This is a genomic window from Achromobacter sp. RTa (assembly GCF_000757485.1).
Classification (GTDB): domain Bacteria; phylum Pseudomonadota; class Gammaproteobacteria; order Burkholderiales; family Burkholderiaceae_B; genus Achromobacter.
The window spans coordinates 1-57,671 of sequence record NZ_JPYO01000023.1; the positions used below are offsets into that span (position 1 = coordinate 1).

Here is a 57,671-nt window from a genome sequence, read left to right on the forward strand (position 1 = left end):
CCCGTACACCTGTTACCTATGTCCCCGGTCTGTACAGCCAGCCCCCTCGGGGGGGCAGCAAGCACGCAAAGCGTGCGCAGCGTGGGGGCCTATTCCCTCTCGTTGCGCCTTGAAACGCTTGGTCAGCACCTTGTTGCAGGGTTCGGTCCTATCCTGGATGGGCGTCATCTTGAGGTGCCGCGCCAGAGAGGCTTGCCCGAACTGGCAAGTCCCGCGCGGCGGCTCGCTTGCAAACAACACCAAAAAGGAGCCTTGCATGCGTACGTCTATCGCTACCCGCCGGTGGTCCGCCGCTGTACTCGCAGGCGCGTTGAGCGCCTGCTTCGTCACCGCCGTCCAGGCTCAGTCCCCGCGTCCATCCCTGCGCCTCGTATCCGAAACGCCGTATCCCGCCTCGTCGGCGCCCGCGCCGCAGATGAGCGAGCAGGAATTGCGCGACACGGCCATCGACGCCTATGTCTACGCATATCCGATGGTCCTGATGGAGCTGGCCCGCCGCAAGGCCACGGCGGTGCAGAGCCCGCTGGACGGCAAGGCGCCGATGAACCAGTTCGGCCACAAGGCCTCGTTCCCTGATCCCCGCGCCGCCGACACGCCGTGGCCCAGTGCGGACGCGCTGTATTCCAGCTTGTGGTTCGACGTATCCCGGGCCCCCCTGATCGTGAACCTGCCCGCCACGGGCGACCGCTACTCGGTGCTGTCCGCGCTGGACATGTGGAGCGACGTATTCGCCTCGCGCGGCGCGCGCACCAATGGCAAGGGCGCGCAATCCTTCGTCATCGTCGGCCCCGGCTGGCAGGGCAGCACGCCCGCCGGCATGGATGTGATCCACAGCCCGACGGCCACCGGCTGGCTCATCGGCTGGACCCAGACGGGCGGCCCCCAGGACTATGCCGCGGTCAATCAGATCCAGGCCGGCATGACCGCCAGCCCGCTGGTCGTGCCCGCCGCGCCAGCCTCGCGGCCGGCGCGCAACCGCAATGCCGGCAGCGCCTATCCGCAGACCGGCCCCGGCGTGGGGACTGCCCCCATCGGCAGCGACCTGCGGGCACCGGCGCCCGCGCCTGCACTGCCCGACGGCACGCCCGCGGAGCAGGCCGCGGCGATGGATGCCGCTTCCTTTTTTACGCTGTTTTTCGACGTGCTGCGCAATAATCCCCCGCACGCCAACGACACGCCCATCCTCGACCGCATGCGCCGCATCGGCCTGGACAGCCAGCGCCCCTTCTCGTACGGCAGCCTGAGCCCGGCCGTGCAGCAGGCATTGACCGACGCCCAGCCGCTGGCCGGCCGCCGTATCGCCGACGGCGTGTCGCGCCTGGGCACGCCGCTCAACGGCTGGAATACCGTGCTGTCCGGCATCGGGACCTACGGCACCGACTACGGCCGCCGCGCCGCGATCGCCTATGCGGGGCTGGGCGCCCCGACGCCGGAAGACGTCCTGTATCCGGTCACGATGTCCGACTCCAAGGGCCGCGTGCTGAATTCCGACGAGGATTACGTGCTGCATTTCGACAAGGGCCAGTTGCCGCCGGCCAACGCGTTCTGGTCGCTGCACGTCTATAACGCCCAGTACGGTTTCGCCGACAATCCGGCCAACCGCTATGTGCTCCGCAGTACGGATGCCCTGAAGTACAACGCGGACGGTTCGCTGGACATCTATGTCCAGCAGCGCGATCCGGGCGAACGCAAGCGCTCGAACTGGCTTGCGACTCCGGCCGCCGATGCGCCTTTCCTGCTCAGCATGCGGCTGTACTGGCCGCAGGACACTGCGCTGGATGGCCAATGGGCGCCGCCGCCGGTCAAGGAAGACTGAGCCGCCTGCGACAGGCCCGCGCCAGGCCGCTCGTCCCGGGCGGCCTGGCGTTTTGGCGCGCGGGGCGGGGAGAGGGCGGCGCGGGGCTGGTCCGGCACCGTTCGCGTCCCTAATTTCTTCGACAGGACGGGCGTTGTTTCCACCTTACAAACGCCCGAAAGTTCATTTGCTCGGGTAAAAAGAATCAAGCTATACTCTGCGGGTTTGACGCTTGCGGGATAAGAACACGTGGTGCACAGGATGCGCCAGTTCTGACAGGGGCAAGAAGCAAAGCGAGGAAGTTTGATGCAACAGAACTCCATGCAGCAAAATTTGCAGGATTTGCGGCAGAGTCCGGTTGAGGGCCAAGGTATGGAAGGGTTCGACCAAGGCGCGGCGGATAAAGTTCTGGTACTTAGCGACGCGGACCGCGCGGCGCTGGATGCTCAAGCAAGCCGCGGGCTCCTGTTGGCATTGGCTGCGCAAGGCGCCATGGGGCTCGCAGCAGCGGTAATTGCGGGGGTTGTCGGAGGGTCGGCGGCAGGTTGGTCGGCGTTGGCGGGGGCGGGGGCGTATTTCATACCCAATGCGTTGTTCGCATTGCGCCTTGCTGTCAGCGTGCGGGCCGGTAGAGCCAGTCCTTTTACCTTTCTCTCTGGTGAGTTGATCAAGTTGTTCGCAACGGCATTGCTGTTGTGGCTGCTTTCGCGTGTGGCGCAGGACAGCCTCGTATGGCCTGCCGCGCTGCTCGGACTGATACTCACATTGAAGGGTTATCTCTTGCTCCTGATGTTCCGCAAGTTGTCTTAGCGCCGAGCAGGTTCGCGGCAAACGAAATCGTGGAATCGTCCGATTCGCAAGGGTCGGGCATACAGCAAATAGGGTAGGATTCAAATGGCTGCTGCCAGCGACGTGTCGCCTCAGTCCGCGTATATTCAGCATCACCTGGTGCATCTGAACAATACGGGCGAGAAACAGAGCGCTATCGCTCAGTTCGACATCATCAATTACGACTCGTTGTTCTGGTCCGGCCTGATGGGTCTGATCGTCATCTTCTTCCTGTGGCGCGCCGCGCGCCGCGCCACCAGCGGCGTTCCCAGCCGCTTCCAGGCTTTCGTGGAAATGATCGTCGACATGGTCGACGACCAGGCCAAGGGCATCGTCCACAACGCCAAGAGCCGTCTCTTCATCGCCCCGCTGGCGCTCACCGTGTTCCTCTGGATCATCCTGATGAACGCGCTGGACCTGCTGCCCGTCGACCTGCTGCCCTCGATCTGGCGCATGACCGGCCTGGGCGCCCACCACGGCGACCCGCTCTACTACCACCGCATTCTGCCGACCGCCGACCTGAACGTGCCGATGGGCATGTCGCTGGGCGTGCTGCTGCTGATGTTCTACTACGGCATCAAGATCAAGCACCCGGGCGGCTTCGTCAAGGAACTGTTCACCGCGCCGTTCCACGCGCACGGCATCGGCGCCCTGGTCCTGGCTCCCTTCAACCTGCTGCTGAACCTGATCGAGTACGCCGCCAAGTCCGTCTCGCTGGGCATGCGGTTGTTCGGCAACATGTTCGCCGGCGAACTGATTTTCATGCTGATCGCGCTGCTGGGCGGCGCCTGGACCGGTTTCAACGGCGCCAGCATCGGCTTGGGCCTGGGCCACATCCTGGCCGGCTCCATCTGGGCGATCTTCCACATCCTGATCGTCCTGCTGCAGGCCTTCATCTTCATGATGCTGACGCTGGTGTACCTCGGCCAGGCGCACGAAGGCCACTGATCCCCCGAATTTCCTGCGTTGGCCATCCGGCCAGCGCGGGATAGCAAGATTATCTTGCATTGAGCTGTACCCCTTATTTTTCAATTTTTGACTTCAGATTTCTAACCAAGGAGTTGTCATGACCAACGTCGCTTTCGTTGCCCTCGCTTGCGGTCTTATCATCGGTCTGGGCGCTATCGGCGCTTGCATCGGCATCGCACTGATGGGCGGCAAGTATCTGGAAGCCTCGGCTCGTCAGCCTGAGCTGATGAACGCTCTGCAAACGAAGATGTTCCTGCTGGCTGGCCTGATCGACGCGGCATTCCTGATCGGCGTGGGTATCGCCATGCTGTTCGCCTTCGCCAACCCGTTCGTCGGCTAAGGCACCGCCCGCCGGCGAAAAGGCGGGTCATGACGCTGGCGGCGGTGCAGGACTACCGCGCATCGCCGCCCAGCAAAGTATCGAGTGCTCCGTAGCTCCCCTCCTGGGTGCGGCCGGAGCCGAAAGGTGTTAAAGGAACGACCGTGAATCTGAACGCGACGATCATTTTCCAGATGCTCGTGTTCTTCGTTCTGGGCTGGTTCACGATGAAATTCGTGTGGCCTCCTCTGACGAAGGCGATGGACGAGCGCCGCCAAAAAATCGCCGACGGCCTGGCCGCCGCCGAGAAGGGCAAGGCCGATCTGGCCCAGGCCCAGGCGCGCGTCAGTCTGATCGAGGCTTCTGCCAAGTCCGAAAACCATGCACGCATCATCGAGGCCGAGAAGCAAGCTGCCTCCCTGATCGAGCAGGCCCGCCGCGAAGCGGAAGCCGAACGCGCCCGTATCGTGGCGCAGGCTGCCCAGGACGCTGCGCAGGAAGTCCAGCGTGCCCGCGACCTGCTGCGCGACGACGTCGCCGCGCTGGCCGTGAAGGGTGCCGAACAGATCCTCAAGCGCGAGGTTGACGCCCGCGCACACGCGGAGCTGCTCAACCAGCTCCGCGCGCAGCTTTAATCCGGGACCGCCATGGCTGAACTTTCCACTGTTGCCCGGCCCTACGCCGAGGCGCTCTTCAGCGCGGCGCGCGACGACAAGGCCGGCTTGCCGGCCTGGTCCGACCTGGTCGGCGAAATGTCGCAGGTCGCCTCCAACCCCGACGTGCGCGAGGCCATGGCCGATCCGCGTCTGGGCGACAAGCAGCGCGTCGAGCTGTTTTCCGGCCTGATCAAGGCCGAACTGCCTCAAGCCGCCCGCAATTTCATCGCGTTGCTGGTCGAGAACGACCGGCTGTTGCTGCTGCCGGACATCGCCACGCAATTCGCGGCGCTGCGGAATCAACACGACGGCACGGCGCAGGCGGAAATCACCAGCGCGTTCGAGATGAGCGATGCCCAGGTCCAAGAACTGGTTGCCGCGCTCGAACAAAAATTCGGTCTCAAGCTCAAGCCCAGCGTCACCGTCGATCCGTCGCTGATTGGCGGCGTGCGCGTGGCCGTCGGTGACCAAGTGCTCGATACTTCCGTACAAGCCCAGTTGGCCCGCATGCGCGATCAGCTCGCCGCTTAAGGCAACTAACAGGATTCCAGGAGTCAATATGCAACTCAATCCCTCCGAGATCAGCGAACTGCTCAAGAGCCGCATCGAGGGCCTGGGCGCTTCGACTGATGTTCGTACCCAAGGTACCGTCGTCTCCGTGACCGACGGTATTACCCGCATCCACGGCTTGTCCGACGTGATGCAGGGCGAAATGCTCGAGTTCCCCAATAATGTTTTCGGTCTGGCACTGAACCTCGAGCGCGACTCCGTCGGCGCCGTGATTCTGGGCGACTACACCGGCGTGTCGGAAGGCGACCAGGTCAAGACGACCGGCCGCATTCTGGAAGTGCCGGTCGGCCCCGAACTGCGTGGCCGCGTGGTGAACACGCTGGGTCTGCCGATCGACGGCAAGGGCCCGATCAACGCCAAGGAAACCGACATCATCGAGAAAGTGGCCCCCGGCGTTATCGCCCGCCGCTCGGTGTCGCAACCTCTGCAAACCGGTGTCAAGGCTATCGACTCGATGGTTCCGATCGGCCGCGGCCAGCGCGAACTGATCATCGGCGACCGCCAGACCGGCAAGACCGCCGTCGCCGTCGACACCATCATCAGCCAGAAGGGCAAGGACGTCACCTGCGTGTACGTCGCCATCGGCCAGAAGGCATCGACCATCAACAACGTGGTGCGCAAGCTCGAAGAGCACGGCGCCATGGAATACACCATCGTCGTGGCCGCTTCGGCCTCCGACTCGGCCGCCATGCAGTACCTGGCCGCCTACGCCGGCTGCACGATGGGCGAATACTTCCGCGATCGCGGCGAAGACGCCCTGATCGTCTATGACGACCTGACCAAGCAAGCCTGGGCCTACCGCCAGGTCTCGCTGCTGCTGCGCCGTCCGCCGGGCCGCGAAGCCTATCCGGGCGACGTGTTCTATCTGCACTCGCGCCTGCTGGAGCGTGCCGCTCGCGTCAACGAAGAGTACGTCGAGAAGTTCACCAACGGCGCCGTCAAGGGCAAGACCGGCTCGCTGACCGCGCTGCCGATCATCGAAACGCAAGCCGGTGACGTGTCGGCCTTCGTTCCGACCAACGTGATCTCGATCACCGACGGCCAGATCTTCCTGGAAACCGACCTGTTCAACGCCGGTATCCGCCCCGCCATCAACGCCGGTATTTCGGTGTCGCGCGTCGGTGGCGCCGCCCAGACCAAGGTCATCAAGAAGCTGTCCGGCGGTATCCGTACCGACCTGGCGCAGTACCGTGAACTGGCCGCCTTCGCGCAGTTCGCCTCCGACCTGGACGACGCCACCCGTCGCCAGCTGGAGCGCGGCAAGCGCGTGGTCGAACTGCTCAAGCAGCCGCAATACCAGCCGCTGCAGGTGTGGGAACTGGCCGTGTCGCTGTACACCGTGAACAACGGCTACCTCGATGACGTGGACGTGGCTCAGGTGCTGTCCTTCGAGAAGTCCTTCAAGGACCACCTCAAGGCCAAGCATGCCGCCCTGATCCAGCGCATCGAAGACACCAAGGAACTGTCCAAGGACGACGACGCCGAACTGGCCGCCGCGCTCCAGGATTTCAAGAAGCACGGTGCTTTTTAAGGCAAGGTCTGGCGTAGTCGATGGGCGCAAGCCCATCCTACGGTAGGGCGGGAGCGGCGCAAGCCGACCCCGCCAGCCGTCTCAACAGGAAAGCGCAATGCCCGGAATCAAGGAAATCCGAACCAAGATCAAGAGCGTGCAAAACACGCGCAAGATCACCAAGGCGATGGAAATGGTCGCCGCATCCAAGATGCGCAAGGCGCAGGAGCGGATGCGCGCGGGCCGTCCGTACGCCACCAAGGTGCGCGAGATCGCCGCGCATCTGATGCAGGCCAACCCTGAGTACAACCACCCCTACCTTCAGGAACGTGAAGTGAAGGCGGTGGGCGTGGTGCTGGTCACCACCGACAAGGGCCTGTGCGGTGGCCTGAACACCAACATCAGCCGCCTCACGCTGTCTCGCCTCAAGGAATTCGAGGCCAAGAACATCAAGGCGCAGGCAACCGCATTCGGCAACAAGGGCCTAGGCCTGTTGACCCGCATCGGCGCCAAGCTGGTGTCGCAGGAAGTCCAACTGGGCGACAAGCCCGACCTCGATCGCCTGCTGGGCGCCATCAAGGTGCAGCTGGACGACTACCTCGAAGGCCGCATCGATGCGCTCTATGTGGCGACCACCCGCTTCATCAACACGATGAGGCAGGAGCCGGTGTTCTTGCGCCTGCTGCCGCTGTCCTCCGGTTTGGATGATCCCTTCCAGTCGGGCGCGGAGTCCCTGGCCGAGACGTCCGAGGTCAAGTCTGACTATAGCTGGGACTATATCTACGAACCGGACGCCAAGAGCGTGATCGACGACCTGCTGCAGCGCTACGTCGAAGGCCTTCTGTATCAGGCCGTGGCCGAGAACATGGCCTCGGAACAGTCCGCTCGTATGGTCGCCATGAAGGCGGCGTCGGACAACGCGAAGAAGGTCATCGGCGACCTCCAGCTGGTCTACAACAAGACCCGCCAGGCGGCGATCACCAAGGAAATTTCGGAAATCGTAGGGGGCGCTGCCGCGGTGTAAACCGGGCAGTATCCCGTCAAAATATCAAGGAATCGACATGAGCAACGGAACCATCGTTCAGTGCATCGGCGCCGTGGTGGACATTCAGTTCCCCCGCGATGAAATGCCCAAGATCTACGAAGCGCTCACCCTGGCTGACGAGGGTTCCTCGTTCGCCGAAAAGGGTCTGACGCTGGAAGTGCAACAACAGCTCGGCGACGGCGTGGTGCGTACCATCGCCCTGGGTTCGAGCGACGGCCTGCGCCGCGGCATGGCCGTGGCCCGTACCGGCGCCCCGATCTCGGTGCCCGTCGGTCACGGCACCCTGGGCCGCATCATGGACGTGCTGGGTCGCCCGATCGACGAAGCCGGCCCCATCAACGCCGACGAAAAGCGCGCCATTCACCAGGCCGCCCCGAAGTTCGACGAACTGTCGCCTTCGGTCGAGCTGCTGGAAACCGGCATCAAGGTTATTGACCTGGTCTGCCCGTTCGCCAAGGGCGGCAAGGTCGGCCTGTTCGGCGGTGCCGGCGTGGGCAAGACCGTGAACATGATGGAACTGATCAACAACATCGCCAAGCAGCACAGCGGCTTGTCGGTGTTCGCCGGCGTGGGTGAGCGTACCCGCGAAGGCAACGACTTCTACCACGAAATGGAAGAGTCGAACGTTCTGGACAAGGTGGCCATGGTGTTCGGTCAGATGAACGAACCCCCGGGCAACCGTCTCCGCGTGGCGCTGACCGGCCTGACGATGGCCGAGAAGTTCCGCGACGAAGGCCGCGACATCCTGTTCTTCGTCGACAACATCTACCGTTACACCCTGGCCGGCACCGAAGTGTCCGCTCTGCTGGGCCGTATGCCGTCGGCGGTGGGCTACCAGCCCACGCTGGCCGAGGAAATGGGCGTTCTGCAAGAGCGCATCACCTCGACCAAGACCGGCTCGATCACCTCGATCCAGGCCGTGTACGTGCCTGCCGACGACTTGACCGACCCGTCGCCCGCCACGACCTTCCAGCACTTGGACTCGACCGTCGTGCTGTCGCGTGACATCGCCGCCCTGGGTATCTACCCGGCCGTGGACCCGCTGGATTCGTCCAGCCGCCAGCTCGACCCGCAAGTCGTGGGCGAAGAGCACTACGCCGTGGCCCGTGGCGTGCAGCAGACGCTGCAGCGCTACAAGGAACTGCGCGACATCATCGCGATTCTGGGCATGGACGAACTGTCGCCGGAAGACAAGCAGGCCGTGGCCCGCGCTCGTAAGATCCAGCGTTTCCTGTCGCAGCCGTTCCACGTGGCCGAAGTGTTCACCGGCTCGCCCGGCAAGTACGTGCCGCTGGCCGAAACGATCCGTGGCTTCAAGATGATCGTCGACGGCGAATGCGATTCGCTGCCCGAGCAGGCCTTCTACATGGTCGGCACGATTGACGAGGCCTTCGAGAAGGCCAAGAAACTGCAATAAGGATCCACTATGGCTACCCTGCATGTCGATGTGGTCAGCGCAGAGGAAGCGATCTTCTCCGGTGAGGCGAAGTTCGTGGTTCTGCCTGGCGAGTCCGGCGAGCTGGGCATTCTGCCCGGCCACACCCCGCTGATCTCGCGCATCCGCCCCGGAACGGTCAAGATCGTTCGCGCCGACCAGGGCGAGGAAAACGTCTTCGTCGCCGGTGGCATTCTGGAAGTGCAACCGGGCAGCGTCACGGTCCTGGCCGACACGGCCATCCGTGCTGCCGACCTGGACGAAGCCCGCGCCCTGGAAGCGCGTCAGAAGGCCGAAGAGGCCCTGGCGAACGCCAAGGACAAGGCGGACATCGCCGTCGTCGAAGCCGAACTCGCCATGCTGGCTGCGCAAGCCATCGCGGCGCGTAAGCTGCGTCAAGGCGGCCGTTCGCACTAAGCGGCGCACGGCTCGTCCGGGTTCGCCCCGGACTCCAGAAAGCGGCCCCCGGGGGCCGCTTTTTTCATTGCGCGGACCATATGCGCGATGCCTGTGCCGACCGCAATGCGTTCAATACGAATAGCCGCGCGGCACGCCCGGCCAGTAGCCTTCGGCTTGGTTCCATCAAGCATAGGAGGGTCGTGTGCGAGACGTTCTGGATTGCGGCGTTCTGCTGGCGCCTGGCCAGGAAGCGGCCATGCGCGACTGGGTCGGCCGGCATCCCGTCGGCAAGACGCGGCTGCGGCTGCATCTGGTGCCGCTGAATCCCCTGCGCTACGCGCTTGCCGCGCCGGCCCTCCAGGGGCCCGAGGCGCCGGAAGGCCCGGACGTGCGGGCGCTTGGGCGGCTGGCGGTGGCGCTGAAGCGCTACGATGCCTGCATCCTGCCCGTGGCGCCCGCAACGCTCGCCTGGACGCGGATGGCCTTGCAGCAGGCAGGCAGTGCATTGAGCACGCCGGTCCTGCTGCTCGTCCAGGATGTGAAGGCGCCGGCGATCGAAGACCTGCTGAGCCTGGGCGCCCGGGATTTCATGATGCAGCCCGTGTGCCAGGAAACCATGCGGGTGCGGCTGGGCCGCCTGGCCAGGCCCGCTTCGTGGCGCGATGCCCGGCTGGCAAGCCTGCGGGAGCCCGCGGCGGACTATCCCGCAATGGCGTGGCCCGCGGCCGCCGGCGGCATCCGCCAGCCCGCCCCGTCGCGGCCCAGGGTGCCGGCGGACGTGGTCGAACAGGCCTTGTCCCACCTGCGCCATCAGCACCATCGCAGCGTGCAGGAATCCTTCCGCGCGGCGAAGGCCCGGGTGGTGGACGGCTTCGAGCGCGACTACATCCGCCTGGCATTGTCGCGGCACGGCGGCAACGTGGCGCAGGCGGCCCGCGCCTGCAGCAAGCACCGGCGGGCGTTCTGGGCGCTGATGCGCAAGCATGGCATCGAGGCGGCTCCCTACCGGCAGGCCGCGCAGGAACGCGAAGACTGAACCCGGCGCGGCCAGGCGCGGGCGGGGGGCTTGCATCTCAAAGAGCGCGCGCCTTGCGCCCGGGCAAGCCCACCGGTGAAGGTTCCCGTGCCTTGTCAGCCAGGGGAAGTAAAATCACGGCTTCCGATCATCGAGGATAGTCGTGTCTGCTTCCGTCTTGAAGAACGATGTGTTCTTGCGCTCGCTTCTGCGCGAGCCCGTGCCCTACACCCCCATCTGGCTGATGCGCCAGGCGGGACGCTACCTGCCCGAGTATCGCCAGACGCGGGCCCGCGCGGGTTCTTTCATGGGCCTCGCTCAGAACCCGGACTACGCCGCGGAAGTGACGCTGCAGCCGCTGGAGCGTTTCGACCTGGACGCGGCCATCCTGTTCTCCGATATCCTGACCGTGCCGCACGCCATGGGCCTGGGCCTGGACTTCGCTGAAGGCGAGGGCCCGCGCTTCGCCAGCCCGGTGCGCACGGAGGAAGACGTGGCGCGCCTGGCGGTGCCGGACATGGACAAGCTGCGCTATGTGTTCGACGCCGTGGGCGTGATCCGGCGCGAGCTGGACGGCAAGGTGCCGCTGATCGGTTTCGCCGGCAGCCCCTGGACCATCGCCTGCTACATGGTCGAAGGCCAGGGCAGCGACGACTACCGCCTGATCAAGACCATGCTGTATGCGCGGCCCGACCTGCTGCACCGCATTCTTGAGATCAACGCCGAGGCCACGCTGCAATACCTGAACGCGCAGATCGCCGCCGGCGCGCAAGCCGTGATGCTGTTCGACAGCTGGGGCGGCGTGCTGGCGGATGGCCTGTTCCAGCAATTCTCGCTGGCCTACACCAGGAAGGTCGTGGCAGGGCTGAAGCGCGAAAACGAAGGCCGCCGCGTGCCGGTCATCGTATTCACCAAGGGCGGCGGCCAATGGCTGGAAGAGATCGCAGCCTGCGGCTGCGACGCCGTGGGCCTGGACTGGACGGTGGATCTGGCTGCCGCGCGCCGCCGTACGGGGGATGCGGTGGCCTTCCAGGGCAACCTGGATCCGATGGCCTTGTTCGGCGGCGCCGCCGCCGTCCGCGCGGAGGCGCGGCGGGTGCTGGACGCCTTCGGCCCCGTGGGCAAGGGCGGCCATGTCTTCAATCTGGGGCACGGCATTTCCCGGTTCACTCCTCCGGAAGCCGTAGCCGAATTGGTCGACGAAGTCCACCAACACAGCCGTTCGCTGCGGGGGTAAGTAAGTGGACGCTTCGGCCCTCAGGGCCGAAGCAGCGCGCACTTGTGCACAGCAAGATTGCTCTCGGGGAAAACCCTTTAGAAGCTAGTTTACAATCTTGAAAGGCTTCATAAGTCATTGTTTTTCAAGGTAAATAGTGAATTTCCAACAAGATTTCACATGTTCGCGAAATCTTGCCTTATTCCAATTTTCGACGTTGCTCCAGCCTTTTCCCCAAAGTTATCCACAGGCGGGCACAGGGGCAGTGGAACGTCAGCCAGGGTCATCCTCCCATATGCACCGTCCAAGCCCCCATGTCTGAAGCGCAGGCGACCATGACTCTCCCGGCGGCCTGCTGGGTGCGGGTGGCGCTGGACGTGCCTTTGCCGGGTCCTTTCGACTACCGGAGCGACGCCCCGATCGCGGTGGGCTTGCGGGTCATCGTGCCTTTCGGCCGCCGCAAGCTCATCGGCGTGGTGTTGGATAACCCGGCCGAACCGTCCTACGACCCCAAGCAGATACGGCCGATCGAAGAGGTGCTGGACGATCTGCCTCCGTTCGACGAAGCCTGGCTGCGCCTGGCCCGCTTCGCCGCGGACTATTACCAGCGGCCGCTGGGGGAGGTGATGCTGCCCACGCTGCCGCCGCCGTTGCGCAAGCCTACCGCCTACCAGGGCAAGCGTTCGGCGGGCGGGCCGGTGGCCCGGCTGGACGGGCGCAAGCGCAAGGCCGCGCGCGCGCCGGCCGCCGCCGACGACCCGCCGGCGCTCAATGACGCGCAACGCACGGCCGTGGACACCATCGCCGCCCTGGACGGATTCAAGCCGGTATTGCTGCATGGCGTGACGGGCAGCGGCAAGACCGAGGTGTACCTGCGGGCGGCCGAAAAGGTGCTGGCCGCCGGGCGCCAGGTGCTGCTGATGGTGCCCGAGATCAACCTGACCCCGCAGTTGGAAGGCGCGCTGCGCGCGCGCCTGGAGGCGCTGGTCGGGCCCGACGGGCTGGCAGTCATGCATAGCGGCCTGTCCGACGGCGAACGCCTGCAGGCCTGGACCCGCGCCCAGCGCGGCCAGGCGCGCATGCTGCTGGGCACCCGCATGTCGATCTTCGCTCCCATGGGCGAGCTGGGCCTGATCGTGGTGGACGAGGAGCACGACGCTTCCTACAAGCAGCAGGACGGCCTGCGCTATTCGGCGCGCGATCTCGCCGTGTGGCGCGCGCATGACCTGGGCATCCCCGTGGTGCTCGGATCCGCCACGCCGTCGCTGGAAACCTGGCAGCACGCCGAGCGCGGCCGCTACCTGCGGCTGAGCCTGCCGGGGCGCGCCCGCGCCAGCAGCCTGCCCTCCGTGCGCCTGGTGGATACGCGGCGGTTGCAGCTGAAGCAGGGTATGTCGCCGCAGTTGCTGGACGCCCTCGGCCAGCGCCTGGAGCGCAAGGAACAGTCCCTGATCTTCCTGAACCGGCGCGGCTATTCGCCGGTGCTGCATTGCCAGTCCTGCGCCTGGGTGAGCAATTGTCCGCGCTGCACCGCGTTCACCGTGCTGCACCGCACCGACGGCCGCGGCCATCGCCTGCAATGCCATCATTGCGGCTACCAGGCGCCGGTGCCGCGCGCCTGCCCCGAATGCGGCGACCAGGACCTGGCCCCCATGGGGCGCGGCACGCAGCGCGTGGAAGAGCACCTGGCCGAGCTCTTCCCCGAGGCCCGCATCCTGCGCATCGATGCGGACAGCACGCGCAAGAAGGGCAGCGCCGAGGCGCTGTTCGCGTCGGTGCATGCTGGCGAGGTGGACATCCTGGTGGGCACGCAGATGGTGGCCAAGGGCCACGATTTCGCGAAGCTGGGGCTGGTGGGCGTGCTGAACGCGGATTCGATGCTGTTCGCCCATGACTTCCGCGCCCCGGAGCGCCTGTTCGCGCAGTTGATGCAAGTGGCCGGCCGCGCGGGCCGGCACCAGGGCAACGGCGAGGTCCTGATCCAGACCAACTACCCCGAGCAGCCGGTCTACCAGGCCCTGTTGCGGCACGATTACGCGGGCTTTGCCCGCCATGCCCTGCACGAGCGCGAAAGCACCGGCCTGCCGCCTTTCGTCTACCAGGCGTTGCTCACCGCCGAGGCGCGCGAACTGAAGGTGGCCCAGGAGTTCCTGGAGCGGGCGCGGGCGCTGCCCGAGGGGGAGTGGAAGGCGGACTTCCCCGGCCTGGACGCGATCATGCTGTACGACCCCGTCCCCTTGCGCGTGGTGCGCGTGGCCAACATCGAGCGCGCGCAGCTGCTGGCGGAAAGCAGCAGCCGTCCGGCGCTGCAGGCATTCCTGGCGTCGTGGTCGCACCATCTGCCGTACCTGGCCAACGAGGCCCGCGTGCGCTGGCAGCTGGAAGTCGACCCGCTGGAGATCTGAAGGGCGCCATGCGCCTTCGGCTCGATTGTTCTATGATCTTTCTCCTCTATCGCGCTGGTGCGGCAGGCCCGCTGCGGCGGCTGCGCCCGTCCCCTTTTTCTCGCGCATTACCGGCCCGCTGACGGGCGGCCGCAAGCCCCGCGCTTGCCGGCCGTACCCTCATTGCGGCCGTCGCGATGCATGACTATCCGACTCAAATGTCCGCAAGCGAACCGATTGGCCAAGGCATGAACCCCGCTCAGAAGGAAGCGGTGCTTTACCTGGACGGCCCCTGCCTGGTGCTGGCCGGCGCGGGCAGCGGCAAGACGCGGGTGATCACGCAGAAGATCGCGTACCTGCTGCGTGAATGCGGCTACATGGGCCGCAACGTGGTGGCGCTGACCTTCACCAACAAGGCCGCGCGCGAAATGGACGAGCGCGTGAAGACCTTGGTGGACCGCAAGCTGTCGAAGGGCCTGATCATCAGCACCTTCCATTCGCTGGGCGTGAAGATGCTGCGCGAGGAAGCGCGCAACGCCGGACTGAAGCCCACGTTTTCCATCCTGGATGCCGACGACGCCATGGCGATCATCCAGGAGCTGCTGGGCACGACGGACAAGGCGCGGCTGCGCCACGTGCAGGGCATCATCTCCCTGTGGAAGAACGCGCTGATGGAGCCGGACGACGCGGCGCGCGAGGCCATCACGCCGGGCGACGTGGAGGCGGCCAACGTGTACCGCAGCTATGCGGCTACGCTGGCGGCCTACCAGGCCGTGGATTTCGACGACCTGATCCGCATCCCCGCCCTGCTGCTGGCCAACAACGAAGAGGTGCGCACCCGCTGGCAGAACCGCGTGCGCTACCTGCTGGTGGACGAATACCAGGACACCAACGTGTGCCAATACCGCCTGGTGCAGCTGCTGACGGGGGCGCGCGCCATGTTCACGGCGGTGGGCGACGACGATCAGGCCATCTACGCCTGGCGCGGCGCGACCATCGAGAATCTGGCCAAGCTGACGACCGACTATCCCAACATCAAGCTCATCAAGCTGGAACAGAACTACCGCTCGGTCCAGCGCATCCTCGCCGCCGCGAACCAGGTGATCGAGAAGAACCCCAAGCTGTTCGACAAGAAGCTGTGGTCCGACCTGGGCGTGGGCGAACCCATCCTGGTGTCGGCGATGGACGGCGAGGAGCACGAGGCGGAATCCATCGCGATGAAGGTCTCGGCCGCCCGCTTCGAACGCCAGGCGCAATGGAAGGATTTCGCCATCCTTTACCGCAGCAACCACCAGTCCCGCATCCTGGAGCAGGCGCTGCGCAACCTGAAGATTCCGTACACGATCTCGGGCGGCCAGAGCTTTTTCGACAAGGCGGAAGTGCGCGACGTGCTGGCCTATCTGCGCCTGCTTGCCAACGACGATGACGACCCGGCGTTCATCCGCGCGGCGACCACGCCCAAGCGGGGCATCGGCCAGGCCACGCTGCAGGTGCTGGGGCAGTACGCGGCCGGCCGCGAGCTGTCGTTGCTGGCGGCAGTTGCCGAGACCGGCCTGGAAAGCCAGCTGGCGCCGCGCCAGCTGGAGCCGCTGCGCACGTTCGCCGAGTTCATCCGCCGCATGCAGTGGCGCGCGGGGCGCGGCGCGGCCTCGGGCAAGGACGCAGCTCCCGCCGAGCCCGCGGGCGTCATCCTGGACGACCTGCTGGAGGCCATCCAGTACGAACGCCACCTGTTCGAACTGTTCGAGGAACGGCCTGCGCAGACGCGCTGGCAGAACGTGCTGGAGCTGACGGGCTGGCTCAAGCGCAAGGCCGAAGAGGACGACATGACGCTCTTCGACCTGGTCCAGCATGTGGCGCTGGTCACCATGCTGGAGCGCGGCGAGGAAGAAGAGCCCGATGCGGTGAAGATGTCCACGCTGCATGCGTCCAAGGGACTGGAGTATCCGCACGTGTACCTGGCGGGCGTCGAAGAGGGCCTGCTGCCCCACCTGGGCAAGGACGACGAGGTCGGCGACCCGGCGCGCGCGGCGGAGAACCTGGCGACTCGCATCCAGGAGGAACGCCGATTGATGTACGTGGGCATCACGCGCGCGCAGCGCAGCCTGAACCTGAGCTGGTGCAAGCGCCGGCGCCGCGCGCGCGAGGACCTGGTGCGCGAGCCTTCCCGCTTCATCGAGGAAATGGGCCTGGGCGACGTCCGCATCCAGGAGGACGAGGCCACGGCAGCCATGAACCCGAAGGAGCGCATGGCCATGCTGAAGGCGCTGCTGAAGAAATAGGGCGCTTGTGGAACGGCGGGCCCTGCTCCTACACTGGACAGCGCCTATCGTGCCGTTCTGGCGCGGAATCCACGCCGAGATAAGGAGCGCGTCATGTGTCGTTGGCTGGCCTATACCGGTGGTCCCATACAGATGGAGAGCGTGCTGTTCAAGGCCAAGCACTCCCTGATCGACCAGAGCCTGCACGCGCGCATGGGCGCGACCACCACCAATGGGGACGGATTCGGCCTGGGCTGGTACGCCCGGCCCCGGGAAGGCCAGCCCGCCGAGCCGCCGTTCCGCTACCGCAGCGTGCATCCGGCCTGGAACGACCGCAATCTGCGCGAGGCCGCCCGCGCCATCCACGCGCCGCTATTCGTGGCGCACATCCGCGCCGCCACCGACACGCCCGCGCAGGAAACCAACTGCCACCCGTTTCGCCACGGGCAATGGCTGTTTGTGCACAACGGCGTCATCCGCGACTATCCCTTGCTCAGGCGCGACCTGATGCTGATGATCGCGCCTTCGTATTTCGGTTCGCTGGAAGGGTCGACGGATTCGGAAGTGATGTTCCTGCTGGCGCTCAGCTTCGGCCTGGAGGAGGACCCGGTGCTGGGGCTGGCCCGCATGGTCGGCGCGGTCGAGGAGACTGGCCGGCGGCATGGCGTGGCGCATCCCATCAACATGACGGTCTGCGCGCTGGACGGAGAACGCCTGGTCGCGGTCCGTTATTCCAGCGAGGGCGATTCGCGCACGCTGTTCCACAACACTTGCGTGCACCATCTGCGCCAGCTGTACCCCGACAATCCGCAGATCGCGGCGCTGGACGACGATGCTTTCCTGCTCCTGTCGGAACCCTTGACCGAGATGCCCGGCGCCTGGGAAGAGGTGCCCGAAGCCACTGCGATCGTCGCGGGGCGGGGAACGGTGACCCACCATCCGTTCGCGCCGGTAATGCCGGGGAAATAAGGGGGGGAGTGTCAGACACGGAGACAGAAGCTCGTGTGTGACACCCGTACGGCAAGGCGCGACAGGCTTGTGTCTGACACCGGTACGGCAGGACGCTGCAAGCTTGTGTCTGACACCCGTACGGCAGGACGCTGCAAGCTTGAGGCAATGCATCGGGGTGTCTGACACTAACCAGGGCGGCAACGTCTTTCCTCGGGGTGTCTGACACCCGGGAAACACCTCTTCAAATTGTTCCGTTGTCTCGTACGGGTGTCAGACACGGAGACAGAGGCTCGTGTCTGACACCCGTACGGCAAGACGCTGCAAGCTCGTGTCTGACACCCGTACGGCAGGACGCTGCAAGCTTGAGGCAATGCATCGGGGTGTCTGACACTAATCAGAGCAGCAACGTCTTTCCTCGGGGGTGTCTGACACCCGGGAAACACCTCTTCAAATTGTTCCGTCGTCTCGTACGGGTGTCAGACACGGAGACACGGACACAGAAGCCCGTGCCTGGCATGCATCAATGCAAATCCGGATTCAATGTGCCCCACGCCGCCGTCCGCACCAGGCATTCCACTGTGCCGGTCTGGGAATTGCGGCGGAACAGCAGGCCGTGTTGCCCGGCCAGGGCCGTGGCTTTCACTACCGCGCCCTCCGGCGTCAGCACGCGCGTCCCCGCGGTGATGTAGCAGCCGGCTTCCACCACGCAATCGTCGCCGAGCGAAATGCCGATGCCGGAATTCGCGCCGAGCAGGCAACGCTTGCCGATGGAGACCACCTGCTTGCCGCCGCCCGACATGGTGCCCATGATGGACGCGCCGCCACCGATGTCGCTGCCGTCGCCGACGATGACCCCCGCGCTGATGCGGCCCTCGACCATCGAGGCGCCCAGCGTGCCCGCGTTGAAATTGCAGAAGCCTTCGTGCAGCACCGTGGTGCCGGGCGACAGATGCGCGCCCAAGCGCACGCGCGCCGTATCGGCGATGCGCACGCCGGCGGGCACGACGTAATCGGTCATGCGGGGGATCTTGTCCACGCCGCGGATCTCCAGCACCTGGCCGGACGCGCGCAGCTGCCAGCGCAGGGCATCCACCTGGTCTACCGCGCAGGGGCCCGCGGAGGTCCACGCCACGTTGGACAGCACGTTGAACAGGCCGTCCAGATTGGCGCCGTGCGGGCGGACCAGCCGGTGGCTGAGCAGGTGCAGGCGCAGGTAGGCGTCATGCGCGTCCAGGGGAGGCTCGTCCAGCGACGCGATGGCGGTACGCACGGCGACGATGTCCACCTTGCGGCGGGTATCCCGCAGCAGGGCGGTCGCCACGTGCTCGCCAAGCGCGGCGCGGGCTTCTTCCGGCGTCAGGTGGCGGGTGCCGGTGGCAGGAGAGTTGTCGGCGAGCGATGGACGGGGGTACCAGGTATCCAGGATGCTGCCGTCGGCGGCCAGCGTGGCGATGCCGTAGGCGATGGCGCTGATGGGCGTAGGGGAATCGGACATGATGACGGGACGAGAGCGCGGTCTGGGGGGAATAATTCTAGGCGAAAAAACGCGCGCTCCTGAAGGAGTGCGGCGCCGCTGTCAAAGGCTGCCGAAGGCCCAACGCAGGCTCAGCGACGCCGTGTGTTCGCGCATGCCGCCGCCGTACTGGCCCCCATAGGCCAGCCCGATCGCTGCCGAGCGCGACAGCGCGAGCTCGGCGCCCAGCCCCGCCAACGCCGCGCTGCGCGCGATCGGCGCGCCGGCGACCGTCAGCGCGCCGCCGCCATCGAGCGCCAGGGTGGTTTCGGGCGCCACGTCGCCGAAAGCGCGGCGCCAGCCCAGCAGGGCGTGCACGCGGCCCACCGCCGGGCCCAGCGATACACCTGCCTGCCCGCGCAGTCCCAGCGTCGTCGTGGTCTGGACCACCCGTCCGCCCTCGGCATCCAGCGCGGCCGATCCTCCGGTCTCCGAAAAGCCGCGCGTGCGCACGTCGCGGAAGGCCAGGCCGGCGAACGGCTCCAGGCTGGCGCGCTGTGACAGCGCCAGTTCATAACCAAGCTCGGTGAAGGCCAGCACCGTGTTCGCGCTTACGTCGGCCTTCAAGGTCTGGGATATGCCCGGCACGTCGAAATGGCGCGTCGTGTCCATGTCGTGCCAGGCATAGGAGGCGGCGGCCAGCAGGTTCAGTTTTCCGGCTCCGGCGATGAAAGACCGCTTGCCATACAGGGTGGCGCTATAGCTGTCGACCTCCGCCTTGGCATCGAGCGCGTCGATCCGGATCCGGCTGCGGGTGGCGCCCAGCGCGCCGCCCAGGCGCCAGCCGGCGCCGGCATCGAACTCGCCGCCGCCGTAGGCGCCGGTCGTGCGTTGCTTGATGCGCGCCATGGCGCCGCTGCCTTCCAGCAGTTGCCAGTTGTCGATCGCGACGAACCAGCCTTGCGGGCCGGGTGCGGGCGGACCGGCCGGCGCGCTGGCGCCGGGATCGCAGGCCTGGGGCGTTTCGCGCGCGCAGGCGGCGCTGGCGCCCTCGGCCATCAGCGCCAGCGCGAGCGCGGCGAATGCGGGCGCCAGCAGCGGCCGGCGGGCGCCGCCCGGGCGCTGTGCCAAGGAGGGCACTCAGGCGCGGCGGTCTGTCAGGCCAGTTCCTTCAGCAGCAATTCCCAGAACTTCAGGCGCTGCTCCAGGGTCGAGACCAGCACGTATTCATTCAAGGTGTGCGCGCCGTCGCCGTCGGCGCCCAGGCCGTCCAGCGTGGGAATCCCCATGGCCGAGGTGAAGTTGGCGTCGCTGCCGCCGCCGGTCATCGGCGCGTCTTCCAGCAGGAAGCCCGCGCGCTCCGCATAGCCCTGCACCAGCGCCAGCAGCTGGGTGGCGGCTTCGGTCTTCACCATCGGCGGGCGGTTCAGTTCCACGTCGATGTCCAGCTCGACGTCCGGGCCCACCGCGCACAGTTCGCGCATGCGGCGCAGCACGTCCTGGGCGGCGCCCATGTCGGGGACGCGGAAGTCCACCACGCAGCGGCACAGCGCAGGCACGGTGTTGGTCACGGTGCCGCCGGCGATCGTGCCGACGCTGACGGTGATGCCGCGCTCGTAATCGGTCATGGCTTCCAGCGCCAGCACCTGGTGCGCCATTTCGCGGATGGCGCTGCGGCCCTTTTCGTGCTGCATGCCGGCGTGGGCCGGGCGGCCTTTGACGTTCAGGTTCAGCATGCCGGTGCCCTTGCGGGCCGTGACGCACTTGCCGCCGTTGGGGCGGGCCGGTTCGCAGACCAGCGCGTACTTGGCGTTGGCGGCGAAGCGTTCGATGTGCGCGCGCGAGGCGTGGCTGCCGGTTTCCTCGTCGGGCACCACCAGGAAGTCTACCGGCAGCTGTGTCGCGCCGGGGCGCGCCACGCCGGACAGGGCCGTCAACGCGAGGTAGATGCCGGCCTTCATGTCGTAGCCGCCCGGACCGTAGAGGCGGTCGCCGTCGATGCGCACGGGGTTCTCGAGCAGCGTGCCCACGGGATGCACCGTGTCCATGTGCGCCAGGATCAGGATGCCGGGGCGCGTGTCGCCGGGGGCGCGGTTGGTCGCGTACAGCAGCGGGCCGGTGGTCGGGCCCAGCGACGACAGCTCCACCGTCAGGCCGGCGGCCGCGGCATAGTCGGAGATGATGCGCGCCATGGCGGCGATGCCTTCGGGGAAGTTCGAGGGCGATTCGCATTGCAGCCAGCTCTTGATGCCGGCGACGATCTGTTCAGTGCTCTGGGTGTTGGACATGGCGGTAACGGATTTCTGCAATGGAAAAGTGGAATCGGTCAGGCGACCTGCTGGCCGGCCAGGCGGGCCAGTTCGGCGTCGTCGGGCATTTTGCCGTCGAACCAGATACTGGCGCACACGGCGGACATGGCGCGGCCGTCGTGGCCGATGCCCGGCACGACCTGCAGCTTCCAGCCGAACGGCACGCCGCGGCGCTCCGCTTCCTTGCGCCCGAATTCGAAGTAGTTCTGCGCGCGCGCAAAGCGGTGCGGGCCCTGGCGCATGGCGGCGGGCTCCGACGGCAGGTTGGGGTCGTCGGTGGCGATGTCCTGGTCGCCCGCCAGGATGGTCATCGGGTAGGCCAGGAGCTTGACCAGGTGGCTTTCGGTCAGGCCGACGCCGTCCATGCCTTCGGGGAAGGGATGGTCGAAGGTCGGCAGCGTGTACCAGCCGGGATTGCCCGCGGCCACGGCCTTGAAGGGCGCGTGCGACTGGCTGCTCATCAGGCGGTGCACGAACTGGCCGCCCGCCGAGTGGCCGAACAGGTATACGTTCTGGCCGTCGGTGATCTCGGCGGCGATCAGGTCCTCGATGACCCGGCCCACGAGCGCGTAGGTCCAGCCGTCGACGTGGCGCGGATTGCCGCCGGCCGAGAACACGCGGCCGTTGTTGTAGCTTTCCACACCGGGCCAGATCTCGTTGGAGAAGGTCAGCGCCACGATCAGCAGCTTGTGCTTGTCGGCGGCTTCCACCCAGAAATCGCGGTATTCGTCGCCGTTGCGCAGCACGCCGTGCTGCACGATGACGACGGGCCGGTCCGGCGTGTAGCCGTAGGGACGGTAGGTCTGCAGCTTGAAGGGGCGGTCGGAATTGCGGTCCTCGTCCACATACAGGATCGCGTTGCGGCCGGCGTGGCCCAATTCGATGGCGATGCGGTCGACGTTGGACATTTCGGAGGGTTTCATCAGGCGTTCGCCTCGTTCAGGTGGCAGGCCGACCAGTGGCCAGCCGAGATTTCTTTCAGCTCCGGCGCCTGTTCGCGGCAGCGCGGCATGGCGTGGGGGCAGCGGGGATTGAAGGTACAGCCCGGCGGCGGATTCAGCGGCGACGGGATTTCGCCCTTGATCGGCGTGAATTTGCGGCCGCGGCGGCCCACGTCCGGCACTTCGGCCATGAGGGCCTGGGTGTAGGGGTGGTTGGCGCGCGCGAAGATCTCGGCCGACGTGGAGATTTCCACGATCTTGCCCAGATACATGATCGCCACGCGGTCCGAGATGTGCTTGACCACGCCCAGGTCGTGGCTGATGAACAGGTAGGTGAAGCCGTGCTGCTCGCGCAGGTCCATGAACAGGTTGATCACCTGCGCCTGGATCGACACGTCCAACGCTGCCACGGGCTCGTCACAGACCAGGAACTTCGGAGCCACCATCAGCGCGCGGGCGATGCCGATGCGCTGGCGCTGGCCGCCCGAGATCTGGTGCGGGAATCGGTCGCGGTACTCGGGGTCCAGGCCCACTTCCTTCAGCGCCTGGTCGATGCGCGCGGGAATCTGGGCGGCGGGCGCCAGCTTGTGGACCTTGAGCGATTCGCCCAGGATCTGGCGCAGGCGCTGGCGCGGGTTCAGCGAGGCCTGCGGGTCCTGGAAGATCATCTGCACGCCGAGCGTGTAGGCCAGCTTGTCGGCGCCGCGCAGGCGGCGCGCCTCCTGGCCCTGATACAGCAACTGGCCTTCGGTCTGGCCATGCAGGCCGGCGACGACGCGGCCCAGCGTGGACTTGCCGCAGCCGGACTCGCCGACCAGGCCCACGACTTCGCCGCGCTTGATGGACAGGTCCACGCCGTTGACCGCGTATACGGTGCGGCGGTCGATGGGGCGGCCCGTCAGGGCCAGGATGCGCTGGGCCAGGTCGGGTCGCTGTTCGAAGCGCTTGTGGACGTTCTTGAGCTCGATGACGGGGGTATCGGCTTGGCTCATACCGGCTGGGCCTCGCGGGTAATCGGCACGTAGCAGCGGTAGTTGCGCGCGCCTTCGGTGGTGACGGTGGGGGCTTGTTCGGTGCAACGCGTGACCGCGCTGGTGCAGCGCGGGCGGAACGGACAGCCCGAGGGACGGCCGGCGAGGCTGGGCGCCATGCCGTTGATCTGGTGCAGGCGCGCGCCGGGCTGGGTGGCGCCGGGCATCGAGTCCAGCAGACCGCGGGTGTAGGGGTGGCGCGGCGCGTCCAGCACCTGCTCGACCGGGCCGCTTTCGACGATGCGGCCGGCGTACATCACGGCCACGCGGTCGGCCAGTTCGGCCACCACGCCCAGGTCGTGAGTGATCCAGATCAGCGCGGTATTGTGCTCGCGGCAGATCTCCTGCATGCGGTAGAGGATCTGGCCCTGGATGGTGACGTCCAGCGCCGTGGTCGGCTCGTCGCAGATGATCAGGTCGGGCTTGTTCAGCATGGCGATCGCGATCGCCACGCGCTGGCGCATGCCGCCCGAGAATTCGTGCGGATAGCTCTTCAGGCGCTTTTCGGGCGAAGGAATGCCGACCATGGCCAGCGCCTCGCGGCAACGTTCCTCGGCTTCGGAGCGCGGCACGTCTTCGTGGGTGAGGATGGCTTCCATCATCTGCTCGCCGATGCGCAGCACCGGATTGAGCGTCATCAGGGGATCCTGGAAGATCATGGCGATGCGGTTGCCGCGGAGCTGGCGCATCTGCTCTTCGCTCAGCTTGCGCAGGTCCGTGCCCTTGAACTTCACTTCGCCATCGACGACCTCTCCCGGTGGATCGATCAGCCCCAGCAGCGAGAAGCCGGTGACGGACTTGCCGGACCCGGACTCGCCCACCAGACCCACGATTTCGCCGCGGCGCACGGTGAGGTCGACGCCGTCCACCGCCAGCCAGGCGCCGGCTTCGGTATGGAATGCGGTGCGCAGGCCGCGCACGTCTAAAAGGATTTCGCTCATGCTCGACGGGGGTCCAGGCTTTCGCGCAGGCGGTCGCCTACGATATTGATGGAGAGGATCAGCACCAGCAGGGCAATGCCCGGGAACAGGCTGATCCAGTAGTCGCCCGACAGCAGGTACTGGAAGCCGTTGGAGATCAACAGGCCCAGCGAGGGTTCGGTGATGGGCACGCCCACGCCCAGGAACGACAGCGTCGCTTCCAGGGCGATGGCGGTGGCGATCTGGATGGTGGCGAACACCATGACGGGGCCCAGGCAGTTGGGCAGCAGGTGGAACAGCATGATGCGCCAGGCCGGGAAGCCCAGGTTGGCGGCGGCTTCCACGTATTCCTTGCGGCGTTCCTGCAGGGCGCGGCTGCGCATGATGCGCGCGTAGTGGCCCCACTGCACCAGCACCAGCGCGAGGATCACCTTGTCGACCCCGCGCCCCAGCACCACCAGCAGCACCAGCGCCACCAGGATGGTCGGAAAGCCCAGGATGAAGTCGACGATGCGCATGAGCACCGTGTCGACCACGCCGCCCACATAGGCGGCCACCAGGCCGATGGCGCCGCCCACGGCGGTGGCGAGCACCACGGCGGACAGGCCCACCATCAGGCTGATGCGCAGGCCATACAGGATGGCGCTGAGCATGTCGCGGCCCTGGTCGTCGGTGCCGAGCCAGGCGATGCTGCCGTCCATCAGCGCCTGGCGCGGCGCCAGGCGGCCGTCCATCAGCGAGAGGTTGGCCAGGTCATATGGGTTCTGCGGCGCGAAGTACGGGGCGAAGACCACCAGGATGATCAGGATGGCCAGGGCGATGGCGGAGCCGCGCACCGTGGGGCGCGCGTGCAGCTTCTTCAGGATGGCGGCGCGCCGGGGCGTCTCGGCCAGGGGCTGGACGGTGCGGGTGCGGCCGGGATTGGGAGATTGAGACATGGCGGATTATTGAGCGGGGGTCACGAGCTGTACGCGCGGATCGAGCGTGGCGTACAGGATGTCCACAACCAGGTTGATGATCACGAAGATCAGGGTGACCAGCATCACGTAGGCCACCACGACCGGACGGTCCAGCTGGTAGACGCTGTCGATGAGCAGCTTGCCCATGCCGGGCCACGCGAACACGGTCTCGGTGATGGTGGAGTAGGCGATGAGGGTGCCGAATTCCATGCCGATCACGGTGACCACGGGGATCAGGATGTTGCGCAGGATGTGGCGGCGCACGATGCGGCCGGGCTTCACGCCCTTGGCTCGGGCGAATTTCACGTAATCCTGGCTGCGGGCCTCCACCACGCCGGAGGCGGTCAGGCGCAGCACCAGCGCGATGTTGGCCAGCGCCAGGTTGATGGCCGGCATGATCAGGTGCGACCAGCCATCGGCCGTCAGGATCGACAGGCGCACTCCCAGCACGGTGACCGTGTCGCCGCGGCCGGTGGCCGGCAGCCAGCCCAGCCACACGGCGAAGAGCAGGATCAGCATCATGCCCTGCCAGAAGTTCGGCAGGGAAAAGCCCAGCACCGAGGACGCCATGATGCCGCGGCCCAGCGGCTGGTCGCGGTACAGGCCCGCGATCAGCCCCAGGGGAATGCCGAACGCACAGGTCAGCATGATGGCCACGACCACCAGTTCGAACGTCGCGGGGATGCGCTGCACGATCAGTTCGATGGCGGGGATGCCGTGCACGAAGGAGGTGCCCAGATCGCCGTGCAGCGCGCGCCACAGGAACCCTGTGTATTGCTGCCATACCGGCAGGTCCAGGCCCAGGCGGGCGATCATCGCCTCGCGCGCGGCCTGGCTGGCTTCGGGGCTGACCAGCAGTTCGATCGGATCGCCCACGGCATAGACCGCGAAGAAGACCACGACCGATACGGCCAGCAGCACGAACAGACTCTGGATCAGTCTGCGTAGGATGAACAAGGCCACGTGATGATTTCCTTGGTGGGCTCAGGGTTTGCGGGCGCCGGATGCTTACTTGGCGGGCTTGGCCGACATGGCCAGGGTGTACTGGTCTGCCCGGCCTTCGTACGTCAGCCCTTTGCGGAACGCCCAGATGCTGCTTTCGAAATGCAAGGGAACGCTGGGCAGGTCGGCCAGCGCAAGGGTCAGGGACTCCTGCAGCAGCTTGGCCCGCTCAGCCGGGTCCACGGTGACGATGGCGCGCTTGAACACACGGTCGAACTCGGGGTTGTCATAACCGCCGTAGTTGCTGGTGCCCAGGCCGTGCTCTTTGTCGAACGCGGTAACCCAGTATTGTAGGAAAGACGAGGCTTCGCCGGTTTCGGAGGACCAGCCGCCCATGGCGAAGCTGAATTCGCGTTTGGCCCGCTTGGGGAAATACACGGAGCGCGTCATGGCGTCCACGGTGGTCTTGATGCCCACGCGCGACAGGTATTGCGCCACCGCCTGCGAGATCTGCGCGTCGTTGATGTAGCGGTCGTTGGTGGACGAGACGGTCAGCTCGAAGCCGTTCGGGTAGCCGGCCTCGGCCAGCAGCTTCTTGGCGCCTTCGGGGTCGTACTTCAATTCGGGCGGATGGGGCAGGGTGCCGAACATGCCGTCCGGCAGGAACTGGTTGGCGGGGGTGGCCGCGCCGTCCATGATGCGGGCCGCGATGGTCTTGCGGTCGATCGCCATGGAGATGGCGCGGCGCACGCGCACGTCCTGCAGCGGATTCTTGCCATCCGGCGCCTTGACGGTGGGGCTGGGGCTGCGCGCCACGTCGAACTGGAAATACACCACGCGCACCGAAGGCGTGATGACGTAGCCGAAGCCGGGGGTTTCGGAAATGCGCTTCACGTCGCGCGCCGCGGGATTCTCGATCAGGTCGAAGTCGCCCGCGAGCAGGCCCGTCAGGCGCGGGCCGGCCGCGGGCACCGGAACCAGCCTGACGCTTGCCCAGGCCGGCTTGTCGCCCCAGTAGGCGTCATTGCGCGTAAGCTCGATGCCGGTGCCCTTGACGTAGGACTTCAGCGTGTACGGCCCGGTGCCGATCACGTCGCGGCCGGTATTGAAGTCGGCCACGGTGGGCCAGGCGCCGGTCACGCCGCATTCGGTCTTCAGGTCGAAACTGATCGGGCCGTGTTCCACGATGCCGTTCCACAGCATGGACATGCGGGTCAGGTCGTTGGGCAGCAGCGGGTAGGGGCGGCGGGTCTTGATCACCAGCTTGTTTCCGTCGCGCACCTGCACGTCGGCGAACTTCTGGACCACGGCTGGATACGAGCCGCCGATGGACTGTTCGTTGTTCATCACGCGGCAGAAGGTGAAGATGACGTCCTGCGGCGTGAAGGGCTGGCCGTTGGAGAACTTGACGCCATCGCGCAGCGTGAACTCCCAGGTCGTGTCGTCCACCGGCTTCCAGGCCGTGGCCAGCCGGGGAATCAGGTTCATCTTGGCGTCCTGCCCCACCAGGGTCTCGAACAGGTGCGAGGTCATCGCATCGTTGGGCGTGGCCTGGTGGTAGTGGGGATCCATCGAGGTCGGCTCGGAGGACAGGCCGATCTTCAAGGTGCCGGGCGCGCCCTGGGCCAGGGCCGCGGGCGCGCAGGCGGCCAGCGTACAGGCGGTGAGGATGCTGCGATAGAAGGTCTGGGCGGACATGGTTTTTCCCTTGCTGTCTCGATTCTTGTGTGGCGGCGGCCCGCCGCGCGGGCGCCCCGTTGCGTCAGGCGATGGCCTGGGCCAGGCGGACGACGGTGACGCCGGGCCGCAGATTGGCGGTGGATGGCATGATCAGCACGCAGTCGTCATAGGGGGTGACGACGGCCTCGCCTTCGGACCAGCCGATCACGGTGCCGGCCTCGGCCAGCGTTTCCAGGCCCTTCCAGGGCTCGGCGAAGCGGAAGTCGGCGCTCTTGGCGGCGACCGCGTGCGTGACCCGCAAGGCGCGCTGCGAGGGCGCGCCGGGGGCGAACCAGGCTGCGGGCAAGTCGCCACGGTCCACGGCGCCGGAGGCCACGAGGAAACGCGCCATCTGGTCGATGGCCACGCCGCGCGCCTCGGGCGCGCCATGGAAGCCGCATTCGATCAGCAGGGAGCGGGTGCCGTTGTCGCCGGATTCGCCGAAGCGGCCATAGTCGCGCATCCGCACGCCCGCTGCATGGCCGGCGTCGGCAATGACGGTGGCGGGATTGCCCAGCGCCAGGGCCAGGTCGATATTGCGCTGTTCCAGGCCGGTCAGCTGCAGCGGCACGTCGGAATTGCTCATCGAATGGAAGTCCAGCAGCCAGTCGGCCTGTTCCACCCACGGGCGGAGCTCGGCCGCCCGGCGGCGTTCCTGGCTGGACGGCGCGCCCAGCTTGTCCTCGCTCCAGACGCGGTTCATGTCTTCGTCGACGAAGCGCGCGGGAGCGTAGTTGGCCGCGTCGAAGCGGTCGAAGGCGGCCAGATTGCAGAACGCCAGCGTCAACGAGCCGCGGCGCGGGCGCAGGCCGGCCGCCAGCGCCTCCTTCAGGGCCCAGGCTCCGCAGAGTTCGTTACCGTGGATCAGGGCGCTCAGCATGACTTGCTTGCCCGGCACCCCCGAATCGAAATGCCAGACGCCCGGCGTATCCGTGTTGCCCACGCGCTCGGCGGACAAGTCCGGACAGGCGAGAAGAAAAGGGCGCGGGATGGACGCGGGGGCGGGCGTAGGCATGGGGACTCCGATGAAGCGACGGGATTGTATAGGCGATGGCGCGTGGACGGCGGCTAGGCGCCGGCAGGGGCGTGCGCCACGGCGCGGCGGGCGCTGGAAATGGCTGCTAACACGGGTTTTCCCTTATTTTTAGAGCGCATCACGGTGCGCTGCCTTCGAGTATTTGGCGAATTCTAGGAGCTTGGCAGCTTTCTCTACAATTAGAATATTTATCTGGAGCTTTGCGGAAAAAGCAAAGCTCGTTTCATCGGTCCACGCGGGCCACAAGGGTAGGACGTGCACGGCATTGCCTTGAAATACTTTCTGGAGGTTGCCCAGGCTGGCAGCCTGAGCGGCGCTTCCGAGCGCCTGCATGTGGCGGTCTCGGCCATCAGCCGGCAGATCGCCAAGCTGGAGGAAGAGGCAGGGGCGCCCCTGTTCGAACGCACGGCCCGCGGCATGGTCCTGAGCGAGGCGGGCCAACTGCTGCTGGCGCATGCCCGGCGCACCATGCTCGAGGCCGAGTCGGTGCTTCAGGAGATCGCGGCCGCCAAGGGCACCGCGCGCAACGAGATCCGGGTGGCGTCCGTAGAGGGCGTGGCGCGGATTTTCCTGCCCTCGGTGATGGCGCGCTTCCGCCGCGATTGGCCGAACATTCGCTTCGACCTGCACGTGGGCTCGCCCGCCGAGGTCAGCCGGCGGGTGGCGGAAGGCAGCGTGGAACTGGGCATGGCTTTCATTGCCGAGCGCATCAGCGGCGTCAGTCCGCGCTATTCGCGCCGCGCGCCGGTGCATGCGGTGATGGCGGCCGACCACCCCCTGGCCGGCCGCGCGAGCGTCAGCCTGCAGGACCTCAGCCAGTATCCGCTGGCGCTGACCGGACCCGGCACCACCACGCGGCAGCTCTTCGAAATGGGCTGCGCCCTGGAGTCGGTGCAGCTGGAGCCGGCGTTGACCTGCAACGATTCCTCTCCCCTGCATGGCTTCGTGTTCGGGTCGGACGCCATCATGCTCAGCGGCTATATCTCGGTGGCTTGGAGCCTGCGGCGCGACGAGCTGATCGCCGTGCCGATTTCCAACGCCGAGCTGCAATCTCGCACCTTGCAGATCCAGGTCATGCCGGGCCGGGTGCTGCCGCCGGCGGCGGAGGCATTCGTCGAACTGCTGTCCAGCGAGCTGGACCGGGCGCTGCAAGGCGGGGCGGCCGCATAAAAGGAAGGAGAAGAGGGGTGCCCCCACGCTGCGCGCACTTCGTGCGCTTGCTGCCCCCCAAGGGGGCTTTTTTCCTTGGGGCGGCCCGGCGGAAAAGGAGCCCCCACGCTGCGCGCACTTCGTGCGCTTGCTGCCCCCCAAGGGGGCTCTTTTCCTTGGGGCGGCCCGGCGGAAAAGGAGCCCCCACGCTGCGCGCACTTCGTGCGCTTGCTGCCCCCCAAGGGGGGCTTTTTTCCTTGGGGCGGCCCGGCGGAAAAAGGAGCCCCCGCTGCGCGCACTTCGTACGCTTGCTGCCGCCCAAGAAAAAAACGGCTGCGCGAGGCAGCCGTTTTTCGTTCAGGCGGACCTGATCACTTCTTGTCGGGCGTGACCGAGGTGGCCAGCGTGTACTGGTCGCGGCGGCCTTCGTAGGTGATGCCCTTGCGGAAGGCCCAGATGCTGCTTTCGAAATGCAGCGGGATCAGCGGCACGTTGTCCAGCGCGATCTGGGTGGATTGCTGCAGCAGCTTTTCGCGCTTGGGCGCGTCCACCGTCACGATGGCCTCTTTGTAGACCTTGTCGAAGTCGGCGTTGCTGAAGCCGCCGTAGTTGCTGGTGCCCAGGCTCTTGGGGGAATCCAGGGAAGCCACCCACAGCTGGAACAGCGCCGACGCTTCACCCGTTTCCGCCGGCCAGCCGCCCATCGAGAAGCTGAACTCGCGCTTGGCGCGCTTGGGGAAGTAGATGGAGGCCGTCATGGCGTCCACGTTGGTCTTGATGCCGACGCGGGCCAGATACTGGGCCACGGCTTGCGCCACCTGGCCGTCGTTGACGTAGCGGTCGTTGGTGGACGACAGCGTCAGTTCAAAGCCGTTCGGGTAGCCGGCCTCGGCCAGCAGCTTCTTGGCGCCTTCGGGGTCGTACTTGATTTCCGGAGCCTTGGGCAGCGCGCCGAACATGCCGTCGGGCATGTACTGGTAGGCCGGAGTGGCCATGCCGTCCATGATGCGGGCGGTGATGGCCTTGCGGTCGATCGCCATGGAAATCGCCTTGCGCACGCGCAGGTCCTGCAGCGGGTTCTTGCCGTCGGCGCTCTTGACGAAGGGGCTCGGATTGCGGCCCACGTCCGGCTGGAAGAACACCAGGCGGGTAGACGGAGTGGCCACGAAGCCGAACTTGGGGTTGTCCTTCAGGCGGGGCAGGTCGCGGGCGGCCGGGTTCTCGATCATGTCGAAGTCGCCGGACAGCAGGCCGGTCAGGCGCGGGCCGGCGGCGGGCACCGGCACGAACTTCACTTCCTTCCAGTACGGCTTGGGACCCCAGTAGTTCTCGTTGCGGACGAGTTCGATGCCGGTGCCCTTGACGTAGGACTTCAGGGTGTACGGGCCGGTGCCGATGGAGTCCTTGCCGTTGTTGAAGTCGGCGACGGTGGGCCAGGCGCCGGTAACGCCGCAACCCTTCTTGGGGTCGAACGTGAGCTTGCCGTGCTCGACGATGCCGTTCCAGATGATGGGCAGCGAGCGGGCCAGTTCGGCGGGCATCAGCGGGAAGGGCTCGCCGGTCTTGATGATGACGGTGTGCGCGTCCGGCGTCTGGACGTCGGTGATGCGCTTCGTCATGTCCATGTAGGACTGCGACACGTTGGTTTCGTTGTTCAGCGTGCGGCAGATCGTGAACAGCACGTCCTCGGACGTGAACGGCTTGCCGTTGGAGAACTTGACGTCGTCGCGCAGCTTGAATTCCCAGGTCGTGTCGTCCAGGGTCTTCCAGGAGGTGGCCAGCGCCGGCACCAGCTTCATATCGGCGCTGCGGCCCACCAGCGAGCTATAGACGTGCGCGGAGAACGCGTCGTTCTGCGTCATCTTGTGATAGTGGGGATCCGCCGAGGTGGGTTCGGCCGACAGGCCGATCTTCAGCGTCTGGGCCTGGGCGGCGGCCAAGGGAATGGCGGCGGCCGCGAGGGCCAGGGTGGTGCGCAACTTCATGGTGACAACTCCGGATGGGGAACGAACCGGATCGTGCTTGCGTGTGAACTGCCTGCGCCGGCCGGATAGGCGGGGCCGCTCGGAAAGGGCTCAGGGAGTTTTGGCGCCAGGCACGACGGCAAGGGGCCGATTATCGGTAGGGGCTTCGCGCGCTGTCAATGCGGAACGGCGAACGGGGCGCTAGGGAAAACGCCGAGAAGGGGGAGGGAAAGAGGGCGTCGCGGGGCCCCGGGTAGGGGGCCTGCGCGGCGCGATGACGTTCCGGTGAGGGTCGGAAACGCCAGTGATCCGCCGCAAGGGGCGCCGGCAGGCCGGCGGGCGTTGCGGCGGTGGCGCGCCAGGCTGGATCGCGGGAGATCGGTCGCGATTCAGTCCAGCGCGGCAGGGCTTACCACTGCGAGCCGGAGAAGCGCGAGCTGGCGGCGCGTGCCTTGTTCATCGAATCATTCACTTCGTCGATGAAGGCAAAGACGGCGGCAACGGCTGCGATCACGGCTTGGCCGGCCTTCTTCAGGCTGGTCAGCGGGTGGGCATTCGGTTGGTTTTCGAGGGCGCCGCGGAGCAGGTCACGCTCCAGCGCGTCGGTCAGGCGGGCAGTGTGGTTCAGGGTCAGTTCGCTCATGGCTTTCTCCAGTCCGTTTCGTCATGGGGTAAACCATTATAGGGATAACCCTAGGATAAAAGCAACGCCTTTTCTAGGGTAAACCCTAGGATGTTGTAAAAATGTTTATTTGACGGGCACTTAGGGGCGTGCGGGGCCATTTTTCCCCTGGGAACCGGCGCCCGGGGCCCCATTGCGCAGCCCGCGCGCGGCATCGGCCAGCTCCCCCGCGGTCAGGCCGATGGGCCCGATGCCCCGGGACACCAGCGCATCCGCCGCCGCCCCGTGCAGCCAGACCGCGCCGGACACGGCCTGGTCCAGGGGCAGCTTCTGCGCGATCAAGGAACCGAGCATGCCGGCCAGCACGTCGCCGGTCCCGGCGGTGGCCAGCCCGGGGTTGCCGCTGGTGTTGATACGCAGCTCGCCCTCCGGCGAGCAGACTACGGTGCCGGCGCCCTTCAGCACGATCCAGGCCTGATAGCGCCGGGCCAGTTCCCGGGCCGCTTCCGTCCGGTCCGCCTGGACGTCCGCCGCGCCGGCGCCCAGCAGGCGCCCGGCCTCCGCAGGGTGCGGGGTCAGCACGACCGGCCCCGCGCCCCAGCTGGGCTGGATCTCTCCCCGGGCCAGCAGGTTCAGGCCGTCGGCGTCCAGCACCAGCGGCGATCCGCGGCGCAGCACGAACAATTCGGAAAGCACATTGGCGGCCAGGATGCCCGTGCCTATGCCGCAGCCCGCCACCCACGCGGTGACGCCCCAGTCTTCCTCCAGCAAGGAGCGGGCGTCGCGCAGCATCAGCTCGGGCTGCAGCGGGTCGCAGGCCATGGGCGGGGTTTCCTGGGCGAAGCCGACCAGCACCTTGCCCGCGCCGGTCTTCAGGGCCGCCCGGGCGGCAAGCAGGGCCGCGCCGGTCATGCCCGGGCCGCCGCCCACCACGCCGACAGTGCCGAAACTGCCCTTGTGCGTGTCCGCCCCACGGGGGGCGAACAGCGCAGGCAGGGCGGCTTGGTCGATCTGGCCGCCAGCGGGCGGGACGGGGGTGTTCATGGGCTGAGGCTCCGGGAGGGATGGGCATGGCTCGGTTGGCCGTATCCACTATAGTGCGCCGAGATGGGCCGGCCCGGAAGAACCGGCTTTCGGCCCGCCACATCGAAAAGACTATGCGGAGAAGACAATGAGCGACATTACGCTGGAACACTATTCGGCCTACGAGGCCCTGAAGCTGCGCCGACATCCGGGCGGCGTGCTGGAACTGATCATGGGCGCCAAGGGCGGCCTGCCGGGCAAGCTGTCCACGGCCGACGACCGCATGCACCGCGAACTGGCCGACATCTGGCGCGACATCGATACCGATCCGGATACTCGGGTGGTGGTGATCCGCGGCGAGGGCAAGGGCTTCTCGGGCGGGGGCGACCTGGATCTGGTGCAGCAGATGGCGGACGATTTCGATGTGCGCGCCCGCGTCTGGCGCGAGGCCCGCGACCTGGTCTACAACATCATCAATTGCAACAAGCCCATCGTGTCGGCCATGCACGGTGCGGCGGTGGGCGCGGGGCTGGTGGCCGGCCTGCTGGCCGACATTTCGATCGCCGCCCGCGATGCCCGCATCATCGACGGCCACACCCGCCTGGGCGTGACGGCAGGCGACCACGCCGCCATCGTCTGGCCGCTGCTGTGCGGCATGGCCAAGGCCAAGTATTACCTGATGCTGTGCGAAACCGTCACGGGCGAGGAGGCCGAGCGCATCGGGCTGGTGTCCCTGTGCGTGGACGAGGCTGAACTCATCGGCCGGGCTTTCGAAGTGGCCAACAAATTGGCCGCGGGTTCCCAGACCGCCATCCGCTGGACCAAGTACTCGCTCAACAACTGGCTGCGCATGGCGGGGCCCAGCTTCGATACCTCGCTGGCCCTGGAATTCATGGGCTTCGGCGGCCCGGACGTGCGCGAAGGGATCCAGTCCCTGCGCGAGCGCCGCGCGCCGAATTTCCGGCCCGATTCGCCGTTCTGAAGGGGAAGGGTTTCTGGCTGATGTTGCCGTGGCGGCTGCTTGATGGGTTACGCGCGCTGGATGTCAGGGTTCTTGCCTGTAATCCCTCGCGCTTTACTCATCCTACTTCTTGAAGAATTTCGCGAACGCCGCCTGCGCTTCTTCTGTCTGCAGGCGGGCGCGGAACTGCTGGGCTTCGTAGTCGAGCGTTTCCTGGATTGCCTGGCGGTCAGGGCGACGCAGCATCGCCTTGGTCAGGCGCAGGGCGGCGGGCGGCTGCCCCGCCAGATCGGCGGCGGTGGCCTGCGCGGCCGCCAGCGCCTGACCGGTGGGCGTGATCGAGGTGGCCAGCCCGGCGTCGACGGCTTCCCGGGCCGAGAACGCCTTGCCCTGCAATAGCCATTCGGCGGCGCGGCGGGCGCCGGCGAGCCGCGGCATCAGCAGGCTGGACGCGCCTTCGGGGCAGAGCCCCAGCGCCACGAACGGCATACGCAGCGTGGCGCCTTCCCCAATGTGGACAAAATCGCAATGCTGCAGCAGGGTCACGCCGATGCCGATGGCATAGCCCTCGACCGCGGCGATGACCGGCACGTCCGTCGTCGTGAGGGCCCGCAGAAAGCTCATCCCCGCGCTGTCGCCGGCGCCGCGCTCGGCCTGGAAATCGCGCAGGTCATTGCCCGCCGTGAAGTGCGCGCCCGCGCCCGTCAGGATCACCGCGGCCAGCGTCTGGTCGGCGCTGGCCAGGGCGAGCTGTTCGGTCAGCGCGGCATAGGTGGCGACGTCCAGCGCATTGCGGCGGTCGGGACGGTCTATCGTCAGCGTCAGGACCGCGCCGTCGCGGCCGACTTTCAGCCCGCCGCTCATGCGAAGGACCTGCCGTCCAGGCGGGCCTTGGCGTCCGCGTATTCCGTGCGCAGCGCATCGACGATCTGGCGCGTCGGAAGGACGCTGCCGATGCCGCCCACGCCCTGGCCCGCGCCCCAGATGTCCTTCCAGGGCTTGACCCGGGTGGAGCCGAAGTTCGAGGCGCCGCTCTCCGGCTGCGGCAGATTGGCCGGGTCCAGGCCGGCGGCGGCGATGCTGGCCTTCAGGTAGTTGCCCGGGATGCCGGTGAAGAACGGCGTATAGAGGATGTCCGAGGCGCTGGCGTCCACGATGGCGGATTTGTAGCCTTCGCTGGCGTTGGCTTCTTCGCTGGCGATGAAGCGCGTGCCCATATAGGCGAAGTCCGCGCCCATGGCCAGCGCGGCCAGGACGTGCGCGCCGGAGGTGATGGCGCCCGACAGGATCAGCGGGCCGTCATAGAAGCGGCGCACTTCCGCCACCAGGGCGAAGGGGCTGAGCGTGCCCGCGTGCCCGCCCGCGCCGGCGCACACCAGGATCAGGCCGTCCACGCCGGCTTCCAGCGCCTTCTCGGCGTGGCGCAGGGTGGTCACGTCGTGGAAGACCTTGCCGCCCCAATCGTGCACGCCCTTGACCAGGTCGCCGGGGGCGCGCAGGCTGGTGATGATCAGCGGCACGCGGTGGCTGGCGCACACCGACAGGTCGTGCTCCAGGCGGTCGTTGGACTGGTGGATGATCTGGTTGACCGCGAACGGCGCAACGGTCGCGCCGGGATGGGCCTCGCGGTGCGAAGCCAGGCCGGCCTGGACCTCATCCAGCCAATCGGAGAGCAGGCTCTGCGGACGCGCGTTCAGCGCCGGAAACGAGCCCACGATGCCGCTGGTGCACTGTGCGACCACGAGCTTCGGGTTGGACACGATGAACATGGGGGCGCAGATGACCGGGAGGGACATCTGGCCATACAAATCAGTCACGAGAGAGTGGGGCATGGGCGTCGTCGCGAAAAAAGGTCCCAAGAGGGCTTGAGCATCGTTGGCGGGTGTGCCTATAATTATCTACCGACCGTCCGGTAATTAATTAATCTTTATTAAACGGCATGCGCCGAAGCGCTGTCAATGGAGGTTCGTTCGAACCCCTGGCAACGCAGGCGCCGCCGGTCAAAGGCAGCCATGGCGACCTCCGCCCCTCCCGCCCAGAAACGCGCCCGCGCCGGCCGGCCGCCCTCGTTGGCGGCGCCGCGCGAACGCATCCTGGAAGAAGCCGCCAAGCTGTTCGCCCGCAGCGGCTACGACGGCAGCTCCGTGTCGGACCTTGCCGCGGCCATCGGGGTGTCCAAGGCGGCCATCTACCACTACTACACCACCAAGCAGGACATCTACGACGCGATCATCCTGGGCGTGCTCAGCGGGCTGACGCAGACCGTGGGCCAGGAGGTGGCCCGGGCCGAGGGCGGAGCCGCCCGGCTGCGCGCCTTCATGGTGGGGCATGCGCGCTACTTCGAGCAGCACCATGCCGAATTCGTCACCATGCTGATCGGCTATTCCGGCATGGCGCTGCCCGAGCGCGAAGACGCCGCCCGGCTGCGCGACGGCTACGAGCAGCGCCTGCGCGAGCTGATCGCCCAGGGCGTCGCCGAGGGCGCGTTCCGGCCGCTGGACGTGTCCGCCACCGGCCGCGCCGTGCTGTCCATGCTGAACTGGATGGTGCGCTGGTACAAGCCCGGCCAGGGCGACAGCGCCGAAAGCATCGCCGCCGGCTACTTCGATTTACTGGTTGGCGGCATGCGCGCCTGAACGCGCCGCCCCAGCCTTCATCCTGTGAGACTTCCATCATGGCCCTCGACACCGAAACCCTGAACCTGCTGCTGGACGCCGTGCGCCGCTTCGTGCACGAGCGCCTGATCCCCGCCGAAGACGAACTGGCCGAAAAGGGCCAGGTGCCGCCCGACATCGTCGCTGAAATGCGCGACCTGGGGCTCTTCGGCCTGTCCATTTCGCCGGACTACGGCGGCCTGGGCCTGACCATGGAAGAGGAAGTGCGCGTGGTCTTCGAGCTGGGGCAGACTTCACCCGCGTTCCGCTCGCTGGCGGGCACCAACATCGGCATCGGCTCGCAGGCCATCGTGCTGGCCGGAACGGACGAGCAGCGCAGCCGTTACCTGCCCAAGCTTGCCAGCGGCGAGCTGATCGGCTCCTTCGCGCTGACCGAGCCGGATGCGGGTTCGGACGCGATGGCGCTGCGCCTGTCCGCCGCGCGCGACGGCGACGGCTATGTGCTCAATGGCACCAAGCGCTTCATCACCAACGCGCCGATCGCCGGCCTGTTCTCGGTCATGGCGCGTACCGCGCCCGAGCGCCGCGCCAGCTCCATTTCGTGTTTCCTGGTCGAAGCCGGCACGCCCGGCCTGATCATCGGCAAGCCCGACAAGAAAATGGGCCAGGCCGGCGCCTTGACCAGCGACGTGGTGTTCGACAATTGCCGCGTACCGGCAAGCGCGCTGCTGGGCGGCGAGGAAGGCAATGGCTTCCGGACGTCGATGCGCGTGCTGGACAAAGGCCGCCTGCATATCTCCGCGCTGTGCGTCGGCATTGCCGACCGCCTGCTGCGCGACGCCGTGAAATACGCCCTGGAGCGCAAGCAGTTCGGCCAGCCCATCGCCGAGTTCCAGCTGGTCCAGGCCATGATCGCCGACAGCCAGGCCGAGCTTTATGCGGCCCGCTGCATGGTGCTGGACGCCGCCCGCATGCGCGACCGCGGCGAGAACACCACCATGCAGGCCGCCTGCTGCAAACTGTACGCGACCGAGATGGTGGGCCGCGTCGCGGACCGCGCGGTGCAGATCCACGGCGGTTCGGGCTATATGTCCGAATACGCGGTGGAACGCTTCTACCGCGACGTGCGCCTGTTCCGCATTTTCGAGGGAACCTCGCAGATCCAGCAGCTCGTGATCGCCCGCGAAACGATCAAGGCGCATTCCTGAGCGCGCGTCCGGGCTAATATCCAGCTTGACCTACGGTGATCCGGTCCGGCTTGCGCGCAACCGCAGGCCGGACGTTCTCATTTCTCTTCTAGCGAAAAGATTACAGATGTCGCAACGTCCCGCTCCCCTAACCGGCATACGTGTGCTCGACCTGACCCGCGTCCTGGCCGGCCCCTGGTGCACCCAGAACCTCGCCGATCTCGGCGCCGAGGTGATCAAGATCGAACGGCCCGGCTCGGGCGACGACACGCGGGCCTGGGGGCCTCCGTACCTGAAGGACGAGGAGGGCAACGACACCAGCGAGGCCGCCTACTACCTGTCGGCCAACCGCAACAAGCTGTCCGTGGCGCTGGACATCGCCTCGCCCCGCGGCGCCGAGCTCGTGCGCGAACTGGCCCTGCAGAGCGACATCCTGGTGGAAAACTTCAAGGTGGGCGGCCTTTCCAAGTACGGGCTGGACTACGAAAGCCTGAAGGAAATCAATCCGCGCCTGATCTACTGCTCCATCACGGGCTTCGGCCAGACAGGCCCGTACGCCAGCCGCCCGGGCTATGACTTCATGATCCAGGGCATGGGCGGCCTGATGAGCATCACCGGCGAACGCGACGACCTGCCCGGCGGCGGTCCGCAGAAGGCCGGCGTCGCCGTGGCCGACCTGATGACCGGCATGTATTCCACGGTGGGCATCCTGGCCGCGCTGCACGAGCGCTCCCGCAGCGGCCAGGGCCAGCACATCGACATGGCGCTGCTGGATTGCCAGGTGGCCATGCTGGCCAACCAGAACCTCAATTACATGACTTCGGGCGTGGCGCCCAGGCGCGCCGGCAACGCGCACCAGAACCTGGTGCCCTACCAGGTGTTCGCGGCCAGCGACGGCCACCTGATCGTGGCCGTGGGCAACGACAGCCAGTTCCGCAATTACTGCGGCGCGATCGGCCTGCCGGAGCTGTCGGCGGATCCGCGCTTTTCGACCAATCCGCAGCGCGTGAAGAACCGCGCGGAACTGGTGCCGCTACTGGCCGAGCGCATGGCCACCGGCGAGCGCGACCACTGGCTTGCCGCCCTGGAAGGCGTGGGCGTTCCCGCCGGGCCCATCAATACGCTGGACCAGGTGTACGAGGATCCCCACGTCCTGGCCCGCGGCATGAAACGCGAGCTGCCCCATCCGGCCGCGGGCAAGGTGCCGATGGCGTCCAGCCCGCTGAAGTTCTCCGGCAGCCCGGTCGAATACCGCCGTCCGCCGCCCATGCTGGGCGAGCACACGGGGCAGGTCCTGTCCGAGCGGCTGGGGCTGTCGGCCGAAGAAATACAGGCGCTGGCGCAAAGCCGCCCCTGAGTCCGATCCAAAATATAGGCAATAGGCAGGAGAGTGTTGATGACGGAGATTCAAACCATCGGCGTCGTGGGCGCCGGGGCCATGGGGCGGGGTATCGCGCAGATCGCGGCGCAAGCCGGGCTGCGCGTGCGCCTGTACGACACCAGCGCCGAGGCCGTGGCCGCGGCGCGCGAGTCGTTGCGCCAGACCTGGGAGAAGCTGGCCCAGAAAGGCAAGCTGAGCGCCGCGGACGCGCAGGCCGCGCTTGAGCGGGTGGAATCCGCCACCGCCCTGACGGACATGTCGGGCTGCCAGCTGGTGGTCGAGGCCATCGTCGAGCGGCTGGACGTCAAGCGCGACCTGTTCGCCGCGCTGGAAGGCGTGGTGTCCGAGGACTGCATCCTGGCGTCGAATACGTCGTCGCTGTCCATCACCGCCATTGCGGCCGCCTGCAAGCGCCCGCAGCGCGTGGCGGGTTACCACTTCTTCAACCCGGTCGCGCTGATGAAGGTGGTGGAAGTCATCGACGGCCTGCGCAGCGCGCCCGAGGTGGGCGACGCGCTGGCCGTGCTGGCCCGCCGCATGGGCCACACGCCCGTGCGCGCCAAGGACATGCCCGGCTTCATCGTGAACCATGCCGGCCGCGGCATGAATACCGAAGGCCTGCGCGTGGCGCAGGAGGCCGTGGCCACTTTCGCCCAGGTGGACGCCGTCATGCGCGAGCAGGCCGGCTTCCGCATGGGCCCGTTCGAACTGCTGGACCTGACGGCGCTGGACGTGTCCCACCCCGTCATGGAATCCATCTACCGCCAGTTCTTCGACGAGCCGCGCTTCCGTCCGTCACCCATCACTACCGTGCGCCTGGCCGGCGGGCTGATCGGCCGCAAGGCCGGCGAAGGCTTCTACGTCTACGCCGACGGCCAGAAGCAGGTGCCGGCCGAACCGCCCGCGCCGGCGCTGCCTGCCAACCTGAAGGTCTGGGTCAGCCCCAAGCACGCAGAGGGTTACTCGCGCGCCACGGCGCTGCTCGAGAAGCTGGGCGCCACGCTGGTGACCGGTTCCGTGCCCGACGCCGACGCCCTGATCGTCGTCACGCCGTTCGGCGACGACGTCTCCACGACGGTTTCCGCCCAGGGCCTGAATGCGGCGCGCACCGTCGGCCTGGACACGCTGTACGCCTTCGACGCCGCCAAGCGCCGCACGATCATGGTGTCGCCCGCCACTGAAACGAAATGGCGCGACGCCGCCCATGCGCTGCTGGCCGCCGATGGCGTGCCGGTGACGGTGATCCAGGATTCGCCGGGCTTCATCGCGCAGCGCATCGTGGCCACCATCGTCAACATCGCCAGCGACATCGCGCAGCAGCAGATCGCCACGCCCGAAGACATCGACCTGGCGGTTACGCTGGGCCTGGGCTACCCGACAGGCCCGCTGGCGCTGGGCGACAAGCTGGGCGCCGACCGCATCCTGGAAATCCTGAAGAGCATGCAGCGCGTGACCGGCGACCCCCGCTACCGCCCCAGCCTGTGGCTGCAGCGCCGCGTGCAGCTAGGCATGTCCCTGACGAAAGCCTGAACCCTTACGGCCCCGGCCGTCCCAAAGAAAAGCCCCTCGAATTTGCATTCGAGGGGCTTTTTGCTTGCGCGGCGCGCCGGCTTACTTGGCGGCGTTCACCATGTATTGCACGGCGGCGCGGATGTCGTCTTCGGAGGCATCGGCCGCGCCGCCCTTTGGCGGCATGGGCGGCTTGCCTTGCATGGCCACCTTCACCATGGCGTCCATGCCGGTCTTGATGTAGGGCTCCCAGGCGGCCTTGTCGCCGAACTTGGGGGCGTTGGCCACGCCGGTGGCGTGGCAGGCAAAGCAGACGCTCTTGTAGAGCTTTTCGCCGGCCGGGTTGACGGCTGCGGCGGCTTGCGGGGCGGCAGCGGCGGGAGCCGGGGCTTGCGCGGCCGGAGCCGGCGCGGCCGCGGGCGCCGGAGCAGCGGCCGGCGCGGGCGCGGAGGCTGCAGCTGCTGCGGGAGCCGCCGGGGCGGCTTCGGCTTCCTTCTTGTCGCCTTCCGCGGCCGGGGCGGCCGGTTCGGGCAGCGAGCCCCCCGACTTGTTGGCCATATAGACCACGGCGCGCGCGACTTCGTAGTCGGACAGGGCGGGGTTGCCGCCCTTGGCCGGCATGCCGCCCTTGCCGTGCAGCGCCACGTTCAGCATTGCGTCGTAGCCGGCCTTGATGAAGGGCGCCCATGCGCCGCTATCGCCGACCTTGGGGGCGCCCGCCACGCCGGCGGTGTGACAGGCCGTACAGACGGCTGCGAACACCTGTTCACCGGTCTTGAAGACCTTGGGGGCGTTGGCGTCGACAAGCTCGAAACCCGCTACCGGGGCGATGCGCTTGGCGATGGCTTCGTTGGAGAGGGTGTCTGAACCGGCCCCTACCTTGGAACCCGAGGCCACCATGTTCACCAGGAGGATGATGATGGCGATGGGAACCACGAAAGCCAGTACGACCGTGACGATCAGTTGCTTCGGGGTCTTGATGGGGGAGGAGTGCTCTTCTATGTGTTCCTGCTCGTTGCTCATGACCAAATCCTGCTAACGGGTACCGGGGGCGCCTGGCGGCGGCAACAGAAAATCAGTACTGCACAAGTAGGCGGCGATGACGGCCCGCCTTGCAAGCAAACGCTGGATTATATAACGGTGTCATAGACAGGGGGTCATTGCAACCGACGGGGTTTTCGCTGAGTTTCACGGAAGATTCGCCCAGCTTCATGCAGTTCCCCGAAAACTAGGTACAATACCGCCTCCTTGCACTGCGCCCGTAGTTCAATGGATAGAATGAGAGTTTCCGAAGCTCTTGATACAGGTTCGATTCCTGTCGGGCGCGCCATCAAATCAAGGACTTACGTTTTTCCGGGGCCACTTTTGGGCTCAAAGCGCGCGAATTTACGTGAGTTCTTTGGTGTTCAATTAAGGCTCCCGAGCAGGCAAACGCTCGGCATATAGGGCCGCCATCTTCGCTTTTTTTCCGCTGGTTGGATTGCCGTCAATCCATTTGTCTACGTGACGTGATGTCTATGTCGCGGGGCTCTCTGTCTACATGGCGTGACAACTCGTAGGCAAGGCGGGCTGCGGGCTCCCCGCGATTCAGAGCGCTTAACAAAACCTCTCGACGTACCTCCAACACCGTGGTCGTCAGGAGGCGCCACGGGCGATCGTCGAGACGATGCAACACTTTGGCCCTTCGAGCCGTCATCACGCGGTTAGAACAGCCGGTCACAATCGCCCATTCTTATCAGTCGTCTTCAGCGAAATGGCGACGCACCGTTCAACGAAAGCAACCCGGTCCAGTCCGGGCCTGTGCACGCCCGCGCGCCAGGCGCCGCCATCTTGTCGGTCGGTGCGCCGTGTGCGTGAAATATAAGGATCCACGATGCGCAGCACCCGTGCCACATCCCATGACGTGTCCCGCCGACCGAGCATGGCCGCCTGGTGGTGCCGCTTGCGCGCGATGTCGCGGGGGTTGCTGGGGCTGGGGCTGATCGCGGCGCAGGCGCCGCCGGTCCAAGCCCAGACCGTGCCGCAACATTGGGCGAGTTATGCGCAGTTGGCCAGTAGCCAATTCCAGGCATGGCTGAGCGATCCCAATAACGAAGCCGTGGTGCGCCTGCACGAAAAAATGCAGGGCCGCCTGTTGAACAGTACCTCATCGACGCCGCCGGAGCCGCTGGTGGTGCGAGTATGGGTGGCGGCGAACGGCAAGGTGCATCGCGTGGAGTTCGCGAGCCTGGGCGATGCGCAGGCCGATGCCGACCTGCACGGGGTATTGACGGCACAGCCGTTGTCAGAGCCGCCGCCGCGCGATATGCGCCAGCCGATGGCACTGCGTTTGAACCTGGAATACCCCTCCTGAGGTGCGGCTTCCTGGGATGTCAGGGGCGGGGCGGACGCTGCGGCTGGGCCGACGCGCCGAAGGTATTGCCCATGCGATTGGACGTCGCCGCGCGATTGACCTGGCCGATCTGGTTGCCGGGACGCGAGAAGATTTCTTCGGACGCCAGGGCGGGGTTGTCGCGCGGTGCGCTCGGCGCTGGCGCCATCTGGGCGTTGAGGCACTCGTACGACAGGGCGCGATGGCCGTTGACTTCGACATCGACGCAGGCGGAATCGGCAGGCTTTCGGGGCGAGGCGGCATGCTGCGCGGCGGCCGCCACGGGCAGGGCCAGGCCAAGCAGCAGTAACCATTTGGGCCTAAGGGCAACGGACATGAGACGGCTCCTTCAGTGCTACCGAGCGCGAACACAGTGTAGTGTTACCTGCTGCGGCGTGCCGTGAAAGATTCATGTCATGCGCCGGCTGCAAGATGTTGCATCCTTTTACCGCGCCCCTGTTTTGTCGATGTCAGCGCTTGGGCAATCCCTCTTTTTCCTCTGCTCCCGCCATCCATGCGCGTGGTCTGGTTGTTGACGATGACGGTCATGCTGTGGGCGGCTGGGGCGTCGGCATGGGCGCAAGCGTCGGCCGAGACGCACGTGTTCGATCTGCCGGCCCTGCCGTTGGAGCAAGCCTTGCGGCGTTATGGAGAAATCACGAGGCTGTCTATTTTCTTTGACACCGAGCAGGTGCGCGGCAAACGCAGTCCGTCCGTTCGGGGTCGTTATACCCGGACCGAGGCTTTGAGCCGTTTGTTGAAAGGCACGCAGATGCGCGCGCAGTCCGTTTCTTCGGACGTGGTCACGGTCGTGCCTTTGGAGGCCGAGGCGCCCACGCCGGATCGAGGCAATGTGCTGGCGCTGTCCTACGACGGATACCTGCAGCAAAGCATCATGCATGTGCTGTGCGCGCAGCCTGGCTTGCAGGCCGACCGTCAACGCATCGCGTTGCGCTTCTCCATCAATAAGGATCGTCGCGTCGAAGACCTGCGCGTGCGTGTCCAGGCGCGGCCCGAGATGGAGCCTGTCGTGCGCCAGGCCCTGTCGCAGGCGCGCTTACGTCCGCCGCCGGCCGGCCTGGCGCAACCCATGGTCCTGCTGGTGTCGCCGCAGGCCGCCGCCCGATGGGGAGGCTGCCAGCGATGAGCAGGAAGGGAGTGGAGCGCCTGCAGCAGCTGATCACGCAGGGTTACGACGCTTTGCGCCGGCAAGTGGCCTACCGCCTCGGGAACTCGTCGGACATGGCTTCGGACGCGTTGCACGAAGCCTATGTGCGTCTGGCGTCGCAGGACAATCTCGACGAGGTGCGCCACCCGCACACCTATCTGGTCAATACCGCCGTCAATGTGGCGATCGACCGCATCCGCAGCGATGCCCGCCTGTTGGGCGACGATGAGATCGAGGCCGTGTTCGAGCAGGCGCGCGGCGCGCAGCCGGGGCTGGATAGCGACCTGGCTGCGCGCCAGCGCCTGGACACGGCGATGCGGGCGCTGCAGGACATGCCACCGCGCCAGAGCGCCTTGCTGATCGCACATCGCGTCCACGGCGAAGATACCGAAAGCCTGGCGCGCCGCTGGGGCATCTCGGCGCGCATGGTGCGCCGCGAGATCCAGACTGCCGCTCAAACCTGCATGGCCGCCATGGAGGCTCGCGATGTTCCGAAGAAAACCCGATGACCGGTTCCGGTTTTGCGCCGTCAATCGTCTGGTCTGTTGATAGCACTAATTTTTGAACAATGAACAAGGCCTTCATGGCGACCGAACTCAACGCTCCAGACGATGACGTCCTGCGTCAGGCGCGCGCGTGGGTGGTATTGCTCAAGACCGGGCAGCCGACCACGCACGATCTGGAAGCCCTGAAGGCCTGGTGCGCGCAAAGCGCCGGGCACGCCCGCGCCTGGTCGCAGGCCGCGCATGAATGGCAGGCCGTCGAGACCGCTGCGCAGCGCGTTCCGCAGGCCCAGCCTGCGCGTAAGGTCCATGGTTTCGCGGGGGCGCGCGTCGGGCGCCGCGCCTTTCTGGGCGGCGCCGTGGCCGCTGGCGCGGCGTATCTGGCCGTGAGCCCGCCCTGGGGGCTGTGGCCATCCTGGTCGGAGTTCAGGGCCGACTACCGTACAGGCGCGGGGGAACAACGCTCGCTGGAGCTGCCGGGCCAGGTGCGCGTCACCCTGAATACTCGCACCAGCATCACCGTGAACGACGCCGCCGCCAGGCCGCGTATCGACTTGATCAGCGGCGAGGCCGCCGTGTCCGCGCCCGCTTGCGACATCGTGGCGGGCGCGGCCAGCGTCAGGCTCGACCACGCCGATATCGAAATGCGCCAGCTGGAAAACGGCCGCGGCGCGTGCGCTGCCAGCGCGGTGCGGCCGAGTTGCGGCATCCGGCCGGCAGGGTGGCGTTGGCGGCGCAACAGGAAGCCTTTTACGACGAAAGACGCGTCGGCCCCGCGACGCCGCTGGCCAAGGCAGCGTCGGCGTCCGCCTGGCGCGAGGGGGTGGTGGTGTTCGATGACCTGCCGCTGGATCAGGCGGTGCAGGAGATCAACCGCTATCGGCCGGGCAGGGTGGTGCTGGTCGACGACGCCTTGGCCGATCGACGGTTCTCGGCGCGCGTGCGGGTAAGCGACTTGGACCAGGCCCTGGAGCTGCTGCGGACGGCGCATCACATCCGTTTGCGCCGCGTGGGTGAGTTGGTGCTGATCGGCTGAGTGTCACAAAAGCCTGTCATGAAAGATTCATGGCTTGGCATTTCCGCGTTTCGCGCGTCGAACGTCTAGTGGAAAAGCGTCTGCCCCGATGCTGCCATTTTCACGCTAGATCCTGGAACCGTCGCACATGACTCACCCCGCTGTTTCCGCTCGCTATCGCTTGACCCCTCTGGCCGCGTCGCTGTCGGCCTTGGCCATGCTGAGCGCATTGTCGCTGGGCAGCGCATCCGTTGCGCACGCTTCCGGCGCGTGGTGGGTCGGCGCGGACGTCGCCAAGCAGACGCGTACCCTGCGCCAGAACTCGCCGGGCCTGAGCGCGCAGACGGCGGCCGAACAGCGCCGCCAGGCGACGCAGCAACTGCGCCGTTCGGTCGACAACCTCAATCGCGTGGCCGGCGAAGCGGGCGCCATCGCCCAGGCCCAGGCGCGCCAGACAGCCGCCTGGCAGAAGGAGCGAAATCGCCCGGCGCAGGCCGGCGACTCCCCCGACGGCCTGACGCAGGGCGGCTTGTGGGACAAGGACGCCAACGGTCAGGCGCTGCCCTGGATCGGGGTGTCCGACAAACGCGCCGTGGCCAGCAATGCCCAGGGCAAGACCACGGTGACCATCGAGCAGACCCAGGCCAAGGCGATCGTGGACTGGGACACTTTCAACATCGGCCGCAACACCGAGGTGGTGTTCGATCAGGCGACTTACGCCAACGCGGCCGCCCGCAGCGGCGCGCGAACCGCGCAGTCGGAGTGGGCGGTGCTCAACCGCGTGGTCGGGGCCTCGGCCAAGCCCAGCCAGATCCAGGGGTCGATCCGTGCCGATGGCTCGGTCATGGTGGTCAATCAGAACGGCGTGATCTTCACCGGCAGCAGCCAGGTCAACGCGCGCAACCTGGTGGCGGCGGCGGCCAGGATCAGCAACGACCAGTTCCTCAGCCGCGGCATCTACGGCGCCGACGCCAACACGGCCTCGTTCACCGAAGCCCTGGGCAATGTCTCGGTGCAGGCGGGCGCATTGATTCAGACCCATGAGCCCGCGAGCGTGACGCAGGGTGGTGGCTATGTGCTGCTGATGGGCCAGGAAGTGCGTAATGACGGCGACATCCGCACCCGCAAGGGCCAGACGCAGTTGGCGGCGGGCGACAGCTTCGTGATCCGCAAAGGACTGGTCACCAACAGCACCGATGGCGGCACGACCTATTCGACCACGCGCGGCAATGAAATCGCGCCCAAGGCCGATGCCAATCTCGATCTCGCGCGCGTCGACCCGGCGATTGAGCGTGGCCTGGTGCAGAACACCGGCCTCATCCAGGCCCGCGAAGGCGACATCACCCTTGCCGGCCACGACGTGCGCCAGAACGGCGTGGCGCTGACCACGACCTCGGTCAACGCGCGCGGCACCATCCATTTGCTCAACAGCGCGGGCGACGCGCAAGGCCAGGTCACGCTCGGCAAGGATTCCATCACCGCCATCGTGCTCGAAGACGATGGCCAGTCCGCCTTCGATGGCCAGCGCAATGCCTTGATCGAGGCGTCCGCCACGCTGGACCAGCAGCGGCGGGACATCAGCGGCACCTTCGATAATCTGTCCAAACAGTCCGACCGCCGGGACCAGTCCCGCATCGAGATCGTCTCGGGCCAGAACGTGGATTTCACCGACGGCAGTCTGACGCTGGCTACCGGCGGCCAAGTGGCGGTGAGCGCCGAAGGCAGCGCCACGATCCACGCCGGCGCGGCCGTGGATGTCTCGGGCGCCGTGGGCGTGCAAGTTGCGATGGCCTCGAACAACGTCCAGATCAACATCCAGGGCAACGAGCAGCGCGACGCCTCGGGCAATCGCGAGTCCGGCAATCTGAACAACACCAATGTGTGGGTGGACCGCCGCTACCTGGTGCTGGTGCCGGCCGGTACGGGCGGCTATGAAACCGACCGATGGTATACCCAAGGCGGCCTGCTGGAAGTGGGCGGGTACCTGGGCACCACCGGCCATACCATCGGCGAGTGGATGGCGCAGGGCGGCACGGTCAACTTTGCCGGCGGCGGGGTGACGACGCGAGCGGGCTCGAGCATCAACCTCTCGGGCGGTTCGCTGGACGTGCAAAGCGGCTATCTCAACCAGAGTTGGCTGCGCGGCGGCGACGGCCGTCTCTATACCGTGGATCGCGCGCCGGGCGATCTGCTCTTTCCCGAGGACGCCTCGTACACGGGCTATGAACGCAAGAGCGTGCGCTGGGGGCGCACGGACACCTTCCTCAATCCCTTGATCGCCAAGGCGCAGCGCTGGGAAGAAGGCTACACGGTGGGCCGCGACGCGGGCCGCCTGATCATCGGCACGCGCCAGGCCACGCTGGACGGCGATGTGGAAGCCAAGGCTTTTCAGGGCGTGCGGCAGATCAACGCGCCGCAGTCGCGCCTGGACGGCTATCAGCAGAGCCAGACGGCCGCGCCGCGTCGCGCGGGCCTGATCCTGGGAACCTGGCAGCCGGTGTATGACGAGGCCTCGGGCAATCTGCGTTATACGCCGGGGGCGGTGGCTGACGAGATCGTGCTGGGCATGCCGCGGGATTCGGAGGACGCCGAGGCGGCATCGACGCAAACCGAACCTTCGCGCATCACCCTGAACGCAGACTGGCTCAATGGCCTGGAACTGGGCGAGTTGCGCGCCTACGCGAACGGCGCCGTGCAGGTCGACGGCGCGGTCAAGGTGGCGGCGGGAGGCGAGATCGCGCTGCATGCGACGCAAGTCGACGTCAATGCAGACCTGACCGCGCGCGGCGGCGCCATCACCTTGGGCGACATGGTCGAGCAATACCCCAACGTCAGTTCGGGTTGGCAGGACCTGCCGTTGGCGACGACGGCGCCGGCGGGTTATACGGCGCGTGTGTCGATCGGCGAAGGCGTGACCCTGGACGCGCGCGGCGTCTGGAGCAATCTGCAGCAAGGCGACGGCAATCTCAGCGGTCTGCCGTACATCGACGGCGGTCGCATCGTCGCGCGTAGCAGCGGCGACGTCACCGTCGGCAAGCGCGCGCTGTTGGATGTGTCCTCGGGCGCGGCGCTGCTGGGCGATGACAGTCTGCTGGGAGGCAAGGGCGGCGACATCACGCTGGCCGCCGATGCTTACGCGGCGGCCACCGCCGCCAAGGGAGGGTTGACGCTGCAAGGCGAATTGCGCGGTTACGGCGTCGAAGGCGGTGGCACGCTGACCCTGCAAAATGGCAGCGCCGTCGTGATCGGCGGACTGGTGGCTGGCGCCGACGGCGCCTTGCAGGCAGGCCAGAGCGCGCCGGTGGACCTGGTCACGAGCGAAGACTTCACCATTGCCGAAGGCGCGGTGTTGCCCCTGGACTACCACTCCATCCGCACGCACGCCAATCCTGGCGAGGCGGTGGGCGGCGCGCCAAGAGTGATCGCGAGCGATTCGTCGACCTGGCTGACGGTGGGAGCCGATTGGACCCTGCCCAAGGCCAGCAGTGAAAACGCCTTCTACAGCGTCAACCTGTCGAACGGCCAGTCCCTGAGGGTCGAGGGCTATACCGCCAGCTGGTACGTGCCGCCGACGTTGCCAGCGGGAACGGTCATCACGGGAATCGTCAACCCGGCGAACTTCCCGACCAACTATGTCGTGGACGCCGCGATACATGCCAATGGCATACCGCTTGCGCCCACTCCCGTCGTGATCCCGGCGGGGAATTTGGCGCCCACGGATGTCACCTTCTCGGCCGGAACCTTGATCCGCGCGGGCGCAAGCCTGCCGCGCGCGGTAGCGGTTGAGCCCCTGCTGCTGCTGGATGCCGGCCTTTTCCAGCAGGGGTTCTCGCATTACGCGGTGACGGGCGGCGATGGCTTGGCCGTGGCCAAAGGCGCCGATCTGCGCGTGACCATGCCGGTCTTGCAGGCCGACTTTTCCATCGCGCGCGGCGTGGCCACCGGCGCCGATCCGCAGACGGCGCTGACGATGTGGCTGCCGCCTTTGTTCACCGAAAGCCCGGCGCGAGGCGCGCTGACGCAGCGAGGCGGCGCAAGCCTGACCCTGACCGCCGGCAACGCGCGCAGCACGTTGGAGAATGCCGATGCGCCGCCGCTCGTCATCGCCGAGGGCGCGCGCATCGAGGTCGATCCGGGCAAAAGCATCATGTTGCGGAACAACGGCCAGATAACCATCGACGGTACGCTGCGCGCGGCGGGCGGACGCATCGGCGTCTACGGCCTGGGCGCCGGCGCGCAGGACGTCACGCGTCTCAAGGGGCATGACGGCTCGGTGTGGATCGGGCGCGAGGCGGTGCTGGATGTCGCGGGTCTGGCTCAAAGCGCGCTGGATAGCCAGGGCCGTCGTTACGGCACAGTGCTCGATGGCGGGCGTATCGAGATCGGCGGCGCGTACCAGGCGTACGCCACCGAGGCCGATGCCATCGACAATTTCATCGTCATCCGCGAGGGCGCGCGCCTGGATGCCTCGGGCGCAGCGACGATGCTAGATATGAACGGCAAGGGGGCGATGCTGGTGGCCTCCGGCGGCGGGGCGATCCATCTGGCCAGCTTCAATGGCTTGTACCTGGACGGGGAAATGACGGCCGTCTCGGGCGGCGCGGGCGCGGCCGGCGGCACGCTGTCGCTGGCGCTGGAGTCGCCCAATTACCGCATCGCGGGCAGACCGGCAGATCGCATGCTGGCGCCGCGCGAACTTCAATTGCTGCGGGAACAGACGCCAACGGGCCTGGCGGCCGATCTGAGGCCGGGCCAATCCGATGCCGGGCTGGTCTATGGCCATGGCCGCATAGGCGCCGACCGCATCAAGGAAGGCGGTTTCGACAATCTGTCCTTGCTGGTCAACGGTGTCCTGTCGCTGGAAGGCGGCGTCGATCTGACGCTCGGCCAGGGACTGAACCTGGTCGGCACGGCCTTCGCGTTGGCCGACGGCGCGCCCGCCGGCAGCCGCGTCACGCTGGCCGCGCCCTATGTGCGCCTGGCGGGCGCCTCGCGTCTGGGCAAGGACCAGCACGTCATGCCGACCCTGAACGCACCCACCTCGACCCAAGGCGGCATGGTCGAGCTGGGCGACGCCACGCAGTTGCGCGTGGAAGCCGGCGTGCTGGATGTCATCAACAGGGTTGCGTTCGGCGCCTATGGCTATTCGATGCAGGGCGACAAGGCGCTGGTGTCGCGCCAGGGATTCGAACAGGTGGAACTGCGCAGCAGGAACGATCTGCGGTTCCTGAAGCATACGGTCGGCGACCGTACGTCTCTGACGACCGAAGGCGATCTGCTGCTGGCGGCCAGCCAGATCTATCCGGCCACCGGCGCCCTGGGCGAGGTGATCGCCGGGCGTAGCGGTGCGTTCAACCAATGGGGCTCTTATGAAACCCGCTACGACGCCGCGCGCAGCCTGCGTATCGAACGTAGCGGAGACGGCGCCGCGCCGCCCACGCCGTACTCGGCCTTCGGCACGTTGCGCCTGTATTCGGCCAACATCGATCAGGGCGGCGTGCTGCGCGCGCCGCTGGGTATCCTGGAACTGGGCATCGCCGCGAGCGGCGAACAACCGCCGGGCACGATCACCCTGCGTCCGGGCAGCACCACCTCGGTGAGCGCGGCGGGCCTACTCATGCCTTATGGCGGCACCGTCGATGGCCTGACCTATAACTACGCGGGCTCGGATGCCGTCTATGCCGGCCTGGGCGGCGCCCTGGGCAATGTGAGCCTGACAGGCGACAGCATCGAGGTCCAGTCCGGCGCGCGGATCGATCTGTCCGGCGGCGGCGAGCTGACCGGCGCGGGCTTCTTGACGGGGCGCGGCGGTTCGACCGACGCGCGCCTGAATCCGTTGATGCAGGTGAAGTGGGATGGCAGCGGCTTTGCGCTGCCGTCGCTGTCCAGCAACCCGGTCTACGCCATCGTGCCTGGCGCGCAGCCCGCCGCCGCACCCATCGCGGCGGAGAAGGGCGCGGGCGATCCGATGATCGGTCGGCAGATCACCGTCGGCGACGGCGTACCGGGCCTGGCGGCCGGAACCTATACCTTGTTGCCGTCCACTTATGCATTGCTGCCGGGCGCTTTCCGCGTCGAGTTGAATGGCCGGGCCGTCGGCAACGCCGCGTTCGGCAGTGGCGGGCGTATGCGCAATGCGTCCTACACCACAGCCACCCGCCTGGGTTTCGCCAACACCGGCATTGCCGACGTGCAGACCACCTCGGCGGTGTTGACGCCGGCCGACACGCTGCGCACCTACTCGAACTTCAACGAGACGGGTTACGCGCAGTTCGGCCTGAATTGGGCGCTGCGCGACGGCGCGCCGCGCCCGCAGCTCGAGCGCGATGCGCGGCAGCTGCACCTCACGCCGGGAAGCCGGCTGGATGTCGCCGCCGGCACGGTGGACTTCACCCCTGCCAAGGACGGGCGAGGCGGCGCCGCGGTCCTGAACGGCAGCCGCATCGAGATTCTGGCCGACGGCGCCGCGCCCACCGAAGGCTTTGCGGGCACGTCGGTTCATGCCAGCACGCTCAACAACTTGAAGGCGGCCACCATCAGCATCGGCGGCGCGCCGACATCCACCTTCGTCACGCAGACCGCCAGCGGATTCTCCACTGAAAATTCCTGGCAGGTCGGCCTCGGCAGCGGCACGACCGGCGAGCTCATCCTGCGCCGGGGCGCGATGCTGGAAGCCGGCTCCGTCTTCCTGGTGGTGAGCAACAAGGAACAAGGCCTGACCATCGAGCAGGGCGCAGGCATCAATACGCTGGGACAGGGCAGGGCGGCCTGGGATTCGAACGACGGTTATGTGCTGCGACCAGGACAGGCCGGCGTGCTGGCCGTCACCAACGGTTGGTTGAACCTGACCTCGCCGACGGCTGACGATTACGGCATGAATGGGGCGGGATATCTGCACATCGGCACTTGCGCGGCGGGCGCAAGCTGCGCGGGCGATACCATGCTGTACTCGGAAGGCAGCATTGCCGCCGCGACCAATAAATCGCTTGAACTGGGTGAGTCGGTACGCTACGGAACGCGCAACCTGACGCTGGCCGTGGGCGGCATCAACATCGGCACGACCGCGACGCTCTCGCAGGCCAAGGCCGCGAGCGTCCTGCCTGCCGGTCTTACGCTGAACCAGGACGTGCTCTCGCGCCTGTTGCGGGGCGATACCCGCACCGGAGCGCCGGCGCTGGAGAACCTGGTTCTTACCGCAAGCGACTCGGTCAATTTCTACGGCAGCGTGGATCTCAGTACCATCGACAAGGCGACGGGCAAATCATCGCTCGAGCGCCTGGTGCTGGGCGCGCCGGCCTTCTACGGGCATGGCGGCGCGGGCGACGTGGCCCGCATCGAGACCGGCACGCTGGTCTGGAACGGCGCGACCACGCCTGCCGGCAATGTCATCGCGGGCGGCGCGGGGACGGGCAGCGGCCGCTTTGTGGTCGATGCCCGGACCATCGAGTTCGGCTACGGCCCGTTGAGCCAGCCCGACACCGTGGGTACGCATGAGCGTTTGGCATTGGGCTTTGCCGGCGTGGACCTCAACGCCAGCGAGCGCATCACCGCCAACCATAAGGGCGCGCTGTCGGTCTATCAATCGCAGGGGGCCTGGGATGAGACGGCCAAGGCCTGGACATACAGCGGCGGTGATCTGCGTCTGAACACGCCGCTGCTCACGGGTCAGGCGGGGTCGGTCAACAATATCAAGGCGGGCGGCGCGATCGTGGTGACCGCGCCGGCCGGTTCGGCATCTCCCTTGGCAGACAACGCGACCCTGGCGAATGCGCTGGGCGCGACGCTGGGCCTGGATGCCGGCACGCGCCTGACGCTGAATACCGCCGTGCTGCTGCCCAGCGGCAAATTCACGGCATCGGCGCAGCAGGATGTGGTGCTGGAAGACGGCGCGCAGCTGGACCTGGCCGGGCGTGAACTGCATTTCTTCGACGTCAGCAAGTACAGCTGGGGCGGCGACGTCATTCTCGACAGCCGTCAGGGCAGTGTCGTGCAACATGCCGCGTCGACCGTTGACCTGTCGGCGAAGCAGAACCGCGCGGGCAGGCTGACCGTGCTCGCCCTGGCGGGCACGGCCGACCTGAACGGCACGATGCACGGCGGCAGCACCGGCCATTACGATGCGGGCGGCACGTCCGTGCCATACGCTGCAGGCTACATCGACGTACGAGCGGGGCGAATCGCGGATTTCTCCGGCCTGAACTTGCGCCTGACCGAAGGCGAAGTCTTCGGCGGCCGCAGCTTCCAGCTCAAGCAAGGCGATCTTGTCATCGGCAGCGAACTCAAGGCTCGCGAGATCAATATCTCGGTCGATAACGGCAGCCTGACGGTCAACGGCACGATCGACGCCAGTGGCGAACGCGCCGGCAGCATCCGCCTCGCCGCCAACCAGGGCGTGACGCTTGCCGGCGGCGCCGTGCTCGACGCCAGCGCCAGCGTATTGCGCCGCGACAGCTACGGCCAGGTCATCGAGGCGCCCAACCGCGCCATCGTCGAGATCGACTCGGGCTATGGCCGTCTGACATTGGCCGACGGTGTGCGCATGGACCTTGCCGTGGACGGCGCGAGCGCGAACTACGGTACGGTGACCTTGAATGCCCCGCGCCTGGGCGGCGCCAGCGGCAACGACGTCGACATCGACGCCCGGGGCGCGGTAGTTATTACCGGAGCCAGGTCCATCGCCGTCAACGCCTTCCATTCCTATGACGATGCGCCGGTTGGCACGGACGCCTCCGTCGACGGCCGCAGCTATCAACGCATAGACCAGGCCTACCTGGACGCGAAACACGCCGACAGCATTGCCTTCATCAACAACGCCCTGGCCAACGGCACGCTGATGCAGGGCAAGCTCGCGGGGCTGCGCGGCTATACCGAGCAGTTCCACCTGCGCCCCGGCGTGGAGATCGTCAGCAACGCGGCGGTCAATCCCCATGGGGATCTGCACGTGGATGGCGATATCGATCTCTCGGGCTATCGCTATGCCGGTGTCAACCCGGGCACGCAGCGCACCGGTGTCTACGGTTCGGGCGAAGCCGGCGCTCTGGTGCTGCGCGCCCAGGGCGATCTGACGTTGTTCGGCAGCATTACCGATGGCTTCGATACGACCAGGCTGGGGGTGACGCACGACGACAACGGCTGGGTCCTGCCCGCTGGCCGCATGCCCTTTGGCGGCGATCTCGTCATCCCGCACGGCGGCATGGCGACGCTGGATGCGGGCACGCAATTCGCCAGCGGCCGCACGCTGAACTATGACTTGCCGGTCGATGGCCTGACGCTGCCCGCGGGAACGCGTCTGCCCGTCACCATGCCGCTGGCGCAGAGCTTGACGCTGCCCGCCGGCACGGTGCTGGCCTCGGCGGTGCTGGATGCGTCGGGCAATGTCGTTCACCCCGCGGGCTCGGTGGTGCAAACGCCGCTGACGCTGGACGCTGGCATGCAGCTGGCCGCCGGCTTCCGCCTGCCCGCGCAGGCGCAGATCGGCGCCACGATCTGGCCCAAGGGCGTCGTGCTGCCGGTGGCGATGAAGCTGTCACGGCCGCTGACGCTGGCCAAGGGCGCGCTCGTGCCTTCCGAGACCGATGTAGTGCTGCCAGGCGGCGTCGAGATGGTCAACTTGCGGCCCACCGGCGCCGATGGCACGCAGGGCCGCAATCTTGCGCTGGCGCCGATGCTGCCGGCCGGCTCGCAGTCCTGGGACCTGCGCCTGGTGGCGGGCGCCGATCTGCAGGCCGCGGACACGCGCCTGACCCTGGTGAACACGACGGCCCAGCTCCGCCTGGCGGATCCGCACTTCGGTCTGGGCGCCATGGTGACCGAAGTCCCGGGCACCGGCGGCAAGCCCTCTTATGTATGGGGCGACCTGAGCCAGTTCCAGGCCTTCATGGACATGATGGGGGTCGCGCTCAGCTCGTCGCCGGTATCGGGCGAACCCGTCACGCAGGCGCAGATCGACGAGCTGAAGGCGTTCGGGCTCATCGGTTCGACTCCGGACGAACTGAACGTCTACGGCATGGGAGAGATGGTCAATGTGAAGGCCCCGGGTTTTGCCTGGGCCGACCTGAGCCAGTTCCAGGCCTTCATGGACATGATGGGAGTCTCGCTCAGCACGCCGCCGGTATCGGGCCAGCCTGTCACCCAGGCGCAGATCGACGAGCTGATCGCGTTCGGACTGATCGGTTCGAGTCCCGATGAATTGAATGTCTACGGCATGGGAGAGATGGTCAGCGGGTCGGCCGGCGGTCCGCCGGAGACGGTCACGTCCTATCATCCCGCGCGCCAGCAGCTGTTCAGCGTGCTGCGCACCGGCGCGGGCGATCTGGATCTGGTGTCCGGCGGCGATTTCAATATGACCTCGCTTTACGGCGTCTATACGGCGGGCACGCCGTCGGCCTCGATGGGCGATGCCTATCACCGGGCGCGGGGGCGCTTGAGCGACGGCACGATATTGCGCGCCGAAGGCGCGGGCTTCGAGTCGCTGGTCGATGGCGGCGCCCAAAGCCTGTACGCGGCCTGGTATCCGGAGCACGGCGGCAACGTGCTTCTGCGCGCGCAAGGCGATATCAAGGGCGACCTGATCGGCGGCAACGAGAACTACGGCGATCCTGAGGGTTACAAGTTCTGGAACTCGCGCGAGCAGATTCCCACGGTCACGGTGGGCAGCTGGTTATGGCGCCAGGGCACGGGCAGCATCGGAACCGGGGTCGAAGCCACGCCGGCTTCGTGGTGGATCAATTTCGGCACCTATGTCGCGGGCGATGCCAAAGGCACATACGATGCGTTTGGCTCACGCCTGTTCAACAACGATCCGTTCCTCGTGGGCTTTACCGGCATCGGCACGCTGGGTGGCGGCAATCTGACCGTGGAAGCGGGCGGCGACGCCGGCATCATCGATGCGCGCGGCATTCCTTCGAGCTGGAACCTGCGGGCGCATACGCCGCGCAGCCAGGGCCTGCACCTGGCCGTGGCCGGCACCGGCCGCATCACGCCGGCCGGCGAGCTGGTGCAGACCGGCGGCGGCGATCTCACCCTGCGCCTGGGCGGCGCGCTCAACCCCAACCCGCAATTGCGGCGCAACGAATACGACCTCAACGGCACTTTCGTCAACCTGCGCGGCGCCACGGCGGTCCATGCCGGGGCTGTCGGGGGCGTGAAGGTGAATTACGGCGGCGGACGGGACCAGATGGACTCGCGCCTGGGCAATGTGTATACGGCCGCGGGCGGCGCGGCCAGCGGCGGCCCCATCCTGGTGCTGGGCGACTCGGCCGTCCGTATCGATACGCGCGGTGACCTGGTGCTGGGCGGCGCGGCCGATCCGGGCCGCACGATGCAGCTCAGCGCGACGCCATTCACCTACCAGGGCGCGGCGCATGACGGCGACGGCTGGAGCTGGTTCTCCCTTTGGACGCCGGCCACCGCGATCGATCTGTTGAGCGCGGGCGGCAACCTTACGCCGACCGCGGCCTGGGATGACATCGCGGGCAGTGAGGACGCGCGTTGGGGCAGCGAGGGACATAATCAGTCGGCCAACGGCGACGGCTATTTCT

Annotated in this window: 44 protein-coding genes, 1 tRNA gene and 1 pseudogene (1 of these 46 running past the window's edge); 28 read left to right on the forward strand and 18 right to left on the reverse strand. The window is 66.9% G+C overall.

The window, feature by feature from the left end; genetic code table 11:
* Positions 1–256: 256 nt before the first annotated feature.
* The 15 genes from JL37_RS07650 (at position 257) to JL37_RS07720 (ending at position 17,371) form a co-directional block, all read left to right on the forward strand.
* Positions 257–1,816 carry a DUF1254 domain-containing protein gene (locus JL37_RS07650; RefSeq protein ID WP_043543072.1) on the forward strand — a complete coding sequence of 520 codons (1,560 nt, stop codon included), beginning with the start codon at positions 257–259 and terminating at the stop codon, positions 1,814–1,816.
* Positions 1,817–2,167: 351 nt separating this feature from the next.
* Positions 2,168–2,605 (forward strand): ATP synthase subunit I, encoded by a 438-nt coding sequence (locus JL37_RS07655; protein WP_043543167.1) that lies wholly within the window; start codon positions 2,168–2,170, stop codon positions 2,603–2,605.
* Between the two features lie 84 nt (positions 2,606–2,689).
* Positions 2,690–3,571 carry a F0F1 ATP synthase subunit A gene (gene atpB, locus JL37_RS07660; protein WP_043543073.1) on the forward strand — a complete coding sequence of 294 codons (882 nt, stop codon included), beginning with the start codon at positions 2,690–2,692 and terminating at the stop codon, positions 3,569–3,571.
* A 118-nt stretch (positions 3,572–3,689) separates the two neighbouring features.
* The gene (gene atpE / locus JL37_RS07665) at positions 3,690–3,932 is read left to right on the forward strand and encodes a F0F1 ATP synthase subunit C (RefSeq protein ID WP_003815363.1); all 243 of its coding nucleotides are present in this window, start codon (positions 3,690–3,692) and stop codon (positions 3,930–3,932) included.
* 143 nt (positions 3,933–4,075) lie between these two features.
* Complete coding sequence (locus JL37_RS07670; RefSeq protein ID WP_013391129.1) at positions 4,076–4,546, forward strand: F0F1 ATP synthase subunit B; 471 nt, start codon at positions 4,076–4,078, stop codon at positions 4,544–4,546.
* Positions 4,547–4,558: 12 nt separating this feature from the next.
* Positions 4,559–5,098, forward strand: coding sequence for a F0F1 ATP synthase subunit delta (locus JL37_RS07675; protein ID WP_043543075.1), 540 nt, complete (start codon positions 4,559–4,561; stop codon positions 5,096–5,098).
* A gap of 28 nt (positions 5,099–5,126) precedes the next feature.
* Positions 5,127–6,668, forward strand: a complete 1,542-nt coding sequence (atpA, locus tag JL37_RS07680) for a F0F1 ATP synthase subunit alpha (protein WP_043543077.1) — start codon at positions 5,127–5,129, stop codon at positions 6,666–6,668.
* A 97-nt stretch (positions 6,669–6,765) separates the two neighbouring features.
* Positions 6,766–7,671, forward strand: a complete 906-nt coding sequence (atpG, locus tag JL37_RS07685; RefSeq protein WP_043543078.1) for a F0F1 ATP synthase subunit gamma — start codon at positions 6,766–6,768, stop codon at positions 7,669–7,671.
* 37 nt (positions 7,672–7,708) lie between these two features.
* Positions 7,709–9,109 carry a F0F1 ATP synthase subunit beta gene (atpD, locus tag JL37_RS07690; protein WP_043543080.1) on the forward strand — a complete coding sequence of 467 codons (1,401 nt, stop codon included), beginning with the start codon at positions 7,709–7,711 and terminating at the stop codon, positions 9,107–9,109.
* A 9-nt stretch (positions 9,110–9,118) separates the two neighbouring features.
* Positions 9,119–9,544, forward strand: a complete 426-nt coding sequence (locus JL37_RS07695) for a F0F1 ATP synthase subunit epsilon (protein WP_043543081.1) — start codon at positions 9,119–9,121, stop codon at positions 9,542–9,544.
* Between the two features lie 184 nt (positions 9,545–9,728).
* Complete coding sequence (locus JL37_RS07700) at positions 9,729–10,562, forward strand: helix-turn-helix domain-containing protein (RefSeq protein ID WP_043543083.1); 834 nt, start codon at positions 9,729–9,731, stop codon at positions 10,560–10,562.
* Between the two features lie 142 nt (positions 10,563–10,704).
* Positions 10,705–11,778 carry a uroporphyrinogen decarboxylase gene (gene hemE / locus JL37_RS07705; protein ID WP_043543084.1) on the forward strand — a complete coding sequence of 358 codons (1,074 nt, stop codon included), beginning with the start codon at positions 10,705–10,707 and terminating at the stop codon, positions 11,776–11,778.
* 314 nt (positions 11,779–12,092) lie between these two features.
* Positions 12,093–14,162, forward strand: coding sequence for a primosomal protein N' (locus tag JL37_RS07710; protein ID WP_369798525.1), 2,070 nt, complete (start codon positions 12,093–12,095; stop codon positions 14,160–14,162).
* Between the two features lie 197 nt (positions 14,163–14,359).
* Positions 14,360–16,423 carry a UvrD-helicase domain-containing protein gene (locus JL37_RS07715; protein WP_043543087.1) on the forward strand — a complete coding sequence of 688 codons (2,064 nt, stop codon included), beginning with the start codon at positions 14,360–14,362 and terminating at the stop codon, positions 16,421–16,423.
* A 93-nt stretch (positions 16,424–16,516) separates the two neighbouring features.
* Positions 16,517–17,371: a class II glutamine amidotransferase gene (locus JL37_RS07720; RefSeq protein ID WP_043543088.1), complete on the forward strand. Its 855-nt coding sequence runs from the start codon at positions 16,517–16,519 to the stop codon at positions 17,369–17,371.
* Between the two features lie 502 nt (positions 17,372–17,873).
* On the opposite strand, the gene dapD is transcribed toward JL37_RS07720, so the two are convergent.
* From dapD to JL37_RS07770, 10 genes are all read right to left on the reverse strand, one after another.
* Positions 17,874–18,848, reverse strand: a complete 975-nt coding sequence (gene dapD / locus JL37_RS07725; RefSeq protein ID WP_043543089.1) for a 2,3,4,5-tetrahydropyridine-2,6-dicarboxylate N-succinyltransferase — start codon at positions 18,846–18,848, stop codon at positions 17,874–17,876.
* Positions 18,849–18,929: 81 nt separating this feature from the next.
* Complete coding sequence (locus JL37_RS07730) at positions 18,930–19,937, reverse strand: autotransporter outer membrane beta-barrel domain-containing protein (RefSeq protein WP_231570314.1); 1,008 nt, start codon at positions 19,935–19,937, stop codon at positions 18,930–18,932.
* 26 nt (positions 19,938–19,963) lie between these two features.
* Entirely contained in the window at positions 19,964–21,094 is a 1,131-nt protein-coding gene (locus tag JL37_RS07735; RefSeq protein WP_043543091.1) for a M20 family metallopeptidase, read from the reverse strand.
* A 38-nt stretch (positions 21,095–21,132) separates the two neighbouring features.
* Positions 21,133–22,038, reverse strand: a complete 906-nt coding sequence (locus tag JL37_RS07740; RefSeq protein WP_043543092.1) for a prolyl oligopeptidase family serine peptidase — start codon at positions 22,036–22,038, stop codon at positions 21,133–21,135.
* Positions 22,038–23,048 (reverse strand): ABC transporter ATP-binding protein, encoded by a 1,011-nt coding sequence (locus JL37_RS07745; protein ID WP_043543094.1) that lies wholly within the window; start codon positions 23,046–23,048, stop codon positions 22,038–22,040. The genes JL37_RS07740 and JL37_RS07745 overlap by 1 nt, the downstream gene beginning before the upstream one ends.
* On the reverse strand, positions 23,045–24,028 hold the full coding sequence (locus tag JL37_RS07750) for an ABC transporter ATP-binding protein (RefSeq protein ID WP_043543095.1): 984 nt from the start codon (positions 24,026–24,028) through the stop codon (positions 23,045–23,047). Before JL37_RS07750 ends, JL37_RS07745 begins: the two co-directional genes overlap by 4 nt.
* Positions 24,025–24,945, reverse strand: coding sequence for an ABC transporter permease (locus JL37_RS07755; RefSeq protein ID WP_043543097.1), 921 nt, complete (start codon positions 24,943–24,945; stop codon positions 24,025–24,027). The genes JL37_RS07750 and JL37_RS07755 overlap by 4 nt, the downstream gene beginning before the upstream one ends.
* Before the next feature lie 6 nt (positions 24,946–24,951).
* Positions 24,952–25,929, reverse strand: coding sequence for an ABC transporter permease (locus JL37_RS07760; RefSeq protein ID WP_043543098.1), 978 nt, complete (start codon positions 25,927–25,929; stop codon positions 24,952–24,954).
* A gap of 45 nt (positions 25,930–25,974) precedes the next feature.
* A complete protein-coding gene (locus JL37_RS07765; RefSeq protein WP_043543099.1) occupies positions 25,975–27,606 on the reverse strand; it encodes an ABC transporter substrate-binding protein in 1,632 nt (543 codons plus the stop codon).
* A 64-nt stretch (positions 27,607–27,670) separates the two neighbouring features.
* Positions 27,671–28,642: a succinylglutamate desuccinylase/aspartoacylase family protein gene (locus JL37_RS07770; protein WP_043543100.1), complete on the reverse strand. Its 972-nt coding sequence runs from the start codon at positions 28,640–28,642 to the stop codon at positions 27,671–27,673.
* A gap of 276 nt (positions 28,643–28,918) precedes the next feature.
* Here JL37_RS07770 and JL37_RS07775 point away from each other — a divergent pair, with 276 nt between their 5' ends.
* Complete coding sequence (locus JL37_RS07775) at positions 28,919–29,833, forward strand: LysR family transcriptional regulator (RefSeq protein ID WP_043543101.1); 915 nt, start codon at positions 28,919–28,921, stop codon at positions 29,831–29,833.
* 350 nt (positions 29,834–30,183) lie between these two features.
* On the opposite strand, the gene JL37_RS07780 is transcribed toward JL37_RS07775, so the two are convergent.
* The 3 genes from JL37_RS07780 to JL37_RS07790 all read right to left on the reverse strand — a co-directional run bounded on the left by JL37_RS07780 (position 30,184) and on the right by JL37_RS07790 (position 33,442).
* Complete coding sequence (locus JL37_RS07780; protein ID WP_043543102.1) at positions 30,184–31,797, reverse strand: ABC transporter substrate-binding protein; 1,614 nt, start codon at positions 31,795–31,797, stop codon at positions 30,184–30,186.
* Between the two features lie 388 nt (positions 31,798–32,185).
* Positions 32,186–32,419 carry a hypothetical protein gene (locus JL37_RS07785; RefSeq protein ID WP_043543104.1) on the reverse strand — a complete coding sequence of 78 codons (234 nt, stop codon included), beginning with the start codon at positions 32,417–32,419 and terminating at the stop codon, positions 32,186–32,188.
* A 120-nt stretch (positions 32,420–32,539) separates the two neighbouring features.
* Entirely contained in the window at positions 32,540–33,442 is a 903-nt protein-coding gene (locus tag JL37_RS07790; protein WP_052096939.1) for an NAD(P)H-hydrate dehydratase, read from the reverse strand.
* 127 nt (positions 33,443–33,569) lie between these two features.
* Here JL37_RS07790 and JL37_RS07795 point away from each other — a divergent pair, with 127 nt between their 5' ends.
* On the forward strand, positions 33,570–34,403 hold the full coding sequence (locus JL37_RS07795) for an enoyl-CoA hydratase/isomerase family protein (protein ID WP_043543105.1): 834 nt from the start codon (positions 33,570–33,572) through the stop codon (positions 34,401–34,403).
* Between the two features lie 102 nt (positions 34,404–34,505).
* Here the strand turns inward: JL37_RS07795 and JL37_RS07800 are convergent, their stop codons facing one another.
* Together JL37_RS07800 and JL37_RS07805 are read right to left on the reverse strand one after the other, a co-directional pair.
* Positions 34,506–35,246, reverse strand: coding sequence for an enoyl-CoA hydratase-related protein (locus tag JL37_RS07800; protein ID WP_043543106.1), 741 nt, complete (start codon positions 35,244–35,246; stop codon positions 34,506–34,508).
* Positions 35,243–36,214: a nitronate monooxygenase family protein gene (locus JL37_RS07805; RefSeq protein WP_043543107.1), complete on the reverse strand. Its 972-nt coding sequence runs from the start codon at positions 36,212–36,214 to the stop codon at positions 35,243–35,245. The genes JL37_RS07800 and JL37_RS07805 overlap by 4 nt, the downstream gene beginning before the upstream one ends.
* A 180-nt stretch (positions 36,215–36,394) precedes the next feature.
* Here JL37_RS07805 and JL37_RS07810 point away from each other — a divergent pair, with 180 nt between their 5' ends.
* The 4 genes from JL37_RS07810 (at position 36,395) to JL37_RS07825 (ending at position 41,095) form a co-directional block, all read left to right on the forward strand.
* Complete coding sequence (locus JL37_RS07810) at positions 36,395–37,018, forward strand: TetR/AcrR family transcriptional regulator (RefSeq protein ID WP_043543108.1); 624 nt, start codon at positions 36,395–36,397, stop codon at positions 37,016–37,018.
* Positions 37,019–37,056: 38 nt separating this feature from the next.
* On the forward strand, positions 37,057–38,205 hold the full coding sequence (locus tag JL37_RS07815; protein ID WP_043543110.1) for an acyl-CoA dehydrogenase family protein: 1,149 nt from the start codon (positions 37,057–37,059) through the stop codon (positions 38,203–38,205).
* Between the two features lie 106 nt (positions 38,206–38,311).
* On the forward strand, positions 38,312–39,541 hold the full coding sequence (locus JL37_RS07820) for a CaiB/BaiF CoA-transferase family protein (RefSeq protein ID WP_043543112.1): 1,230 nt from the start codon (positions 38,312–38,314) through the stop codon (positions 39,539–39,541).
* Positions 39,542–39,580: 39 nt separating this feature from the next.
* Positions 39,581–41,095, forward strand: coding sequence for a 3-hydroxyacyl-CoA dehydrogenase (locus JL37_RS07825; RefSeq protein WP_043543113.1), 1,515 nt, complete (start codon positions 39,581–39,583; stop codon positions 41,093–41,095).
* 81 nt (positions 41,096–41,176) lie between these two features.
* Here the strand turns inward: JL37_RS07825 and JL37_RS07830 are convergent, their stop codons facing one another.
* The gene (locus JL37_RS07830) at positions 41,177–42,097 is read right to left on the reverse strand and encodes a cytochrome c5 family protein (RefSeq protein WP_043543115.1); all 921 of its coding nucleotides are present in this window, start codon (positions 42,095–42,097) and stop codon (positions 41,177–41,179) included.
* Between the two features lie 232 nt (positions 42,098–42,329).
* Here JL37_RS07830 and JL37_RS07835 point away from each other — a divergent pair.
* Positions 42,330–42,404 (forward strand) — tRNA-Arg (locus JL37_RS07835).
* Between the two features lie 543 nt (positions 42,405–42,947).
* Positions 42,948–43,427, forward strand: coding sequence for a YbaB/EbfC family DNA-binding protein (locus JL37_RS07840; protein ID WP_156124247.1), 480 nt, complete (start codon positions 42,948–42,950; stop codon positions 43,425–43,427).
* Between the two features lie 19 nt (positions 43,428–43,446).
* Here the strand turns inward: JL37_RS07840 and JL37_RS07845 are convergent, their stop codons facing one another.
* Together JL37_RS07845 and JL37_RS30985 are read right to left on the reverse strand one after the other, a co-directional pair.
* Positions 43,447–43,782: a hypothetical protein gene (locus tag JL37_RS07845; protein ID WP_043543117.1), complete on the reverse strand. Its 336-nt coding sequence runs from the start codon at positions 43,780–43,782 to the stop codon at positions 43,447–43,449.
* 77 nt (positions 43,783–43,859) lie between these two features.
* Positions 43,860–43,994, reverse strand: coding sequence for a hypothetical protein (locus JL37_RS30985; RefSeq protein WP_255352869.1), 135 nt, complete (start codon positions 43,992–43,994; stop codon positions 43,860–43,862).
* A 52-nt stretch (positions 43,995–44,046) separates the two neighbouring features.
* Between JL37_RS30985 and JL37_RS29680 the strand changes: the two genes are divergently transcribed.
* The 5 genes and pseudogenes from JL37_RS29680 to JL37_RS07870 all read left to right on the forward strand — a co-directional run.
* A complete protein-coding gene (locus JL37_RS29680) occupies positions 44,047–44,592 on the forward strand; it encodes an STN domain-containing protein (RefSeq protein ID WP_197064580.1) in 546 nt (181 codons plus the stop codon).
* On the forward strand, positions 44,589–45,122 hold the full coding sequence (locus JL37_RS07855; RefSeq protein WP_081954997.1) for an RNA polymerase sigma factor: 534 nt from the start codon (positions 44,589–44,591) through the stop codon (positions 45,120–45,122). The genes JL37_RS29680 and JL37_RS07855 overlap by 4 nt, the downstream gene beginning before the upstream one ends.
* 74 nt (positions 45,123–45,196) lie before the next feature.
* Positions 45,197–45,706 (forward strand): annotated as a pseudogene (locus tag JL37_RS31045) (DUF4880 domain-containing protein); the annotation flags it as partial.
* A 137-nt stretch (positions 45,707–45,843) separates the two neighbouring features.
* Positions 45,844–46,152 carry a FecR domain-containing protein gene (locus JL37_RS30850; protein ID WP_043543120.1) on the forward strand — a complete coding sequence of 103 codons (309 nt, stop codon included), beginning with the start codon at positions 45,844–45,846 and terminating at the stop codon, positions 46,150–46,152.
* Positions 46,153–46,279: 127 nt separating this feature from the next.
* A protein-coding gene (locus tag JL37_RS07870) for a filamentous haemagglutinin family protein (RefSeq protein WP_081954999.1) crosses the window boundary here: on the forward strand, positions 46,280–57,671 show its 5' portion. The gene runs 2,525 nt beyond the window's last position; only the first 11,392 of its 13,917 coding nucleotides appear in the window; its start codon is at positions 46,280–46,282; the stop codon falls past the right edge of the window.

Bases quoted from the DNA above. Each gene is read 5' to 3' on its own strand.
- JL37_RS07650 (WP_043543072.1), top strand. From the start codon at position 257: ATGCGTACGTCTATCGCTACCCGCCGGTGGTCCGCCGCTGTACTCGCA.
- JL37_RS07655 (WP_043543167.1), top strand. From the start codon at position 2,168: ATGGAAGGGTTCGACCAAGGCGCGGCGGATAAAGTTCTGGTACTTAGC.
- atpB (WP_043543073.1), top strand. From the start codon at position 2,690: ATGGCTGCTGCCAGCGACGTGTCGCCTCAGTCCGCGTATATTCAGCAT.
- atpE (WP_003815363.1), top strand. From the start codon at position 3,690: ATGACCAACGTCGCTTTCGTTGCCCTCGCTTGCGGTCTTATCATCGGT.
- JL37_RS07675 (WP_043543075.1), top strand. From the start codon at position 4,559: ATGGCTGAACTTTCCACTGTTGCCCGGCCCTACGCCGAGGCGCTCTTC.
- atpA (WP_043543077.1), top strand. From the start codon at position 5,127: ATGCAACTCAATCCCTCCGAGATCAGCGAACTGCTCAAGAGCCGCATC.
- atpG (WP_043543078.1), top strand. From the start codon at position 6,766: ATGCCCGGAATCAAGGAAATCCGAACCAAGATCAAGAGCGTGCAAAAC.
- atpD (WP_043543080.1), top strand. From the start codon at position 7,709: ATGAGCAACGGAACCATCGTTCAGTGCATCGGCGCCGTGGTGGACATT.
- JL37_RS07695 (WP_043543081.1), top strand. From the start codon at position 9,119: ATGGCTACCCTGCATGTCGATGTGGTCAGCGCAGAGGAAGCGATCTTC.
- JL37_RS07710 (WP_369798525.1), top strand. From the start codon at position 12,093: ATGACTCTCCCGGCGGCCTGCTGGGTGCGGGTGGCGCTGGACGTGCCT.
- JL37_RS07715 (WP_043543087.1), top strand. From the start codon at position 14,360: ATGTCCGCAAGCGAACCGATTGGCCAAGGCATGAACCCCGCTCAGAAG.
- JL37_RS07720 (WP_043543088.1), top strand. From the start codon at position 16,517: ATGTGTCGTTGGCTGGCCTATACCGGTGGTCCCATACAGATGGAGAGC.
- dapD (WP_043543089.1), bottom strand. From the start codon at position 18,848: ATGTCCGATTCCCCTACGCCCATCAGCGCCATCGCCTACGGCATCGCC.
- JL37_RS07735 (WP_043543091.1), bottom strand. From the start codon at position 21,094: ATGTCCAACACCCAGAGCACTGAACAGATCGTCGCCGGCATCAAGAGC.
- JL37_RS07740 (WP_043543092.1), bottom strand. From the start codon at position 22,038: ATGAAACCCTCCGAAATGTCCAACGTCGACCGCATCGCCATCGAATTG.
- JL37_RS07745 (WP_043543094.1), bottom strand. From the start codon at position 23,048: ATGAGCCAAGCCGATACCCCCGTCATCGAGCTCAAGAACGTCCACAAG.
- JL37_RS07750 (WP_043543095.1), bottom strand. From the start codon at position 24,028: ATGAGCGAAATCCTTTTAGACGTGCGCGGCCTGCGCACCGCATTCCAT.
- JL37_RS07755 (WP_043543097.1), bottom strand. From the start codon at position 24,945: ATGTCTCAATCTCCCAATCCCGGCCGCACCCGCACCGTCCAGCCCCTG.
- JL37_RS07765 (WP_043543099.1), bottom strand. From the start codon at position 27,606: ATGTCCGCCCAGACCTTCTATCGCAGCATCCTCACCGCCTGTACGCTG.
- JL37_RS07770 (WP_043543100.1), bottom strand. From the start codon at position 28,642: ATGCCTACGCCCGCCCCCGCGTCCATCCCGCGCCCTTTTCTTCTCGCC.
- JL37_RS07780 (WP_043543102.1), bottom strand. From the start codon at position 31,797: ATGAAGTTGCGCACCACCCTGGCCCTCGCGGCCGCCGCCATTCCCTTG.
- JL37_RS07785 (WP_043543104.1), bottom strand. From the start codon at position 32,419: ATGAGCGAACTGACCCTGAACCACACTGCCCGCCTGACCGACGCGCTG.
- JL37_RS07790 (WP_052096939.1), bottom strand. From the start codon at position 33,442: ATGAACACCCCCGTCCCGCCCGCTGGCGGCCAGATCGACCAAGCCGCC.
- JL37_RS07795 (WP_043543105.1), top strand. From the start codon at position 33,570: ATGAGCGACATTACGCTGGAACACTATTCGGCCTACGAGGCCCTGAAG.
- JL37_RS07800 (WP_043543106.1), bottom strand. From the start codon at position 35,246: ATGAGCGGCGGGCTGAAAGTCGGCCGCGACGGCGCGGTCCTGACGCTG.
- JL37_RS07805 (WP_043543107.1), bottom strand. From the start codon at position 36,214: ATGCCCCACTCTCTCGTGACTGATTTGTATGGCCAGATGTCCCTCCCG.
- JL37_RS07810 (WP_043543108.1), top strand. From the start codon at position 36,395: ATGGCGACCTCCGCCCCTCCCGCCCAGAAACGCGCCCGCGCCGGCCGG.
- JL37_RS07815 (WP_043543110.1), top strand. From the start codon at position 37,057: ATGGCCCTCGACACCGAAACCCTGAACCTGCTGCTGGACGCCGTGCGC.
- JL37_RS07820 (WP_043543112.1), top strand. From the start codon at position 38,312: ATGTCGCAACGTCCCGCTCCCCTAACCGGCATACGTGTGCTCGACCTG.
- JL37_RS07825 (WP_043543113.1), top strand. From the start codon at position 39,581: ATGACGGAGATTCAAACCATCGGCGTCGTGGGCGCCGGGGCCATGGGG.
- JL37_RS07830 (WP_043543115.1), bottom strand. From the start codon at position 42,097: ATGAGCAACGAGCAGGAACACATAGAAGAGCACTCCTCCCCCATCAAG.
- JL37_RS07840 (WP_156124247.1), top strand. From the start codon at position 42,948: ATGCGCAGCACCCGTGCCACATCCCATGACGTGTCCCGCCGACCGAGC.
- JL37_RS07845 (WP_043543117.1), bottom strand. From the start codon at position 43,782: ATGTCCGTTGCCCTTAGGCCCAAATGGTTACTGCTGCTTGGCCTGGCC.
- JL37_RS30985 (WP_255352869.1), bottom strand. From the start codon at position 43,994: ATGACCGTCATCGTCAACAACCAGACCACGCGCATGGATGGCGGGAGC.
- JL37_RS07855 (WP_081954997.1), top strand. From the start codon at position 44,589: ATGAGCAGGAAGGGAGTGGAGCGCCTGCAGCAGCTGATCACGCAGGGT.